This window comes from Helicobacter pylori (assembly GCF_003638305.1).
Lineage (GTDB): Bacteria > Campylobacterota > Campylobacteria > Campylobacterales > Helicobacteraceae > Helicobacter > Helicobacter pylori_DJ.
Map to the genome: position 1 here is coordinate 1 of NZ_MVYP01000011.1, position 52,597 is coordinate 52,597.

Annotated in this window: 44 protein-coding genes, 4 tRNA genes and 2 pseudogenes; 25 read left to right on the forward strand and 25 right to left on the reverse strand. The window is 38.5% G+C overall.

The features are described from left to right. A pseudogene (locus EAL04_RS05735) lies at nucleotides 1-338 on the forward strand (glycosyltransferase family 10 domain-containing protein); the annotation flags it as partial. 13 nt (nucleotides 339-351) lie between these two features. Here the strand turns inward: EAL04_RS05735 and gdhA are convergent. The 3 genes from gdhA to EAL04_RS05750 all read right to left on the reverse strand — a co-directional run bounded on the left by gdhA (nucleotide 352) and on the right by EAL04_RS05750 (nucleotide 3,815). Next, nucleotides 352-1,698, reverse strand: coding sequence for an NADP-specific glutamate dehydrogenase (gdhA, locus tag EAL04_RS05740; protein WP_120973915.1), 1,347 nt, complete (start codon nucleotides 1,696-1,698; stop codon nucleotides 352-354). A 66-nt stretch (nucleotides 1,699-1,764) separates the two neighbouring features. After that, nucleotides 1,765-2,595: a peptide chain release factor N(5)-glutamine methyltransferase gene (gene prmC / locus EAL04_RS05745; protein ID WP_120973917.1), complete on the reverse strand. Its 831-nt coding sequence runs from the start codon at nucleotides 2,593-2,595 to the stop codon at nucleotides 1,765-1,767. Further along, nucleotides 2,592-3,815: a M48 family metallopeptidase gene (locus EAL04_RS05750; protein WP_120973919.1), complete on the reverse strand. Its 1,224-nt coding sequence runs from the start codon at nucleotides 3,813-3,815 to the stop codon at nucleotides 2,592-2,594. The genes prmC and EAL04_RS05750 overlap by 4 nt, the downstream gene beginning before the upstream one ends. A gap of 180 nt (nucleotides 3,816-3,995) precedes the next feature. On the opposite strand from EAL04_RS05750, the gene EAL04_RS05755 reads away from it, so the two are divergent. Further along, nucleotides 3,996-4,520 (forward strand): hypothetical protein, encoded by a 525-nt coding sequence (locus tag EAL04_RS05755; protein ID WP_120973922.1) that lies wholly within the window; start codon nucleotides 3,996-3,998, stop codon nucleotides 4,518-4,520. A gap of 39 nt (nucleotides 4,521-4,559) precedes the next feature. Here the strand turns inward: EAL04_RS05755 and EAL04_RS05760 are convergent, their stop codons facing one another. After that, nucleotides 4,560-5,306, reverse strand: a complete 747-nt coding sequence (locus EAL04_RS05760) for an SPOR domain-containing protein (protein ID WP_120973924.1) — start codon at nucleotides 5,304-5,306, stop codon at nucleotides 4,560-4,562. Nucleotides 5,307-5,513: 207 nt separating this feature from the next. Between EAL04_RS05760 and zapB the strand changes: the two genes are divergently transcribed. From zapB to EAL04_RS05775, 3 genes are read left to right on the forward strand one after another with little or no spacing between them, the layout of a single operon-like run. Then, complete coding sequence (zapB, locus tag EAL04_RS05765; RefSeq protein WP_162982507.1) at nucleotides 5,514-5,741, forward strand: cell division protein ZapB; 228 nt, start codon at nucleotides 5,514-5,516, stop codon at nucleotides 5,739-5,741. Between the two features lie 12 nt (nucleotides 5,742-5,753). Then, nucleotides 5,754-5,990, forward strand: coding sequence for a hypothetical protein (locus EAL04_RS05770; protein ID WP_108299538.1), 237 nt, complete (start codon nucleotides 5,754-5,756; stop codon nucleotides 5,988-5,990). Then, a complete protein-coding gene (locus tag EAL04_RS05775) occupies nucleotides 5,975-7,834 on the forward strand; it encodes a primosomal protein N' (RefSeq protein ID WP_120973928.1) in 1,860 nt (619 codons plus the stop codon). Before EAL04_RS05770 ends, EAL04_RS05775 begins: the two co-directional genes overlap by 16 nt. Before the next feature lie 33 nt (nucleotides 7,835-7,867). Here the strand turns inward: EAL04_RS05775 and cmoA are convergent, their stop codons facing one another. Continuing rightward, nucleotides 7,868-8,587 (reverse strand): carboxy-S-adenosyl-L-methionine synthase CmoA, encoded by a 720-nt coding sequence (gene cmoA, locus EAL04_RS05780; protein WP_120973930.1) that lies wholly within the window; start codon nucleotides 8,585-8,587, stop codon nucleotides 7,868-7,870. Nucleotides 8,588-8,641: 54 nt separating this feature from the next. Next, nucleotides 8,642-9,283: a superoxide dismutase [Fe] gene (gene sodB, locus EAL04_RS05785; RefSeq protein WP_120973932.1), complete on the reverse strand. Its 642-nt coding sequence runs from the start codon at nucleotides 9,281-9,283 to the stop codon at nucleotides 8,642-8,644. 222 nt (nucleotides 9,284-9,505) lie between these two features. Here sodB and tpx point away from each other — a divergent pair, with 222 nt between their 5' ends. Next, nucleotides 9,506-10,006, forward strand: a complete 501-nt coding sequence (gene tpx / locus EAL04_RS05790; protein ID WP_078250201.1) for a thiol peroxidase — start codon at nucleotides 9,506-9,508, stop codon at nucleotides 10,004-10,006. 264 nt (nucleotides 10,007-10,270) lie between these two features. Here the strand turns inward: tpx and cheW are convergent, their stop codons facing one another. The 13 genes from cheW to pheS all read right to left on the reverse strand — a co-directional run bounded on the left by cheW (nucleotide 10,271) and on the right by pheS (nucleotide 26,851). Then, nucleotides 10,271-10,768 carry a chemotaxis protein CheW gene (gene cheW / locus EAL04_RS05795; protein WP_000070770.1) on the reverse strand — a complete coding sequence of 166 codons (498 nt, stop codon included), beginning with the start codon at nucleotides 10,766-10,768 and terminating at the stop codon, nucleotides 10,271-10,273. Beyond that, a complete protein-coding gene (cheAY2, locus tag EAL04_RS05800) occupies nucleotides 10,765-13,185 on the reverse strand; it encodes a chemotaxis histidine kinase/response regulator CheAY2 (protein ID WP_120973934.1) in 2,421 nt (806 codons plus the stop codon). Before cheAY2 ends, cheW begins: the two co-directional genes overlap by 4 nt. 55 nt (nucleotides 13,186-13,240) lie before the next feature. Next, the gene (gene cheV3, locus EAL04_RS05805) at nucleotides 13,241-14,176 is read right to left on the reverse strand and encodes a chemotaxis protein CheV3 (RefSeq protein ID WP_064436743.1); all 936 of its coding nucleotides are present in this window, start codon (nucleotides 14,174-14,176) and stop codon (nucleotides 13,241-13,243) included. A gap of 1 nt (nucleotide 14,177) precedes the next feature. After that, nucleotides 14,178-14,936 carry a UDP-2,3-diacylglucosamine diphosphatase gene (locus tag EAL04_RS05810; protein ID WP_120973937.1) on the reverse strand — a complete coding sequence of 253 codons (759 nt, stop codon included), beginning with the start codon at nucleotides 14,934-14,936 and terminating at the stop codon, nucleotides 14,178-14,180. A 1-nt stretch (nucleotide 14,937) separates the two neighbouring features. Then, a complete protein-coding gene (locus tag EAL04_RS05815; RefSeq protein WP_120973939.1) occupies nucleotides 14,938-15,606 on the reverse strand; it encodes a YggS family pyridoxal phosphate-dependent enzyme in 669 nt (222 codons plus the stop codon). A 22-nt stretch (nucleotides 15,607-15,628) separates the two neighbouring features. Continuing rightward, entirely contained in the window at nucleotides 15,629-17,479 is a 1,851-nt protein-coding gene (locus EAL04_RS05820) for a menaquinone biosynthesis decarboxylase (RefSeq protein WP_120973941.1), read from the reverse strand. Nucleotides 17,480-17,488: 9 nt separating this feature from the next. Next, nucleotides 17,489-19,063, reverse strand: coding sequence for a phosphoglycerate dehydrogenase (gene serA, locus EAL04_RS05825; RefSeq protein ID WP_120973943.1), 1,575 nt, complete (start codon nucleotides 19,061-19,063; stop codon nucleotides 17,489-17,491). Nucleotides 19,064-19,078: 15 nt separating this feature from the next. Further along, the gene (locus EAL04_RS05830) at nucleotides 19,079-19,627 is read right to left on the reverse strand and encodes a hypothetical protein (protein ID WP_120973945.1); all 549 of its coding nucleotides are present in this window, start codon (nucleotides 19,625-19,627) and stop codon (nucleotides 19,079-19,081) included. Between the two features lie 28 nt (nucleotides 19,628-19,655). Then, nucleotides 19,656-21,326 (reverse strand): 30S ribosomal protein S1, encoded by a 1,671-nt coding sequence (locus EAL04_RS05835; RefSeq protein WP_120973948.1) that lies wholly within the window; start codon nucleotides 21,324-21,326, stop codon nucleotides 19,656-19,658. Between the two features lie 120 nt (nucleotides 21,327-21,446). After that, nucleotides 21,447-22,271, reverse strand: coding sequence for a 4-hydroxy-3-methylbut-2-enyl diphosphate reductase (locus EAL04_RS05840; protein WP_120973950.1), 825 nt, complete (start codon nucleotides 22,269-22,271; stop codon nucleotides 21,447-21,449). Beyond that, on the reverse strand, nucleotides 22,261-23,550 hold the full coding sequence (gene aroA, locus EAL04_RS05845) for a 3-phosphoshikimate 1-carboxyvinyltransferase (protein WP_120973952.1): 1,290 nt from the start codon (nucleotides 23,548-23,550) through the stop codon (nucleotides 22,261-22,263). Before aroA ends, EAL04_RS05840 begins: the two co-directional genes overlap by 11 nt. Before the next feature lie 20 nt (nucleotides 23,551-23,570). Continuing rightward, nucleotides 23,571-25,865, reverse strand: a complete 2,295-nt coding sequence (pheT, locus tag EAL04_RS05850) for a phenylalanine--tRNA ligase subunit beta (protein ID WP_120973954.1) — start codon at nucleotides 25,863-25,865, stop codon at nucleotides 23,571-23,573. Further along, nucleotides 25,865-26,851 (reverse strand): phenylalanine--tRNA ligase subunit alpha, encoded by a 987-nt coding sequence (pheS, locus tag EAL04_RS05855; protein WP_120973956.1) that lies wholly within the window; start codon nucleotides 26,849-26,851, stop codon nucleotides 25,865-25,867. Before pheS ends, pheT begins: the two co-directional genes overlap by 1 nt. Nucleotides 26,852-26,931: 80 nt before the next feature. Here pheS and EAL04_RS05860 point away from each other — a divergent pair, with 80 nt between their 5' ends. The 13 genes from EAL04_RS05860 to EAL04_RS05930 all read left to right on the forward strand — a co-directional run bounded on the left by EAL04_RS05860 (nucleotide 26,932) and on the right by EAL04_RS05930 (nucleotide 37,826). Continuing rightward, nucleotides 26,932-27,246 carry a histidine triad nucleotide-binding protein gene (locus EAL04_RS05860; RefSeq protein ID WP_001100349.1) on the forward strand — a complete coding sequence of 105 codons (315 nt, stop codon included), beginning with the start codon at nucleotides 26,932-26,934 and terminating at the stop codon, nucleotides 27,244-27,246. Nucleotides 27,247-27,264: 18 nt separating this feature from the next. After that, nucleotides 27,265-28,587, forward strand: coding sequence for an aminotransferase class V-fold PLP-dependent enzyme (locus EAL04_RS05865; RefSeq protein WP_120973958.1), 1,323 nt, complete (start codon nucleotides 27,265-27,267; stop codon nucleotides 28,585-28,587). Between the two features lie 25 nt (nucleotides 28,588-28,612). Continuing rightward, entirely contained in the window at nucleotides 28,613-29,203 is a 591-nt protein-coding gene (locus EAL04_RS05870) for a DUF3972 domain-containing protein (protein ID WP_000352066.1), read from the forward strand. Nucleotides 29,204-29,308: 105 nt separating this feature from the next. Next, nucleotides 29,309-31,699, forward strand: coding sequence for a molybdopterin guanine dinucleotide-containing S/N-oxide reductase (locus tag EAL04_RS05875; protein ID WP_120973960.1), 2,391 nt, complete (start codon nucleotides 29,309-29,311; stop codon nucleotides 31,697-31,699). Between the two features lie 173 nt (nucleotides 31,700-31,872). Further along, nucleotides 31,873-32,370 (forward strand): hypothetical protein, encoded by a 498-nt coding sequence (locus tag EAL04_RS05885; protein ID WP_120973964.1) that lies wholly within the window; start codon nucleotides 31,873-31,875, stop codon nucleotides 32,368-32,370. Continuing rightward, nucleotides 32,367-33,893: a glutamine-hydrolyzing GMP synthase gene (gene guaA / locus EAL04_RS05890; RefSeq protein ID WP_120973966.1), complete on the forward strand. Its 1,527-nt coding sequence runs from the start codon at nucleotides 32,367-32,369 to the stop codon at nucleotides 33,891-33,893. Before EAL04_RS05885 ends, guaA begins: the two co-directional genes overlap by 4 nt. Next, entirely contained in the window at nucleotides 33,850-33,957 is a 108-nt protein-coding gene (locus EAL04_RS08260; RefSeq protein WP_080014827.1) for a neuraminyllactose-binding hemagglutinin-like domain protein, read from the forward strand. The genes guaA and EAL04_RS08260 overlap by 44 nt, the downstream gene beginning before the upstream one ends. A gap of 19 nt (nucleotides 33,958-33,976) precedes the next feature. Next, complete coding sequence (gene hpaA2, locus EAL04_RS05900; protein WP_120973986.1) at nucleotides 33,977-34,726, forward strand: HpaA2 protein; 750 nt, start codon at nucleotides 33,977-33,979, stop codon at nucleotides 34,724-34,726. 184 nt (nucleotides 34,727-34,910) lie between these two features. After that, nucleotides 34,911-34,988, forward strand: a tRNA-Pro gene (locus tag EAL04_RS05905). A gap of 67 nt (nucleotides 34,989-35,055) precedes the next feature. Next, nucleotides 35,056-35,132: transfer RNA gene (locus EAL04_RS05910), tRNA-His, on the forward strand. Nucleotides 35,133-35,192: 60 nt separating this feature from the next. Beyond that, a tRNA-Arg gene (locus tag EAL04_RS05915) sits at nucleotides 35,193-35,269 on the forward strand. A 22-nt stretch (nucleotides 35,270-35,291) separates the two neighbouring features. Further along, nucleotides 35,292-35,368, forward strand: a tRNA-Arg gene (locus tag EAL04_RS05920). A gap of 586 nt (nucleotides 35,369-35,954) precedes the next feature. Beyond that, nucleotides 35,955-37,826, forward strand: a complete 1,872-nt coding sequence (locus EAL04_RS05930; protein WP_120973968.1) for a mechanosensitive ion channel family protein — start codon at nucleotides 35,955-35,957, stop codon at nucleotides 37,824-37,826. A gap of 9 nt (nucleotides 37,827-37,835) precedes the next feature. On the opposite strand, the gene cfaS is transcribed toward EAL04_RS05930, so the two are convergent. Further along, entirely contained in the window at nucleotides 37,836-39,005 is a 1,170-nt protein-coding gene (gene cfaS, locus EAL04_RS05935) for a cyclopropane fatty acid synthase (RefSeq protein ID WP_120973970.1), read from the reverse strand. A 169-nt stretch (nucleotides 39,006-39,174) separates the two neighbouring features. Between cfaS and metG the strand changes: the two genes are divergently transcribed. From metG to speA, 6 genes are read left to right on the forward strand one after another with little or no spacing between them, the layout of a single operon-like run. Continuing rightward, entirely contained in the window at nucleotides 39,175-41,115 is a 1,941-nt protein-coding gene (metG, locus tag EAL04_RS05940) for a methionine--tRNA ligase (protein WP_120973972.1), read from the forward strand. Further along, complete coding sequence (locus tag EAL04_RS05945) at nucleotides 41,116-42,123, forward strand: ferrochelatase (protein WP_120973974.1); 1,008 nt, start codon at nucleotides 41,116-41,118, stop codon at nucleotides 42,121-42,123. It begins immediately after the preceding gene. A 3-nt stretch (nucleotides 42,124-42,126) separates the two neighbouring features. Continuing rightward, nucleotides 42,127-42,912 carry a tRNA 5-methoxyuridine(34)/uridine 5-oxyacetic acid(34) synthase CmoB gene (gene cmoB / locus EAL04_RS05950; RefSeq protein WP_120973976.1) on the forward strand — a complete coding sequence of 262 codons (786 nt, stop codon included), beginning with the start codon at nucleotides 42,127-42,129 and terminating at the stop codon, nucleotides 42,910-42,912. Nucleotides 42,913-42,930: 18 nt separating this feature from the next. After that, a complete protein-coding gene (locus EAL04_RS05955; protein ID WP_120973978.1) occupies nucleotides 42,931-43,359 on the forward strand; it encodes a hotdog domain-containing protein in 429 nt (142 codons plus the stop codon). A 4-nt stretch (nucleotides 43,360-43,363) separates the two neighbouring features. After that, nucleotides 43,364-44,533, forward strand: a complete 1,170-nt coding sequence (locus EAL04_RS05960; protein ID WP_120973980.1) for a glycosyltransferase family 4 protein — start codon at nucleotides 43,364-43,366, stop codon at nucleotides 44,531-44,533. Nucleotides 44,534-44,547: 14 nt separating this feature from the next. After that, nucleotides 44,548-46,395, forward strand: a complete 1,848-nt coding sequence (gene speA / locus EAL04_RS05965; RefSeq protein WP_001158600.1) for an arginine decarboxylase — start codon at nucleotides 44,548-44,550, stop codon at nucleotides 46,393-46,395. A gap of 137 nt (nucleotides 46,396-46,532) precedes the next feature. Here the strand turns inward: speA and EAL04_RS08290 are convergent, their stop codons facing one another. From EAL04_RS08290 to EAL04_RS05990, 5 genes and pseudogenes are all read right to left on the reverse strand, one after another. Beyond that, nucleotides 46,533-46,880 (reverse strand): hypothetical protein, encoded by a 348-nt coding sequence (locus EAL04_RS08290; protein ID WP_373454270.1) that lies wholly within the window; start codon nucleotides 46,878-46,880, stop codon nucleotides 46,533-46,535. A gap of 6 nt (nucleotides 46,881-46,886) precedes the next feature. Next, on the reverse strand, nucleotides 46,887-47,417 hold the full coding sequence (locus EAL04_RS08295; RefSeq protein WP_108394692.1) for a hypothetical protein: 531 nt from the start codon (nucleotides 47,415-47,417) through the stop codon (nucleotides 46,887-46,889). 133 nt (nucleotides 47,418-47,550) lie between these two features. Then, a pseudogene (locus EAL04_RS05980) lies at nucleotides 47,551-49,395 on the reverse strand (hypothetical protein). Between the two features lie 44 nt (nucleotides 49,396-49,439). Then, complete coding sequence (locus tag EAL04_RS05985) at nucleotides 49,440-50,693, reverse strand: single-stranded-DNA-specific exonuclease RecJ (RefSeq protein WP_120973982.1); 1,254 nt, start codon at nucleotides 50,691-50,693, stop codon at nucleotides 49,440-49,442. A gap of 40 nt (nucleotides 50,694-50,733) precedes the next feature. Then, nucleotides 50,734-52,467, reverse strand: a complete 1,734-nt coding sequence (locus tag EAL04_RS05990) for a DUF262 domain-containing protein (protein ID WP_162982508.1) — start codon at nucleotides 52,465-52,467, stop codon at nucleotides 50,734-50,736. Nucleotides 52,468-52,597 lie beyond the last annotated feature (130 nt).

The window sequence follows — 52,597 nt, forward strand, 5'->3', positions numbered from 1 at the left end:
ATTTGAGTTTTAAAAAAATCCTAGATTTTTTTAAAACGATTTTAGAAAACGACACGATCTATCACAATAACCCTTTTGTTTTCTATCGTGATTTGCATGAGCCTTTAGCGACTATTGATGATTTGAGAGTTAATTATGATGATTTGAGGGTTAATTATGATGATTTGAGAGTTAATTATGATGATTTGAGGGTTAATTATGAGCGCCTTTTACAAAACGCTTCACCTTTATTAGAACTCTCTCAAAACACCACTTTTAAAATCTATCGCAAAGCTTATCAAAAATCCTTACCTTTGTTGCGCGCTGTAAGGAGATGGGTTAAAAAATTGGGTTTGTAAAATTGGGGGTAAATCAAACCCCTTGCGCTATCATCGCAGACGCCACTTTTCTAAAACCAGCGATATTAGCCCCTAAAACAAAATTAGTAGGATCTTTAAACTCTTTAGCGGTTTGAGAAACATTCTTATAAATCTCTTTCATAATGTGGTGTAATTTCGCATCCACCACTTCAAAACTCCAAGGGTGCATGCTCGCATTTTGCGCCATTTCCAAGCCGCTCACGCTCACCCCCCCAGCATTAGCCGCCTTGCCTATACCATAAGAAATCTTAGCCTGCAAAAACAATTCAATCGCTTCATTGCTTGAGGGCATGTTCGCCCCTTCAGCCACGCATTTACACCCGTTAGAAAGGAGGGTTTTAGCGTCTAAAACGCTCAATTCATTTTCAGTCGCACTAGGAAAAGCCGCAAAACAAGGCACATGCCATATGGCATTCCCTCCTTTGGGGTAATTTTCTGTTGGGGTGTATTTCGCGCTCTTTTTTTCTAAAGCGTATTCTCTGATCCTCCCACGACGGATTTCTTTAATCTCTTTCAAAAGCTCTAAATCAATGCCGTCTTTATCATAAATCATGCCATTAGAATCGCTCGCCGTTACCGGTTTGGCTCCTATTTGAAGCAATTTTTCAATGGTATAAATAGCGACATTGCCGCTCCCAGAAACGCTGCAAACCTTGCCCTCTAAAGAGCTGTTTCTCTCTTGCAGCATTTCTTCCGCAAAATACACGCACCCATAGCCGGTAGCTTCTTTTCTGCACAAGCTCCCCCCATAAGTGAGTCCTTTACCGGTCAATACGCCCTCAAAACGATTGACTAATTTTTTGTATTGCCCAAATAAATAGCCAATCTCTCTTTCACCCACTCCAATATCCCCAGCTGGCACATCAGTCGTGGCTCCAATATGGCGGTATAATTCATTCATAAACGCCTGGCAAAAACGCATGATCTCATGCTCGCTCTTTTCTTTAGGGTCAAAATCGCTCCCCCCCTTAGCGCCCCCCATAGCCAAAGTGGTGAGCGAATTTTTCAACACTTGCTCAAAGCCTAAAAACTTGATCACGCTTTCATTCACGCTAGGGTGGAATCTCAAACCCCCCTTATAAGGGCCAATAGCCGAATTGAATTCAACCCTACACCCCCGATTGACTTGGATTTGATGGTTATCATCTAGCCAACACACCCTAAAAAAAATCTCCCTTTCAGGCTCAACCAAACGCTCTAAAATTGCATGCTTTTCATAGCTTTTATCGCTGTCTAAAAGGGGTTTTAACGAAGTGATAGCTTCATAGACGGCTTGATGGAACTCTTTTTGATAAGGGTATTTTTTCTGTAAAGATTGGAGAATTTTTTCAACATACATGAGCGGCATCCTTTATTGTTTTAAGTGTTTTTATTGTAACACTAAAAGGGTAATTAAATTTTAACCTTATCTTAAAAAATTTTTTAAAACGCCCACAAACCCTCTATCAAAGCCGCTCAAATCCTTGTAAAACTCTGCATCATAACCGCAAAACTCCAAGCATTCTTTCAAGCTTTTTAACTGGTCATACCCCATTTCACAAACCAAAAAAGGGATCTTTAATTTAGCGGCTAAAAAAATGATTTCTTTTAAGATTTCATCGCCTTTAACCCCCCCAAAAAGGGCTTCATGCGGTTCTTTGAGGACGGATTTTTCCAAAGGATAATTTCTAGCGACATAAGGCGGATTAGAGACAAGCATTTGTATCGTTGGCATGCGATCCCAAAGATGCGTTTGTTTTAAAAAAACACGCTCTTTTAAATTAAAGCGTTCAATGTTTTTTAACGCCACTTCTAAAGCGTTGGGTGAAATATCGCTCGCATAAATAGAGAGTTTAAGGTTTTCTAAAGCCAAACTAACGGACACGCATCCGCTCCCTATGCCGATTTCGCCTATTTCTTTTAAGTGGTATTGAGAAATAATATCAAGGGCTTTTTGGACCAAAATCTCGGTTTCAGGCCGTGGGATTAAAACATGCTCATTCACAAAAAAAGAGCGCCCATAAAAATCACAGCTCTTTAATAAATACTCTATGGGGCAGTCATTCAAACGCTTTTCTACCAATTCAAAAAAGTGCACCTCTTCTTCGTGGGTTAATTCCAAATGCTCATGCGTGTGCAAAAAGACCCTCTCTTTTTGCAAGACAAAGCCTAATAAAATTTCAGACTCTAACCCCCCCCTAAAGCCTTTTGGCGATAATCCTTTTTTGGCTTTATTTAGGGCTTGTGAAAGGGTCATTCAATTTTATAATCCAAAGCTTTCAAGCGCTCTAATAGCGGCGGGTGCGTGAAATGCAAGAAAACATAAAAAGGGTGCGAATAGGGGAACGCTTTATTCTCGCTCACAATGGAAACTAACGCTTTGGCTAAAGTCTCTTTAGAGCTTAAACTCGCTCCAAACTTGTCCGCATTGTGTTCGTTCTTTCGGCTAAAAAACCCGATCAAAGGCATAGCGTAAAAGGAAAACACCGGCAAAAACAAGAGTAAAATCGCAATCAAACTCGCTGGCGTTTGCGAGACATTGAAGCCTTCAAAAACCAACGGTGGCAAATGAGCGATCAGAGCAAAAACAAGAGCGAGCAAGCCTCCCATAATCCCTAAACTTTTCAACAAATCCTTATTTTTAAAATGCCCTAATTCATGCCCTAAAATAGCTAAAAGCCCTTCTGTCCCAACTTTAGAGATCAAAGTGTCAAACAACACCACCCGCTTGTTTTTACCCAAGCCCCCAAAATACGCATTCAAACGCCCATCCCTCTTGCTAGCGTCCATCACAAAGATACCTTCAGATTTAAAACCCACCTTATCCATCATGCTCTCAATTTGACTCTCCAAATCCCGGTTATTCAAGGGGGTGAATTGGTTGAAAAGCTGGGCGATTTTAGGGTAAAAAAGATTAGCTAATATCATAAAAACAAACACGATAAAAAACGAGCTAATCTCCCAATGCTCCACATGTTCAATGATCATAATGAGGGTGTAAATCAACAACAACCCCACGCTTAAAGTGAGCAATAACCCCTTGAAAAAATCCTTAAAAAACAACGACAAGCTCACCTTAGAAAAGCCAAATTCCTTATCCAAATGCATGGTGGTGTAGTAGCTAATGGGTAAAGCTAAAACGCTTTGAATCGCTAAAAACAACAAAGCAAACACCAAGTAACCTAGCGTTTCAGAAAGGTTTAAATAATGCGTGAGATCTTCTAAATGCGTCAAACCAAAAAAGACCCAACCAGCAAAGATGATTCCGTCTAAAATTTGAGAAATAATGGATAATTGCATTTTCCTAATGGCATAATTTCCCGCTTCCTCATAATCCTTTTGTGGGAGTAAAATGGGCTTCTCGCAGAGCTTTTGGCGGATAAATTTCAATTGCAAAATATCGCCTACAATGTAAGGAGTCGTAAAAAAGAGCAAATAAAAAATACAAATTATCATATCTATCCATATGTCAAGCACTATTCCAAACTCCTTTCTTCATTAAATTTACCAATAAAAGTGTAGGAATTATAACAATTTTTCAAAAATTTACCATAAAATTAAATAAGTATGGTAGAAAAAAGAGGCTGTTTTTGAGCGTTTTTAATCCAATCATAAAAAGCTGTGTTATCCAACCCGCTATCAACAAAAAGGTTTGTCATGCCCTATTCTTTTAAAAAGCGTTTTTTAATCGTTTATACCCTTTCTACCTTGCTTTTAGTGGGGGTTTTGTTAGCGTTATTTTTCTTTTATGCGAAAAATAACCTTTTGGAAAACACCCAAATACGCATGCAATACACCGCTGATGCGATCGCTAAAAGCCTTTTAGAACTCAATAATGCCTCTTCTTTAGAGCCTTTAAAAATCTTAGAAGAACGATTCAAAGACACCCCCTTTGTTTTGTTGGACGCAGACAACAATGTCAAGTTTTCTAATATTGGGGCGTTTGTAGCCTCTTTTAAAAATGACGCCTTGATCAAAACCCCTTATTTTGCGCTTAAAAAACAGGGCTTTTACCTCACAGACAGCGCCCCAACTAACCGCTTAGGGGTTTCTAAAATCATTATTGCAGAAGAAGAAATTCAAAAAAATTTTATCCCCCTTTATAAAATGATAGGCTATGTGTTTTTGGGCACGAGTTTGTTTGTCGCGCTAATAGCCATGTGGCTTTATAAAATCCAATAAAACTATAAATTTATTTTCAAATAAGGATAGTCAAAACGATTACTTTTCCACCAACACGGACTTATTTTTAAAGCTTTTAGTTGCATTTTCAAGCTGTTTTAGGGCTTCTTCTTTCGTTTTATAAGGGCCAATAAAATAATGCGTGAGAGAGTCTTTTTTCTTTATTTGGTAAGGGAAATTTTTGAGCGTTTGCAAAAAATCCTTACTAGGCATGTTCAAAAAAGCCCCAATTTGCAAATAATACCCTTTAGGGATACTCGCATCTTTTAAGCTGGGTTTTACTAAACTCTTTTTATTCTCGCTTTTAGGCGGCTCTTTTGTTAAGGGCTGGGATTGCTTAATAACAGCTTCTTGCTTATGGGCTTTTTTGATTTTTCTTTTCACCTTTTTGCCTTCTATATAAAAATCATATAAATCATGGATTCTTTGCTTCACATAAGCTTCATAGCAATTCCTATAAATCGGGCTATTTTCAATAGAAGCTTTGGGACTTATTAGCATGACCAACGCCACGCATTCTTCATGGGCGACTTTGAGCCATTCTTCTTCGCTTTGCTCCAGGATTTCTTTGATTTTAGGGAACTCATACTGCGTGCTTTTTCCCATATTGTCTAACATTTTAATCAGATCTTCATAGGCTTGATCGAGCCTTAATTGGATAGGGGGTAAATTTTTGGGCGTATTTTGAACGCTTTTAAGATCCGCTTTTTTGTCCTCTAAACCAACAGCGTTTCTTAAAAAGAGGAAAACCAACAACAGAGTCACTTTTAATATACTTTTTTGCATTCACCACTCCCATGTCAAGCTCTCTATCTTGTTGCTTTATGGTAATCAAAAATAATACTAAATACCGCCATAAGAATTGTTTAAAAACATGGGGTTTTAGTTACTTTAATTTTATAGTAAAAGCCATTACCTTAAGGGGATAGGGGTATTTTGCGATAATTTAATAGCTTTGATATAATAACTTTCAAAAACCATGAAAGGCTTATGATGCAATCTTTAAGTTTGTTAAACCAGTTGGGCGCTAAAATTGATGAATTGATTGAAAAAATCCAAAAACAAGAAGAAGAGTTGAACGCTTTACACCAAGCAAACACCACCCTGAATGCGCAAAATGAAGAAAAAGACATTCAAATCGCTATTTTATACGATGAATTGAGCGCTAAAGATAAGGGCATTCAAGGTCTTTATGACAAAATCTCTGATTTATTGTCATAAACCATTAAAAACATGTCTTTAGAAAACGATAGCTTAGAAATCACTTATTTAGGCAAACGCTATAAAATCTCTCTCAATAACACCTTTAGCGATGAGATGAAATGCACCCTAAAGGAGCGTTTCCATAACCAAGAATTAAACGCTTTAGAGCTTTTAAAGGACTATTTGCATGAAAGTTGTCAAAACGAGTATTTGCATAATGAACTCCAAAAGCTTTTAGAAAAAATCTCATCATGTTCTATCACTTAATCGCTCCTTTAAAAAATAAAACCCCCCCTTTAACTTACTTTTCTAAAGAACGACACCTTAAAGGAGCGTTAGTCAATATCCCTTTAAGGAATAAAACGCTTTTGGGCATCGTCCTTGAAGAAGTTTCAAAACCCTCTTTTGAATGCCTAGAACTAGAAAAAACCCCTTATTTTTTACTCCCTTTTCAAATGGAGCTTGCTATTTTTATCGCTCAATATTACTCGGCTAATCTTTCTTCAGTCTTAAGCCTTTTTACCCCTTTTAAAGAATGCGATTTAGTGGGGTTAGAAAAAATTGAGCCTACTCTTAATGCGTTGAGTCAAACGCAAACCAACGCTTTAAAAGAATTGCAAAAACATCCAGAAAGCTTGCTTTTTGGCGATACGGGCAGCGGGAAAACCGAGATTTATATGCATGCAATCGCTCAAACTTTAGAGCAAAAAAAAAGCGCTTTGTTGTTAGTGCCAGAAATCGCCCTCACCCCTCAAATGCAGCAACGCCTTAAAAAAGTTTTTAAAGAAAATTTAGGCTTGTGGCATAGCAAACTCTCTCAAAATCAAAAAAAGCAATTTTTAGAAAAGCTTTATTCGCAAGAAATCAAATTAGTGGTAGGCACACGAAGCGCGTTGTTTTTACCCCTTAAGGATTTGGGTTTAATCATTGTAGATGAAGAGCATGACTTTTCTTATAAATCCCATCAAAGCCCTATGTATAACGCTAGGGATTTATGCTTGTATTTATCCCATAAATTCCCTATTCAAGTGATCTTAGGCTCTGCTACGCCAAGTTTGAGTAGTTACCAACGCTTTAAAGATAAGGCTTTAGTGCGCTTAAAGGGGCGCTACACCCCCACGCAAAAAAACATTATTTTTGAAAAAACGGAGCGTTTTATCACGCCCAAACTCCTAGAAGCGCTGCAACAAGTGATAGACAAAAACGAGCAAGCCATTATTTTTGTGCCTACAAGGGCTAATTTCAAAACCTTGCTGTGCCAAAATTGTTACAAAAGCGTTCAATGCCCCTTTTGCAGCGTGAATATGAGCTTGCATTTAAAAACCAACAAGCTCATGTGCCATTATTGCCATTTTTCAAGCCCTATCCCTAAAATTTGCAACGCATGCCAAAGCGAAGTTTTAGTGGGTAAAAGGATAGGCACCATGCAAGTGTTGAACGAGTTAGAAAGCCTTTTAGAGGGGGCTAAAATAGCCATTTTGGATAAAGATCACACTAGCACGCCAAAAAAACTCCACAATATTTTAAACGATTTCAACGCTCAAAAAACGAATATCTTAATCGGCACGCAGATGATAAGCAAAGGGCATGATTACGCTAAAGTGAGTTTAGCGGTTGTTTTAGGCATAGACAATATCATTAAATCTAATAGTTATAGGGCTTTAGAAGAAGGCGTGTCGTTACTCTATCAAATCGCTGGGAGGAGCGCTAGGCAAATTTCTGGTCAAGTGTTCATTCAAAGCACCGAAACGGATCTATTAGAAAATTTCTTAGAAGATTATGAAGATTTTTTACAATACGAATTGCAAGAAAGGTGCGAACTCTACCCGCCTTTTTCAAGGCTGTGTTTGTTGGAATTTAAGCATGAAAACGAAGAAAAAGCCCAACAATTGAGCCTAAAAGCCTCTCAAACCCTTTCTTCGTGTTTAGAAAAGGGCGTAACGCTCTCTAATTTCAAAGCCCCTATTGAAAAAATCGCTTCTTCTTACCGCTACCTTATTTTATTGCGTTCCAAAAACCCTTTAAGCCTAGTCAAAAGCGTGCATGCGTTTTTAAAAACCGCCCCCAATATCCCTTGCAGCGTGAACATGGATCCTGTGGATATTTTTTAAAAAACTTAAGTCTTCTATATTATTTTAAAAAACTTAAGTTTTTCTGGCAACTAACAGCGTGAAATTCACCCATTTAAACACCGCTTCCACATGCTTAAACCCCACGCTTTCTAAAAGCGCGATATTTTCTTTCAAGCTATAAGGCACAAGCACATTTTCTAACGCTTCCCTTTTGAAAGCGATTTCATTGTGGCTGTAGCCTTGATTTTGTTTATAAAGGTAGTATAGCTCTATCATTTGCTTGTCTAATATCCGATCTTCGCTCATGATCTTTTCGCCCACCAATAAAACCCCATTCAACGCAAGGCTGTTATAAATCTTTTTGAGCAACACCTCTCTTTGCATGGGGCGGACAAATTGCAACACAAAAAGCAATGAAAACGCACTCGCTTCTTTAAACTCAACCTCTAAAAAATCCATGCATTCAAAACGGACATTGTTAAAATCTTTTAATTTTTCTTGCGCTTTTTTGAGTATGGGCATGGAATTGTCAATCCCTATAAGTTCAATATCTTGTTGGATTTGTTGGTTAAGCACGATGAAAAAGTTCCCGGTAGAACAGCCCAAATCATAAATCAAGGGCTTAACATTGGTATTTTCTTTTAAATTTTGAGCGATAAAATACGCCCCCAGATTCAACATTTCATGATAATAGGGGATGGAGCGCTCCAGCATGTCATCAAAAACATGGGCGACTTTCTCATCAAAGCAAAAGCGTTTGTTTAGGGATTGATTAAACAGAGTGTCTTTCATTCAAAAAAGAAGCGTGGTTTAAAAACCTTTAAACCACTCTATGCAAAATAACGCTTAAGCTTTTTTATGCACCAACTCATTGATGTAGTAATCCACTGAGCCTAAGCCTTCTTTTTTCGCCCATTCATAGCATTGAGAAACAAAATGCCAATTGATATGCCCATAGAATTTTTCCAAATACACAGGGCGTGCGTTTTTATGATCAATGTAATAAGCATGCTCCCACACATCCACCACTAAAAGCGGCACTTTTTTATCCGTGACTGGGGTTTGAGCGTTGCTCGTTTGAATGATTTCAATTTTTTGAGTGTCTAAATTATACGCTGCCCAATTCCAACCAGAGCCAAACAAAGTGGTCGCACTCTTAATGAAGTCTTCTTTAAATTTTTCCAACGATCCGAAATCTTTTTCTAAAGCCCCTTTTAACTCATCGCTTAAAGCAGTCGCTTTGGGGCTTAGGCAATCCCAATAAAAATCGTGGTTATAAATTTGAGCGGCGTTATTAAACACGCCTCCGCTAGACTTTGTCAAAATAGCGAACAAAGAACTTTTCTCAAACTCCGTGCCTTTGATGAGATTATTCAAATTATTCACATAAGTTTGATGGTGTTTCCCATGGTGGAAATCAAACGCCATAGGGCTTAAAAAATCTCCCATGCTGTCTTTAGCAAAAGGCAACTCTCGTAATGTAAACATGTTTTCTCCTTGTGATTAGATAGCCGTATTGTAATCATTTTTTAATACTTTTTGGTAAATCTTTTCTTAAAAATGGATCGTTATGCAAATTTTGTAGATTTTAAGGGGTTTTTTAAAATGAAAACGACTTTTTAAACAAATTCTTTTTAAATTTTTTAAAAGTTAATTTTAATTGACTATTATTCTAACGCAATATAGCAATTCATTAGAAAGGATTTAACCATGCAAAAAGTTACTTTTAAAGAAGAAACATACCAATTAGAAGGGAAAGCCTTGAAAGTGGGCGATAAAGCCCCTGATGTGAAATTGGTCAATGGCGATTTGCAAGAAGTCAATTTGTTGAAGCAAGGCGTGCGTTTTCAAGTCGTTAGCACGCTTCCTAGTTTAACCGGATCGGTTTGCTTGCTCCAAGCCAAACACTTCAATGAGCAAGCCGGCAAACTGCCTTCTGTGAGTTTTAGCGTTATTTCTATGGACTTGCCTTTTTCTCAAGGGCAAATTTGCGGCGCTGAAGGCATTAAGGACTTAAGAATTTTAAGCGATTTTAGGTATAAGGCTTTTGGGGAAAATTACGGCGTGCTGTTGGGCAAAGGCTCTTTTCAAGGCTTACTCGCTCGATCGGTGTTTGTTCTTGATGATAAGGGAGTGGTTATCTATAAAGAAATCGTTCAAAACATTTTAGAAGAGCCCAATTATGAAGCGCTTTTAAAAGTGTTGAAATAGGAAAATTAAAAGGAGGGGGCTACAATTTAGTGAATCTCAACGCAAAAAGCCCCACTTGTTAAAAAGCGTTGGTGATAAAAACTAAAAAATGAGAAGTTCTTTTTAATCCACTTAAAAAATTTTCACGCTATTTTTAAAAGAAAAGATTGAAAAAGACTCTGTTATCAATCAAACATTAACGCTTGATTAAAATCAAGCTTTTAATGGAACAAGTCTTTCTCAAAACCCATAAGGGTTTGATAGAATTTTGATAGAATAAGGTTTTTAGAAGTCTTTTTTTAAGATTTCTTCCACTCTTAAAATGGTTACGAGTCTGTCGTTTTGTTTCCCAATGCCATAAGTTAGATTGTTGTTATCGCTCAAAGTCTCTGGCACCGGGTCAATATCCGTTTGCTTGATGCGAATGGCTTCAGTCAAGCGATCAATGAAAAACCCAGCGATCTGATCGTTATGACGCACCACCAAATAACGAGTGTCTTTGTTTTGCTTTTCCGCTTTCAAGCCAAACTTTAAACGCAGGCTAATCAACGGGAAGACATTACCCCTTAAATTGAACACGCCAAGCACATAGTTTGGGGTTTCAGGGACTCGTGTGTAACCAATGGGTTTGACGATCTCTAGAATGTTCAAAATAGGAATGGCGTATTCTTCATCGCCAATAATAAAGCCAATGAATTGCAAAATTTCTTCATTGTCTTCTTGTTTAGAGCCTACACTAGCTTCTTTTTGTCTTTCAAATAAATCTTTCAATTGATTGCTCACGATTGGTCTCCTTCTAATTTAATACTGCGCTTCACTACGGTGGTTAAATACTCACCGCTATAAGGTTTGGTGATGTATTCAGTCATGCCGGATTCAACGCCACGCATCCTGTCGGTTTTAGTTACCCGACTGGTTACTGCAATCAAAGGCAGGTTTTTGAATTTATTGTATTTACGCACTTCAGAAGCGAAAGTGTAGCCATCCATTTTAGGCATTTCAATATCCACTAAAATAGCGTCCGGAATCTTATCGCCATTTTTAAGCATTTCTAAGCCCTCTAACCCGTTAGTGGCCTCTAAAAGCGTGATGCCTAATGGTTTTAAACATTTGCGGATAATCGCTCTGTCCGTGCTGCTGTCATCAATCGCTAAGACGACATAATCGCTAGGGGAATTTTTGCTCTTCGTGTTTTCTGATTCATTCATCAAATTAGTGATATTGACTTTGATGCTTTTTGCCATATCCATCATCGCCCCCACATCTACAATGAGAGTGATTTTCCCATCGCCTCTCACCGTAGCGCCAGCAATGCCTCTAGTGTTTTTAAGGTAGTAGCCTAAAGATTTGATGACCACTTCTTCTTGACCGATCAAATAATCCACGATCACGCCAATTTTTTGATCAGCCAAGCCAATGATAACCACATACACATCTGAGTTGGATTCCAAAATAGCATCCACTTTAAAAATATCAGAAAGGCGCACCAAAGAAAGCACCTCATCTCTCAAACGCAACACGCTTTTGCCATCAACGGTGTAAATTTCATCCTGGCTGATGCGCACGGTTTCTAACACTGAAGAAAGCGGGATAGCGTAATATTCTTCTTGAACGCCCACGAGTAAAGCTTGAATGATAGCTAAAGTGAGAGGGATTTTAAGCTTTTGGGTCGTGCCTATCCCCACTTCTGAATCAATTTCAATGATCCCATTGAGCTTTTCAATATTGGTTTTCACCACATCCATGCCCACGCCTCTGCCTGAAACATTGGAAACGACTTTTGCGGTAGAAAAGCCTGGCTTGAAGATGAGGTTAAACGCTTCCCTATTGCTCATGCTTTCAGCGTCTCTTTCGCTAATCACCCCTTTTTCAATCGCTTTTTCTTTAAGCATCACAGGATCTAACCCCTTGCCATCATCAGAGATTTTAATCACAATGTGATTGCCCTCATTATACGCGCTCAATTGCACTTTACCGGTTTCAGGCTTGTTAAGCCTTCTTCTTTCTTCTAAAGGCTCAATCCCATGATCGCATGAGTTGCGGATAATGTGGATGAGCGGATCGCCAATCTCTTCTACAATGGATTTATCAAGCTCGGTTTCTTCGCCCTCAATGATTAATTCAATGCTCTTTCCTAATTCCCGGCTCAAATCCCTTACCATGCGAGGGAATTTATTGAACACCTTGCCCACTGGTTGCATCCGGGTTTTCATCACCGCAAGCTGCAAGTCTGTCGTTACCGCTGAAATAGAAGAGACTACCTGGTTTAATTCCTCTAAAAATTTTTCCCCATCATAGCGTTCTTCCACATCGCCATAAATCCTGATCAAGCGATTCTTGCCCAACACAAGCTCACCGATTAGATTCATCAAGTGATCCAAGCGGCGCACATCCACCCTAACGGTTTGCTCCACGCCAATAGAGGGGGCTTTATTTTCTTCAGTATCTGCTTTAGTTTTAGCTTTAGTTTCTGTTTTAGGGGCTTTGGGGATTTCTGTTTTGGGGGGTTCTTTTGTTGAGGTAACTTCTTGTTTAGGCTTGGCTTGATCTTCTTGTTTTTTTTGGGCTCTTCGTTCTTTATCGGCCTCTTGGCGCTTGTTAAGCAGGCGTTCAATTTCCGCTTCCACTTCTTCAGCGCTCATGTTAGCATAATCCAAATCCGGCTCATCGGCTAGCGGGTTATCGCTTGCGGGATTTTCTGCAGTAGGGGTTTTATTTGCTTTAATTTCTTCTTTCGCTTTTTCTTTAACTTCTTCTTTTGGGGCTTCTTTAGCCCCTGAAGTTTCTTTAGCACCCTCTAAATTTTGGCTTGTAATGGCTTGAAGCTGTTTGACCGCTTCTTCAATCTCATTTTCCTTGCCGTTATTGGTATCTGATCCGGTATCTCTAATCGTTACGAGTAAGGTTTTCATCAAATCAATGGAGCGCAACACGACATCCATAATATCCGGCGTGATTTTGATTTCGCCCTTTCTGGCGCGATTTAAGACATCTTCCATGTTGTGCGTGAGGTGCGTGAGGATATTAAGATTCAAAAACGAGCTAGAGCCTTTAATGGTGTGAGCGACTCTAAAAATGCGATTGAGCAAGTCCAAATCTTCAGGGTTATGCTCCAATTCCACTAAATCCTGATCCAACTGCTCGTTCATTTCAAAGGCTTCAATCAAGAAGTCTTCCATTATTTCTTGCAAATCATCCATTTAAAACCCTTTTTAGCGTTTGAGATAAGAGTATTTTACAATTTTATGAAAAGAATTACGCATTCTTGTCTAAAATCTTAGAAATTTCTTCGGTGAATTTCTCTGCGTCAAACTTGACTAAATACGCTACTGCCCCCATTTCTTTAGCCCTTTCAGCGCTGTAATTATCGCAAATAGAAGAATTAAAAATCACAGGAATATAAGCAAACCTAGGATCTTTTTGGAGCTTGAATAAGAAATGATAGCCATCCATTTTAGGCATTTCAACATCTGAAATAATGAATTTCAAATGTTTCCTCAAATCGTCCCCGTATTTTTTGAATAACATTTCTAATTTGTTCAGCCCGTCTTCCCCATCCACAGCTTCCGTGATGCTAAAACCCAATTTACTCAAATGGTTTTTTAAGGTTTTTCTTGCGGTCTTGCTATCGTCTAAAAACAACACTTCGCCTTCAAAACGCTCTTTAGGGGTGTCTTTGGTGTTTTTGGCGTCTTCATTAAGTTTTAAATCGTCTAAAATGCTCTCTAAATCCAAAATAAGCAGGGTTTTGTCGTTTTCAATGCGCGTGGTGCCGGTGATATTTTCTTTATTGATGCTATTAGAAGCGCTAAAGGATGCAGGCTCCACATCTTTCCAGCTAATGCGCCTGATACGCCTAGCCGAATGGACTAAAAAGCCCATTTTAACATTGTTAAATTCAGTGATAATGACGATTCTTTCGTTTTCCTTGCTTTTATCCGGGACAATCCCTATCCATTTGGCCAAATCAATAAGCGGAATGATCGTGGAGCGCAAATCAAACACGCCGATAATGTAATCTAGATTAGTGGGGTATTCAAAAAGGGTGGGCATGGGGATGATTTCTTGGACTTTAGCCACATTAATGCCATAAATCCCCTCATAAGGGACGCCCTCTTGCATGCCATAAATACGAAAATCCACGAGTTCTATCTCACTCAATTTTAAATCGTTAGCTGTTTTTTCTGCCATGTTAGGCGTCCTTATCTTGAGATGGTTCTAAAAGGCTTGATGATACCTTAAAAAGGCTTTGTTCGTAATAAAAGGAAGGCAGTGGGCAGTAAATAGGCGCGCTTGAATGGATTTTTGCACCGCTTTTGAGATGAAAATGCCCCTCTATAATGCCATCAATCCTACCAATGTTAAGATCTTTAATGTAGTTTTGATAGGCTTTTAGGCGCTTTTCAATAAAAGATTGCAATTCTTTTGGATCTAATTCCCAAAGGCGGATGGGCTTTTGATAGATGAGTTTTTTCAAAAAAGGGTATAAGGTTTTAAAGCTCGCAAGATTTAAAAAAGTTAGAAAAAATCTAGCCCAAGTGGAAGTGAGTTGCGTGATGTAAAATTCATACGCTTTAGTAATGAATAAATCCCCATGGGCTAGCAAAAAGCGTTTGTTATCGTATTGGAATAATACGGGCTGGTTTTGGCGCTCAAAAACTACCACTTTGGAATTGAATACAAAACGCATGGAAAAATCATGATTGCCTTCAAAATAAAAGACTTGTGAAATTTCGCTTAAAGCGTTGATGAGATCAATGATTTTTTGTTGCTCTTTATCTAGGGGTAAATAGCCCACAAGCGCATGGAAAATATCGCCCATGAAAAAGACTTGTGGGGGTTTGGCGCTTAAAAGTTCTTTAAGCGTATGGATTAAATGAGGGCTTTTAGGCAAAAAATGCGCATCAGAGATGAAAACAGCCCCATTTTTAAGCACATAAGTTTCTAACATCTTACTCTTTAAACAAAAAAGAGCCAATCCTTAAAAGATTCGCCCCGCAAGCAATCGCTAATTCAAAATCACAACTCATGCCCATTGAAAGAACGCTCGCATTTTTTATTTGGTCAAAAAGCTTTTTGGTGGTGATAAAGGATTTTTCAATTTTTTTTTCATCATCAGCATGAGCCCCTATACACATCAACCCCTTAAGTTTGAGGCGCTTGCAAGTTTCACTGATTTGAGAATAAATTTCTAGCGCTTCTTCAGGCACCACCCCGCTTTTACTTTCCTCATACGCGCTATTAACCTGTAAAAGAGCGTTTAAATTGACGCCCAATATTTCGCAACGCTTTTCTATTTTCAAAGCGAGTTTTAAAGAGTCTAAAGAATGCAAAAGGGCGGGTTTTAAACTCAAAAGCGCATTGATTTTATTTTCTTGTAAAGAGCCTATCATGTGCCATTCAAGGGGCAAATGCTCTAAAGAATGCATTTTAGTTTTTAAATCTTGAACTTTATTTTCTCCAAAAGCCCTTTGAGAGCAGTTGTAGTAATGTTGGATAGCTTCTAAGGAAGCGTTTTTTGAAACAGCCACGATTTTGACAATATGATGCCTTGAATAGGCGGTGCGAGCCTTTTCTATTTTGGTGATGAGAGTATCAATCCTTTGGCGATAATCTAACATAATTCTTCTTTATGGCTATTCTTTATAGATCTTCTTTGTGCGTGCTGAAAGAATGCGTGAGATGGAATTTTTGATTTAAAGTTTCAAAATCTTTTAAAAGCCCTTTCTTTTTCAAATTTTCTATGACTTCCATGGAGCAATTGGTTTCGGTGGGCCATTCTCTAAAATGTTTATCCATAACGCCCTTATTGGTAGCGTCTATAAAAAAACAATGTTTAGAGATGAGGATATCACGCTTAGCGTCAATATTATTAACGATGCGCCATAACAGCATGTAAGGGTTGTTTAAATCGTTGCTGGTATGCTCTACAAAGATGACAATGCGTAAATGCTCTTCAAAACCGAGCAAGTTTTTAGCCAATTCAATGACGCTTTTGTCTTTCTTTTCCACGCTAATGACGCAAATGGGGTTACGAGTGTGCGGGTAATATTGCTTCAAAAGAACGATATTTTGCATTTTATCTTGTAAAAGCGCTAATAAGGCGTTATCGTTTAAAAGCGTGGGGTGGGGGGTATTGCTTTTAGAAGTCGCATCAATACCGAGTTTCCCTCCCATAGCGTATTCAGGGCTTGCATGATCTAGTGCGTCGCACACGCCTTGAGAGATGAGCGCGTTTTCTTTAGAAAAATTCTCTAATATATACTCAATGATAGCGTTGGTGTCTCTTAGATTAGGAGCGTCTTCATTGACAAAAATCGCATGTTTGACAAAACTCATCTGCCCCACACCCCAAAAAGCATGCATGACTTGCTTGGCATGAGCGTTATAGCATGTGTGTATTTTGGCTAAAATCAAATTATGAAACACCCCATTTTCTGGCATGTAATAATCTATGAGATTGGGGGCGTTCATTTGAAGTAAAGGCAAGAACAAGCGTTCAGTCAAATACCCCATGTATTTGTCTTCTAAAGGAGGCTTACCTACCACAGTGGCTAAGTAAATGGAATCTTTTTTATAGCTAATGGTTTTGACTTCTAAAACAGGGTAAGGCTCAATAGGGGTGTAATAGCCAGTGTGATCCCCAAAAGGCCCTTCAAGCTCTAATTTCTCGCAATCCACAAACCCTTCTATCACAATATCGCAATCGCTTGGCACGCTCAAAGGATTGCTCAAGCATGGCATCACGCGCGCTTTTTTTCCTCTCATAAACCCATAGAGCATGAGTTCATAAACCCCATAAGGTAAGGGGGCTGTCGCGCACCATGTATAGAGCAAATCCCCACCAATAGCGATACTGACGGGCATTTTGACTTTAGCCTTAGCGTATTCGTGGAAAAAGAGTTGGGAGTCTTTATGGATTTGCCAGTGCAAGCCTAAATGGTTTTTATCATAAACTTGCAAACGATACATGCCCAAATTCTTTTTTTTATGATCCAGGCTTTGGGTATAGACTTGCCCCATAGTGATAAAAGCCCCGCCATCTTTTTCCCAAGTTTTTAAAACGGGCAGATCCCACAAATTGACTTCTTTGTCTTGCTTGATGATGAGATCTTTAGGGCGAGTGGTTTTTTTAGGGAAAATGTGTCTTAAATCCCATAAATCTTTTAAAACTTTCAAACCCTCAGTGAAATTTTTAGGAGTACTAAAGTGTAAGAAAGTTTGCATGCGTTGTTGCAGGCTTTCTATAGGGGTTTTTAATAAAAGATTTAAGCGCTTGAAAGAGCCAAAAGCGTTCATCAAAACAGGCATGTCAAAGGTTTTGATTTGGTTATGCTCTTTTCTTATGGGTTGCGTGAATAAAAGGGCTTTGCCTCCATTAGGCTTTTTCGCTTCTATATACGCCAGATGAGCGATTTCTAAATCCACTTCAAGGGGGGTGTCAATGATCTCTAATTCATCATGTTTTTTTAAAAGCTTTAAAAAATCTCGCATCCAACTACCTTAAATAACCACATAATGAACGCTTAAGCATGCAGGAATGTTTTTAAGCTCTTCTAAAACTTCCAAAGAAACTTCTTCATCTACAATAATGAGCGCTAAGGCTTCTTTTTGCGTGTTGCGCCCCAAACGAAAATCAGCGATATTAATGCCATGCCTAGCGAACGCATTCCCCACACTCCCAATAACGCCTGGAATATCCGTATTCCTAAATAGAAGCATTTTACCCTTTGGCTCTATATCAATATGGAATCCATCAATTTCAGTGAGTTTTAAAATATCTTCTTCAAACACCGTGCCGCTCACGCTGATCGCGCCATTAGCCGCATTTAAAGTTAAAGAGAGCATGTTTTTATAGGGCGAAGCGCTTTCTTTAAGGCTAACCTTAATCTCAATGCCTCTTTCTTTAGCCACAAAGGGAGCGTTAATGTAATTGATTTTATCCCCTACAACAGGTTTTAACACCCCCACTAACATGAAAGCTACAAGGGCGTCTTTGAATTGGTTGATCTCCCCACAAAGACTGAGTTCAATCTTTTGGCACACGCCCTTATGGATTTGACTGGAAAAATAACCCAATTTTTGCGCTAAATTCAAGTAAGCTTTAGCGCTTGCATCAAAAGCTTGCATGGGTAAATTCAGAGCATGCGGGTGGCTTGAACCCCTTAAAGACTCCATAACCCCTTGAGCGGCTTGTTTGGAAATTTCTTCTTGGGACTCTAAAGTGTTCGCGCCAATATGGGGGGTCGCATACACATTAGGCAAGTCTAAAAGCTTGTTGTGAATACCAGGCTCTTTAGAAAAGACATCAATGCCAAGCCAACGCACTTTTTTGGTTTCTAAAGCCTCATAAAGAGCGTCTTCATTATAAAGCCCACCTCTAGCGCAATTGATCAAAATAACCCCTTTTTTCATGCGTTCAATCTCTTTAGCGCCTATCATGTTAATGGTTTCTTTATTTTTAGGGGTGTGGATAGTGATCATGTCGCATTGCAAAATGTCTTCAAAATTTTTCGTGTAAATGACCCCTAAATCAGTGGCTTTTGAAGAAGGGATATAAGGATCATAGGCTAAAACTTCCATTTCAAAAGCTTTTGCCCTAATGCCCACCCTAGAGCCAATATTCCCAAAACCGATAATGCCCAGCTTTTTATTTTTCAATTCCGTGCCATACCAATCTTCTCTTTTCCATAGCCGTTGGTGTTTGATTTGATCGTTCGCGCAAGGGAACGAGCGCACCGCATTGATCAAATGCGCCATGGTCAATTCCACAGCGGCAATCGTGTTAGCGGTAGGGATATTCATCACGACAATGCCTTTTTGAGAGCAGCTTTCTAAATCAATATTATCCACTCCCACGCCCGCTCTCACGATGGATTTTAAATTAGTTAAGGGCTTTAAAAAATCGCTTGTGATAGGGGTCATGCTGCGAGTGATGAGCACATCCATGGGGATGAGTTTTTCTAAAAGCTCCTTTTTGGGGCATTTGGAATAATCATGCAAGACAATGTCTTTTTGAGCTTCTAAAATTTGAATGCCTTTAGCATGGATGGGGTCGCAAATGGCTACTTGATACATTTTTATCCTTTGAATTTAAAAAACAGCATGATAGCGTATTTTATAATAGTCTAAATCAGCCAGCAAGCGTTCTTTTTTGTTTTCATCTAAATAGATGATGAGATTGGATTGGTTTTTGGTGCTATCGTAAGCGTAATCAATTTGTTCTTTTTTGAGAATTTCTTTTAAACACCACCATTGATAGTCCTTTAAATCCTTAATGATAAGCTTTGAATACTCCCTTTTTTTTTCTTCAAAAGGGATTTCAAAATGATGCTCTATAACAGGGTAATTGATAGATTCTTGTGCATCAAGGTTTTGAGAAAGGGCGTTATTGCGATCTTCTTCGTTATGGAGAGCTTTTTCATTGTGAGAGATTTCACTAAGGCTATTTCCTTCTAGGTTGATGTCGTGGCTTTTTTCATCCGTTTGAGAGAGGCCTTCATTGATTTGAGAGATCGCATGTGTTTGAGAGATCGTATGAGAAGTAGCGGACATTTCTTTTTTAACGCTTAAAAACAAATAGGCTAAAACGCCAAGAGCGACAGCTAGGGAAATAAAAGCAACAACACCCTTAAATCTCATGCCACTCTCATGCTTTTAAAATCACTCTTTAGAGTTTTTCTTTAAGAATATCCCCTAAAGTCATTTTATCATCGCTCGTGTTAAAAGCTTGCAATTCTTCTTTTTCTTTTTTACGCTCTAACCTATGCACAGAAGCGCGCACCTTGTTGTTAGATTTTTCAATCGCAACAACCACGCATGTGATTTCTTGCCCTATTTTGATTTCATCTTTTTTCAAGGGGTTCAAATCTTCATTTTTGATCAGCACATCAATGCCATCAGCATGAATGAAGACACCAAAATCCTTGATACTCACCACTTTGCCTTGAATCACGCTGTCTGTTTTATGCTTTTGAGCGAATTCTTCTGTAGGGGAAGTAACCAAGTGCTTCGCACTCAAAGAAATCTTTTTATCTTTTTTGTTGATTTTAAGGATTTTCACTTTGATCACATCGCCAATTTTATAGTGGTCTTTGCATTTTTTATCTTTATCCCAAAAAGCGTCGTGATTGTGGAGCAAACCATCCACCCCACCCAGATTCAAAAACGCCCCAAAATCCGTTAAAGTCGCCACTTTGCCTTCTACAATATCCCCCACTTGGTGTTTGGATTCAAAAACATCAAAAGGCCTATTAGTGAGTTGTTTTAAAGAAACCCTTAAGCGGCGGTTTTTAGGATCAATGTCAATGATCTTCACATCAATCTCTTGCCCCACGCTCAAATAGTTGTTAGGGTGGCTGACATTTTTATCCCAAGAGATTTCAGAAACATGCAAAAAGCCTTCAATATCATTACCAATATCCACAAACACCCCGTAATGTTCAATATTGCTCACCACCACCTTAATGGCGTATCCGGGTTTTAGCTTGTCTTGGATCTCTTCCCATGGGTCTTCTATGGTCGCTTTTATAGAGAGTGAAAGGCGTCTTTTTTCCTCATCATAAGCGATGGCTTTGACATAGACTTCATCGCCTTCTTTGTAGTATTTCTCAGGGTTGACTGGCCCTTTATGGCTGATTTCAGAATAATGGACCAAGCCCTCAATCCCTTTAACTTCTACAAAAATACCAAAAGGGGTGATCTGGCGCACAACCCCTAATACCGGCTCTGTGGCTTCTAACAATTCTTTAGAAACTTCAAGCTGTTGTTTGTCATTGACTTCAAAGAATCGTTTGCGAGAAATATTGATAGAGTGGTTTTCCTTATCCACACGAATGATGCATGCTTTAATGCGTTTGCCGATATGGTTTGCGTCATTCTTTAAAGAAGAGTGCGAGCGGGAGAGGAAATACTCCACGCCTTGAGACTCCACGATATAACCTCCTTTATTCTTGCCTACGATCTTGCCCTCAATAATGGCGTTTTCATAGTTTTCGCCCAATTCTTCAATTTTAGCCTGAATCTTTTGTTGGGAAATGGCCTTTTTGTAGGAAACGCTAGGGTGTTCACCTCTTTCAGACACATGCACGATAATGGGGTCATTTTTTTGATACAACAATTGCCCCTTTTCATCGGTGATCTCACTCAAAGCCAAACGACCTTCTGTCTTACCGCCCACGCTCACCATGGCATAACCATCATTCTCATTGATGGAAACGATTAACCCTTCTTTGATAGTACCTTTTTCTAGAGTTTCTTCTTTTTCTAATTCTTTTTTAAAGAGTTTTGCGAAGTTTTCCTCCTCGTCATTAAAGTTCTGATCATCTGCTATCTTGCTCATTGACTGCCTTACTATAAAATAAATATAAAATCCTCAAGGGGATTGTATCCTTTTTTGGCTTACAAAATCGTTTAAAAATTAACAATTAGCGGTTTTTTTAAAGAAAATTTTCAAAACGTGTTAAATCGTGCTGATTTTTTGCTTGACATTTTCTATAATCCAATCCGGCGTGGAAGCCCCAGCGGTAATCCCGCACAATCTTTTATCCTTAAACCATGCTAACTCTAATTCGTTTTCATCTTCTACCAAGTAGCTGTCTTTGCAATGCTGTTTGGCGATGCTTAAGAGCTGTTTGGTGTTTGAAGAAGTTTTACCGCCCACGACTATCATAATATCCACTTCCTTACTCAAATCCAAAGTGGCTTTTTGGTTGTAGGAAGTAGCGTTACAAATCGTGTTAAAAATACGCACTTCAGTGCATCTTTCCACCAAATAAGAAGCGATTTGCAAGAGTTTTGGGGTTTGTTTGGTGGTTTGAGAAACTAAAGCCACTTTTCGTTGCAATTTTTTTTCTTGCAATTCTTCTAACGAATTGATGACTAAAGCCTGGTTAGTGGCATAGCTGATCACGCCCTTGACTTCAGGGTGGTTAATATCCCCAAAAAGCACGATTTGATACCCTTCTTTACTCATGGATTCCACAATTTGTTGAGGTTTGATCACATACGGGCAAGTCGCATCAGTGATTTTGACCCCCTTATTTTTCAAGTATTCTAAATCCTGTTTAGGAATGCCATGGGTTCTTATGATCACGCTCTTATTTTTAGGGATTTTTTTAGGATCTTCTTCAATTTTCACATTGAAGTTTTTTTCCAAACGATTGATTTCTTTAGCGTTATGAATGAGCGAGCCAAAAATCAAGCTGTTTTGATTTTTTTCAGCGATTTGTATCGCTCTTTTGACGCCAAAACAAAAACCATAGTCCTTAGCCATTTTAATTTCCATTGAGACTCCTTTTTTTGAATAGATTGAGCCAAAGCTGAAAGGTTGGGAAAGAAATGTTCGCGCACTCTAAATTATCAATTTCTAAAGGCAACGCTAAAGTTAAAACAGCAAAACTCATCGCAATCCTGTGATCATTGAAGCTTTTGATAAGGGGGGGTTTAATCCTAGAAAAGTGCTGTTTTAATGGGCTTATATCTCCTAATCCCTCTATATAAAACCCGTCTTCAAATTCTTCGCACTCAATCCCTAAAGCTTTGAAATTAGAAACAACCGCTTTAATCCTATCGCTTTCTTTGGCCCGTAAATCTTTAGCGTTTTTAACCATGTTTTTGCCTTTTGCAAAAAGCATAGCGATGCTTAAAGCGGGGATTTCATCAATAAGGCTGGCGGTATTTTGCTCAATGCTGATCGCTTTTAAAGGGGCATGCTCTATGTAAATATCGCCAATGATTTCTAAATCTTTGGATTGAATCGCATACTCTATGGAAGCGCCCATTTTTTTCAAAACTTCAAAAGCTTCTATGCGAGTGGGGTTGAGCAAGACGTTTTTTAAAAGAAGGCGGCTTTTTGGCGTAATCGCACAAGCGAGAGCGAAAAAAAACGCGCTAGACGGATCATTGGCTATGGTAAAGTCAAAGGCTTCTAGGGGTTTTTCTAGGGGTGAAATTTTTAAAACGCCGTCTTGATTTTGAATGTTAGCTCCCAAACTTTTAAGCATGATTTCTGTGTGGTTACGGCTAAGCTCGCTTTCTTTATAGGCGCTTATGCCTTGAGCTTGCAAAGCGCTTAAAATAAAAGCGCTTTTGACTTGAGCTGAAGCGATAGGGCTTTCATAATGGCAAGCTTTTAAGGGACTCCCTACAATCGCTAAGGGGGCGAAATGGTTATCCTCCCTCCCTAAAATCTTTGCCCCAAAAGCTTTCAAAGGCTCAATGATTCTTTTCATGGGGCGTGAGTTTAGGGAATTGTCCCCGCTTAAAACAAAAAGGCCTTTTTGAGCGCTTAAAAGCCCGCTGTATAAACGCATACTGGTGCCAGAATTGTTGCAATTTAAAATCTTGTTAGGCTCTTTTATAGCCGTTGGTGGCGTGATTTTAAAAGAATTTTTGGCGATATTTTCCACTTTAGCCCCTAAATTTTGAGCGATTTCCAAAGAGCTTAAACAATCTTCTCCCATTAAAAAATTCCGCACGAAACAAGGTTTTTGAGCGAGCAGGCTAAAAATAACGGCTCTGTGCGAGAGCGATTTATCGCTAGCGTTAATGTCAAGCTCTATCACATACTATCCTTTTATTGTCTTTATCCCTTAAGGCGGGCGTTAAATTCTTTTTCTAAAATTTCAAGCACTTTTTGAACAACTGAATTGACATCTTCATCATTTAAGGTTTTTTCTAAAGAATGGATCACGCAACGCACGCTTAAGGCTATGGTGTTATCGCTTTCTTTAAAAATATCAAGGGGTAGAATCTCGCTTAAATTAGGGATTTGAGCGTCTTTTAGGGCTTTTTTAATCTTGCTAAAAGCGGTATTTTCATCAATGATGAGAGTCAAATCCCTCACACTGCTAGGGTAAATGCTAAAGGGTTTTAACAGCATGGCGGGGCGTTTGAGTTTGGAAGCGTCTATCTCAGCGTAATAGCTTTCAAACAAATCTAATTCCTGGATCACTTTGGGGTGGATTTTAGCGATCACGCCTATTACTTCATTATTTTGAATGATTTTAGCGCTCTGGTAGGGGTGGTTAATGGGGGTTTGAATGGTTAGTTTTTCCAAGCTAAAACCCCCTATAATTCTTGAAACGCATTCAGCGAAAGAATAAAAATCCCAAGCCTTGCCCTTAGCGTCAGGATAGCTCTCTTTCTTTTGTAAGCCGCTTACTAAAAAGCCTAGTTTTTGGATCTCTTCTCTCTTAGAGTTATACACGCTCCCCTTTTCATAAAGGGCGATACTTTTAAACCCTAAATTTTTATTCCTTAAGCTGGCGTCTAAAAGCCCGCAAACAAGGCTCGTTCTTAGGGTGTTTAATTCTGTTGTGATAGGGTTTTGCAATTCTAGGGGATCTTCTAAAACTTCAAAGCCTAGTTTTTGCTGTTTTTCTTTAGAATAAAACACGTAATGAATGACTTCTTTAAAACCGCAAGCGAGAGCCTTGTGTTTAAGGTTTTCAAAAAAGCGGTGCGTGTCATAATGGGGGTTTGAATTTTTGCTACTGACGCTATCAAGGGGCTTTGAGATCAAATTATCAATCCCTACAAAGCGCAAGATTTCTTCAGCAATATCTTGGATCGTTTTGATGTCATGCCTGAAATTGGGAACGATAACCTCTAAAATTTGGGGTTTTGAGTTTGGCTCTTTTGCGCTAACTTTAAAGCCTAAACTTTTTAAAATGCCTTGAATTTTTTCTGCCTCTATAACAAGCCCCAAAATTTCGGTGATGTCTTCAAGTTGGAATTTAAGGGCGTGATCCTTTAAAGAATGCTTGGTTTGCTTGCTTTCTAAGATCGTGGCTTTTAACTGGGTGCTTAAAAAATTCAAGCCGTCTGATAAATTAGGGTTGCTCCCCCTAGCGCTCCTATAAATAAGGGCGTTGTCTTTTTGAAGCGTTTTATCTTTTAGGGCGTGTAATTTTAAAGACAGGCTTACAGGATCAGTATAACTCGCCTCTAAAAGCAAACACTCGCTCAAATCTTTTTGATCTTGATGCTTGATAGCGATAGTGGAGCGTTTTTGATGGTTGATATAAACGCTTTCAAGGTTGTTTTCATCGTTTTTGATGATCAAATCAATAGGGGTTGTATTCAGGCCATAAGCGTTCAATATTACCCCACTAAAATGCGCGCTGAATTCTATGAAATTGTTCAGGTCGTTCTCACTTAAGGCATTGTTGTGAGCGAGCGAAAGCTTGATATTTAAAGGGGTTTTTAAAGAATGATTATAAATTAAATAATAAGCCAGATGCGATTCAATATTTTCATCTGTATGAAGCGTGATCAAATCGCTTTTTGGCGTCAAATTTAAAGCCTTGATAGGTTTTAGGGGCGTGTGATAAAAGGCACTAATTTCTCTAGCAATACCTAAAACGCTCAAGCAATCCCCACGATTGGGGGTCAATGAAATTTCTAAAACATGCGTGTTGAAAGGGGCGTATTCATGTAATTCCTTCCCCAAAACCAACTCCCCAATGCTCTCATCTAATTCCAAGATGCCATCATTGATTTTAGGGAAGCCTAACTCAATGCTAGAGCAAATCATGCCATGGCTTTCAACCCCCCTAAGCTCCGTTTTAGCGATTGTGGTTGAGCCGATTAGCGCCCCATTTAAAGCGACTGGCACGAATTGGTTTGGCACGACATTTTTAGCCCCACAAACGATTTGCAACACTCCCTTACCCACATCCACTTGACACACGCTGAGTTTTTCAGCGTTTTTGTGGGGGGCTTTTTCTAAAACCTTACCCACAACCACATTTTTAGGGGCAACACAAGAAACACAGCTTTCCACTTCTAAACCTAAGCAGCTCAAATCCTCACAAAGTTTAACTATATCTTTAGGCGTATTGACAAAAACATTCAAATCATTGACACTCAGTTTCATTAAAAGCTCTCCAACACCCTCAAATCAGTTTCAAAGAAACTGCGCAAATCATTGATTTGACAAGTCAGCATGGCTAATCTTTCAATCCCCATGCCAAAAGCAAACCCGCTCACATTCTCATACCCTATGGCTTCAAACACCGCATTATTGACCATGCCACAGCCCAACACTTCCAGCCAGCCTGTGTGCGAGCAAACCCTACAGCCTTCTTGCTTGCAAAACACGCAACTAATATCCACTTCAGCGCTTGGCTCTGTGAAAGGGAAAAAGCTAGAGCGCCACCTTAATTTCACGCCGCCAAAGAAATAATGCAAAAAGTCTTTAATCACGCCCTTTAAGTGCGTGAAACGGATATTCCCTTTTTGATCCACGACAAGCCCTTCAATTTGATGGAACATGGGCGTGTGGGTCAAGTCATAATCGCGCCTAAAGGTTTCGCCTAAACAAATCATCTTAATGGGTGGGGTTTGTTCTTGCATGGTGTGGATTTGCACAGGCGAAGTGTGGGTCCTTAAAAGCTTGTAATCTTTAAAATAGAAAGTGTCTTGCATGTCTCTTGCAGGGTGGTAAGGGGGCAAGTTTAAAGCGCTGAAATTATGGAAATCATCTTCCACTAAAGAGCCGATTTCAAGCTTGTATCCTAATGGGGTAAAAAATTCAATGATTTTATTTTTAGTATAATTTAAAGGATGAGAAGAGCTTGCTTTGATAGCGTTAAACAAGCTCACATCAATTTTTTCTTTTTTCAAGCGTTCTTCTAATTCAAGCTCTAAAATAGCCTTTTTTTTCAATTCAAAGGCCTTTTCAAACGCTTGCTTATAGTGGTGGATTTCTTTAGCAAAAGCGTTTTTTTCTTCGCCATTCAGATTTTTGAGCTGGTTGAATTTATCCGCAAAAACCCCCTTTTTACCCAAAGCATTCAAACGCGCTTCTTCTAACTCTTTGCTATTAGTAACCTTTTCTAATCGCTCTATTAAGGTGTGCAATAACGATCCTTATATTTTATTTTTAAAAAGCTATAATACAACTTTAATAAAAGAAAAACCTTAAAAGGGAGCAAAAAAGCATGAATGTGTTTGAAAAAATAATCCAAGGCGAAATCCCTTGTTCTAAGATTTTAGAAAACGAGCGTTTTTTATCCTTTTATGACATTAACCCTAAAGCTAAAGTGCATGCGTTAGTGATCCCTAAACAAAGCATTCAGGATTTTAATGGCATCACCCCAGAGCTTATGGCACAAATGACAAGTTTTATTTTTGAAGTGGTGGAAAAATTAGGCATCAAAGAAAAGGGTTACAAGCTTTTAACGAATGTGGGTAAAAACGCGGGGCAAGAGGTGATGCATTTGCATTTTCATATTTTAAGCGGAGATAAACATTAAAAGCGTTGGTGGTATTTCGTGCGAGCGTTTTTAAACAGGAGTTTTGCTCCCTTACTCAATCCTAATGAGAGCCCTTTAGAACAGGTTAAATCCAGTATTATTTTAAAAAAAGGGGTGTCTTATTTTGACTGGGGGGCTTCAGGCTTGGCGAGCGCTTTAGTGGAAAAGCGCGTGAAATCCTTACTGCCTTATTACGCGAACGCTCATTCTGTCGCTTCTAAGCATGCGATTTTAATGGGCATGCTTTTAAAAGAGTGCCAAGAAAAGTTAAAGCGTTCTTTAAATTTGAGCGCTAATCATTGCGTGTTGAGCGCGGGGTATGGGGCGAGTTCAGCGATTAAGAAATTTCAAGAAATTTTAGGGGTGTGTATCCCTTCAAAAACGAAGAAAAATTTAGAGCCGTATTTGAAAGATATGGCTTTAAAGCGTGTGATTGTAGGGCCTTATGAGCATCATTCTAATGAAATTAGCTGGCGTGAAGGCTTGTGTGAAGTGGTGCGTATCCCTTTAAATGAACATGGTTTATTGGATTTAGAAATTTTAGAGCAAATTTTAAAAAAATCCCCTAACAGCCTGGTTTCTGTGAGCGCGGCTTCTAATGTAACGGGAATTCTTACGCCCTTAAAAGAAGTTTCATTGTTGTGTAAGAAATATAAGGCCGATTTGGCTTTGGATTTAGCGAATTTTAGCGCGCATGCTAACCCTAAAGATTGCGAATACCAAACCGGTTTCTATGCCCCTCATAAGCTTTTAGGGGGTATTGGAGGGTGCGGTCTTTTAGGCATTGCTAAAGATTTGATTGACACGCAAATCGCCCCGAGTTTTAGCGCAGGGGGCGTGATTAAATACGCTAATCGCACACGGCATGAATTTATTGATGAGTTGCCTTTAAGAGAAGAGTTTGGCACGCCAGGATTGTTGCAATTTTACAGGAGCGCTCTAGCGTATCAATTAAGAGATGAATGCGGTTTGGATTTTATCCATAAGAAAGAAAACAACCTTTTAAGGGTGCTTATGCATGGCTTAAAAGACTTGCCCGCTATTAATATTTATGGGAATTTAACAGCGAGTCGTGTGGGGGTAGTGGCTTTTAATATTGGAGGGATTTCGCCCTATGATTTAGCGAGAGTTTTAAGCTATGAATACGCTATTGAGACCCGGGCAGGTTGCTCTTGCGCGGGGCCTTATGGGCATGATTTATTGAATCTTAACGCTCAAAAGTCAAGCGATTTTAACGCTAAACCCGGATGGCTTAGAGTGAGCTTGCACTTCACGCATTCCATAAACGATATTGATTATTTGCTAGACAGCTTGAAAAAAGCGGTTAAAAAATTGCGTTAAGCTAAAACTATTTTTAAGGAAAAATTTGGATATTTTAGATTTGAACAAAGCTCAAGCGGTGCAACAAAATGAGCAAGAGGTAGAGGATAAAGAAAAAGAGTCTAAAGAGCCGGTCGTTTTGGAAGATTTGAGCGCTTTAGCATGGCTTGAATTAGAAGAGTTCAGCCGCCTTTCAGGACTTCCTAAAGAAAGGATTTTGGAATTAGTGAATATCGGTAAAATCAAAAGCAAAATAAGCCACAACAAGCTTTTAATTGACGCGAGCAGTGGGACAAACGCTCTAATCAAAAAGGTAGAAAACAATTTGATTTCTATGGATATGAACGGGCGTTCTTTAGAGCCTGTGTTTGTGGAAAAGACTATTAACACGATTTTAAATTTGCATGATAAAGTCATTAGTGCTAAAGACGAAACGATTTCAGCCTTTAAAAATGAAAACATGTTTTTAAAAGACGCTTTAATCTCTATGCAAGAAGTCTATGAAGAAGATAAAAAAACCATTGATCTTTTGCGCGATGAACTCAATCAAGCCAGAGAAGAAATTGAATTCATGAAAAGGAAATACCGCTTGATGTGGGGGAAAGTCGCTGACATGAGCAGCGTGAATAAAAAGTAGTTTCAAATTAATCTCAATAGTGGGATTTTATTAGCGATAATTTTATGTGAATATGTGTTAGAATTTTAGGCGTTTTAACAGAGAATGCAAGCTTGAAGGAGAACCATGTCCATTTCACGCAGAAGTATCCTAACAAAAATCCCACTCACGCTCGCTAGCGCTAATGTTTTGAAAGCTGTTGGTGTTTTTGAAAAAGTAGAATCCATTCCGCATGCGACGCATTTTGGTCCCTTTATCGCAAAGGTTCAAAATGGAGTGATTAAAGATATTGTCCCCCAAAAGAGCGATTATAACCCTACCATGATGTTAAAAGCGATGGCAGATAGGGTGTATTCAGATAGTAGGGTGAAGTATCCTTGCGTGCGTAAGAGCTTTTTAGAAAACAAAAAAAACCACAAAGAATTGCGCGGGAGGGAAGAATTTGTGCGCGTGAGCTGGGACGTGGCATTGGATTTAGCGGCTAAAAAGCTTAAAGAAATCCCTAAAGAAAACATCTATAATGCCAGTTATTGCGGTTGGGGGCATGCGGGCAGCTTGCATCGTTGTAATAATCTAGCATGGCGTTTTTTTAACACGACTTTAGGGGGGGCTATTGGCACTGATGGGGAATATAGTAATGGCGCGGCCGCAAGGATAAACCCTATGATTGTAGGGGATATGGAAGTTTATTCGCAACAAACCACACATGAAGAAATGATTAAAAATTGTAAGGTGTATGTCATGTGGGGGGCGGATTTATTCAAGTGCAACCGCATTGATTATTTTGTGCCAAACCATGTCAATGACAGCTACTACCCTAAGTATAAAAGAGCCGGTATTAAATTCATTAGTATTGATCCCATTTATACCGAAACCGCTCAAGCCTTTAGTGCTGAATGGATACCCATTCGCCCTAACACTGATGTAGCGTTAATGCTAGGCATGATGCATTATCTTTATACAAGCAATCAATACGATAAAGAGTTTATCGCTAAATACACTGATGGTTTTGATAAATTTTTACCCTATTTGCTAGGAGAGAGCGATAAGGCGCCTAAGACTTTAGAATGGGCGTCTCAAATCACTGGAGTGAGCGCAGAAAAAATCAAAGAATTAGCGGATTTATTTGTCTCTAAGCGCACTTTTTTAGCAGGTAATTGGGCCATGCAAAGAGCTCAGCATGGCGAGCAACCGGATTGGGCGTTAATTGTTTTAGCCAGCATGATTGGTCAAGTGGGCTTATCGGGTGGGGGCTTTGGCTTTTCTATGCATTATGGAGGAAACGCTCAAGCAAGCTCTGGGGCAAGAATTGTTCCTATGATTTCGCAAGGGCATAATTCTGTAAAAAGCGCTATTCCAGCATCTAGAGTTTCTGAAGCGATTTTGAATCCGGATAAAGAAATTGATTTTATGGGTAAAAAACTCAAATTACCTAAAATCAAAATGATCTACAATTGCGGAACGGATTTGTTAGGGCATGAAGCTGATACAAACGAGCTGATTCGCGCTTTAAGAACCTTAGATTGCGTGATCGTGCATGAGCCTTGGTGGACGCCTACAGCGAAATTTGCTGATATTGTCTTTGCTTCCACTAGCACTATGGAAAGAGATGATATTACTTTTGGAGGGAGTTATTCTAAGAATGTGGTTTATGCCATGCGTAAGGTAATAGAGCCTGTTTATGAATCCAAAGACGATTATGAGATTTTCAGACAGCTTGCCTTGCGCATTGGGGGCAATGAAACAGAGCAACGATTCACTGAATCTAAGAGTTACATGGAATGGATTAAGGGCCTTTATGAAAAAAGCGATGGCCCTACTTTGAAATCGTTTGATCAGTTTTGGAGGGATGGCTTTGTGGAGTTTGAAATCCCTGAAAATGCGAGAAAGTTTGTGCGCCATGCGAAATTCAGGCAAGACCCTATTAATAATAAGTTGGATACAGAGAGTGGGAAAATTCAAATTTTTTCTCAAAAATGCGCGGATTTTAAACTGGCTGATTTTAAAGGGCATCCCACTTGGTTTGAGCCAGCTGAGTGGCTAGGCTCTAAAATGGCTGAGATTTATCCGTTCCATTTAATCTCTCCGCACCCAAAATACCGTGTCAATTCACAGCTTGATAACACTTGGGTTAGGAATGTGTATAAAATTCAAGGCAGAGAGCCTGTAATGATCAACGAACTAGACGCTAATAAATTAGGCATTAGGCATGGTGAAATTGTAGAAGTGTTTAACGCTAGGGGGAGGTTGTTAGCAGGGGCGTTTGTAACTAAGAATATCCGTCAAGGGGTTTTGAGTATCCAAAAAGGGGCGTGGTATGACCCAGAAGATGTGATGGTTAGAAACCCACGATGCAATGCAGGGCATGTGAATACGCTCACTTCTTTGCGTCCCACAAGCAGCATGACACAAGCCATTTCAGCCAATACCGCCTTAGTCAATATTAGAAGACTTAGAAGGTATGAATTAGTCAAGCCCTACCATTCTGTTTCAACACCAAGCATCATTGGGGCTTAAAAGGAGTGAAAATACTAGCATGAGAGTGTTTTTACCCAATAAAGACTTAATAACTAAAGACTTGACTACTAGTCAAGCCAAAGCGTGGGGTGATTCTCAATTTTTATATTATAATACTTTGCGTCATGTAACTTGTGGTTATGCGACCGATAATAAGTCAAGGATTATAAAAGATGAGCGTTTTTCAAATGAGTTTGAAATGTTGCGTGGGGTTGGTTTTGTTTATGGGGGTCTTATTAGGGGATTTTAAAGCTTTTAAGGTTAGGGTGGATAAAAGTTTAACCCCGCCCTTTTTAAATGTGCTTTCATTAGCTTTTAAACAAGACATGAAAGCAGATCTCATTTTTGTGGTTACTAAAAGCAACAAATTGAGCAAAAAAGTCCTTTGCGATTTTGACGCTTTTTTGTTATCGGAGTCTTTAATGAGTGGTATGCCCGCAAAAGCGCTTTTTCATAAAGAGTTTTTATTCCAGTCTAAAGAAAATAAAACGCTCTATGTCTTTTCGCTTATCAATTCTCAATATTGCTCAAAAGGTGGAAATTATAGACACAAATTAGAAAGGTTAGAACGCTGGTTTGTGCAAAAAGCGCCTGAGTTGGCTGAGAGCCACAGAGTGGATTATAAGAGCCAGTATGATAAAACACAAACAAAAATAAAGAATGAGAGATGATTTTAGTATTAGATTTTGGGAGTCAATACACGCAGCTGATCGCTAGAAGATTGAGAGAGAGTGGGATTTATGCAGAAATAGTCCCTTTTTTTGAAAGCGTAGAAAACATTCAAAAAAAAGCCCCTAAAGGTTTGATTTTGAGTGGGGGGCCAGCGAGCGTGTACGCTAAAGACGCTTACAAGCCCAATGAAAAAATCTTTGATTTGAATTTACCGATTTTAGGGATTTGCTACGGCATGCAGTATCTGGTGGATTTTTTTGGGGGGGTAGTGGCCTATGCGAATGAGCAAGAATTTGGTAAGGCTATTTTAGAAATCACTCAAAATTCTGTGATTTTTGAAGGCGTGAAGATTAAAAGCCTTGTGTGGATGAGCCACATGGATAAAGTCATAGAATTGCCAAAAGGCTTTACTACCCTTGCAAAAAGCCCTAATTCGCCCTATTGTGCGATTGAAAGCGGTAAGATTTTTGGCTTGCAATTCCACCCAGAAGTCATTCAAAGCGAAGAAGGGGGTAAGATTTTAGAAAATTTTGCCCTTTTAGTTTGCGGCTGTGAAAAAACTTGGGGGATGCAGCATTTCGCTCAAAGAGAAATAGCAAGGTTGAAAGAAAAAATCGCTAACGCTAAGGTGTTGTGCGCGGTGAGTGGGGGCGTGGATTCTACGGTGGTCGCTACGCTATTATACAGAGCCATTAAGGATAATTTGATCGCTGTTTTTGTGGATCATGGCTTGTTGCGTAAAAATGAAAAAGAAAGGGTGCAAGCGATGTTTAAAGACTTGCAAATCCCTTTAAACACGATAGACGCTAAAGGAATCTTTTTGTCTAAATTAAAGGGCGTGAGCGAGCCTGAATGGAAGCGAAAAATCATCGGCGAGACCTTTATTGAAGTGTTTGAAAAAGAAGCCAAAAAGCACCATTTAAAAGGCAAAATTGAATTTTTAGCCCAAGGCACTTTATACCCTGATGTGATTGAATCCGTGAGCGTTAAAGGGCCTTCAAAAGTGATCAAAACCCACCATAATGTGGGCGGACTGCCTGAATGGATGGATTTTAAACTCATAGAGCCTTTAAGGGAATTGTTTAAAGATGAGGTGCGTTTGTTGGGTAAAGAATTGGGCGTTAGCCAGGATTTTTTAATGCGCCACCCCTTTCCAGGGCCTGGGCTTGCTGTAAGGATTTTAGGCGAAGTCAGTGAGAGTAAGATCAAACGCTTGCAAGAAGCGGATTTTATTTTTATAGAGGAACTTAAAAAAGCCAATTTGTATGACAAGGTTTGGCAAGCTTTTTGCGTGCTGTTGAATGTCAATTCTGTGGGGGTGATGGGGGATAATCGCACTTATGAAAACGCTATTTGCTTGAGAGCGGTAAACGCGAGCGATGGCATGACGGCGAGCTTTTCTTTTTTAGAGCATTCTTTTTTAGAAAAGGTTTCTAACCGCATCACTAATGAAGTGAATGGTATCAATAGGGTGGTGTATGATATTACCTCTAAGCCGCCAGGAACGATTGAATGGGAATGATTATCTTAAAAATAGCACTAAAAGTGGGATTTTTTGGGTAAGATTAGGAATTGATTTTAAATAAAAAGAAAGAAAGGAATTTAATGAAAAAAGGTAGTTTAGCAATCGTTTTAGGATCGTTACTAGCGAGTGGGGCGTTTTATACGGCTCTAGCTGATGGAATGCCTATGAAGCAGCAACACAATAATATGGGCGAGTCAGTGGAGTTGCATTTCCACTATCCTATTAAAGGCAAACAAGAGCCTAAAAATAACCATTTGGTTGTCTTAATCGATCCTAAGATAGAGGCTAATAAGGTTATCCCTGAAAATTATCAAAAAGAATTTGAGAAGTCTTTGTTCCTCCAATTGAGTAATTTTTTAGAGAGAAAAGGCTATAGCGTTTCGCAATTTAAAGATGTTAGCGAAATCCCTCAAGACATCAAAGAAAAAGCGTTGCTCGTTTTACGCATGGATGGGAATGTGGCTATCTTAGAAGATATTGTAGAAGAGAGCGATGCGCTCAATGAAGAAAAAGTGATAGACATGTCTTCAGGGTATTTGAATTTGAATTTTGTTGAGCCAAAAAGTGAAGACATTATCCATAGTTTTGGTATTGATGTTTCAAAGATTAAAGCTGTGATTGAAAGGGTGGAATTGCGGCGCACCAATTCTGGAGGTTTTGTCCCCAAAACTTTTGTGCATAGGATCAAGGAAACCGACCATGATCAAGCCATTAGAAAAATCATGAATCAAGCCTATCATAAAGTGATGGTGCATATTACCAAAGAGTTAAGCAAAAAACACATGGAACATTATGAAAAAGTTTCTAGCGAAATGAAAAAACGAAAGTAGTTTTTAAGAAACAAAAAGCTTAAAAATCCTTTAGAGCTGTTTTTAAAAAGTAGCTTTTTAAAAGGGTGGGGGAGTTGGAATTAATACAATTTTTGAGTGCCACTTTTGATTTTAGCGGCATTTTTGAAAAATTACGCTCAAAAATCAAAAAATTCAGCTATAATAACGCTTCATGTGAAAATTTCGGGGCGTAGCGCAGTCTGGTTAGCGCACTTGGTTTGGGACCAAGGGGTCGAAGGTTCGAATCCTTTCGCCCCGACCACTTTTTTGCGTAGTTTATTGTTCTGTTTAAAATTCTTTGGTAGAATATCGCTTCCTTTCGTTGAATGGTGGGAGTAGCTCAGTCGGTTAGAGCATCAGATTGTGGTCCTGAGGGTCGTGGGTTCGATTCCCATCTTCCACCCCACCTCATTAAATAAGCGTTTTACCGAGTTTTATGTTAGTCATTCCTTTATTTGAATTGTAAGCGTTCGTAGCTCAATTGGATAGAGCACCAGACTTCGGATCTGGGGGTTAGGGGTTCGACTCCCTTCGGGCGTACCACCTAACATTAATACCATTCAATGCGCTTGTAGCTCAGCTGGATAGAGCAACAGCCTTCTAAGCCGTAGGTCGCAGGTTCGAGTCCTGCCAAGCGCACCACTTTTGACATTCTTTAAAGAGGAATTATGGATTCTTTAGAGTGGGGATTACTCATTTTCTTAATTCTTGTTTTTCTTATAGGCATAGGATACTACATTTTTATGGTTTTTTCTTCTAAAGATTGATCATTAAAAATAGCTCAATCACAAGAAGTAGGGTTGGAAACTCCTAAAACACAAATCTTACATGAAAACATTCAATAAAAGCGGTTATAAAAACCTAAAAAGTGAAACATGTAAGAATAAAAGACATGTACATTATGCGTGAATTTATTGCACCGAACAGGGAAAGCTTTTTGACTACGGCCTATGCGAAATCCTACTATAAAAATATTAAATAAAGCAAGATTTGTTAAAAATTAAGGCTCTGTTTTAATTGTAAAATGTAAAAACACTCAAAGCATCGCATCAAGCGATGTAGCGATCTAAAAAGAGGCTCACAATTGATCTAAAGCCCGCTTTTTAGGGATAAATAAAAAGCGTTTTCAAATTGCATGGATAACTTTATGGAGCGAAGCGTTTCTAATTTTTGGTATAATCGCTAGAAATTATGAGAAAGATTTTATCTTGTTTGAGTGGGGTTTTGCATGCGTTTATTATTGTGGTGGGTATTAGTATTATTATTGTTTTTAAATCCTTTGAGAGCGGTTGAAGAGCATGAAACAGATGCGGTGGATTTGTTTTTGATTTTCAATCAAATCAACCAGCTCAATCAAGTCATTGAAACTTACAAAAAAAACCCTGAAAGAAGTGCTGAAATCTCTCTGTATAACACCCAAAAGAACGACTTGATTAAAAGTTTGACTTCTAAAGTATTGAATGAAAGGGATAAAATTGGCATTGATATAAACCAAAATTTAAAAGAGCAGGAAAAAATCAAAAAGCGTTTGTCTAAAAGCATTAAGGGCGATGATTTCTACACTTTCATGAAAGATAGATTGTCTTTAGATATTTTGTTGATAGATGAAATTTTGTATCGTTTTATAGATAAAATCAGGAGCAGTATTGATATTTTTAGCGAACAAAAAGATGTGGAAAGTATCAGCGATGCTTTTCTTTTGCGTTTAGGGCAATTCAAACTCTACACTTTCCCTAAAAATTTAGGCAATGTCAAAATGCATGAATTAGAGCAGATGTTTAGCGATTATGAATTGCGTTTGAACACTTACACTGAAGTCTTGCGTTACATTAAAAACCACCCTAAAGAAGTGCTTCCTAAGAACTTGATCATGGAAGTGAATATGGATTTTGTGTTAAACAAAATCAGCAAGGTCTTGCCTTTCACAGCCCATAGCTTGCAAGTGAGTAAGATCGCGTTGGCTTTGATGATTTTAGCCTTATTGTTAGGTTTAAGGAAATTGATCACTTGGCTTTTAGCCTTATTATTAGATCGTATTTTTGAAATCATGCAACGCAATAAAAAAATGCATGTCAATGTGCAAAGCAGCATTGTTTCGCCGGTTTCTGTCTTTTTAGCCCTATTCAGTTGCGATGTGGCTTTAGACATTTTCTACTACCCTAACGCATCGCCTCCTAAAGTTTCTATGTGGGTAGGCACGGTGTATATCATGCTTTTAGCATGGTTAGTGATAGCGCTTTTTAAAGGCTATGGGGAAGCGTTGGTTACCAATATGGCTACCAAAAGCACGCACAATTTTAGAAAAGAAGTGATCAACTTGATTTTAAAAGTCGTGTATTTTTTGATTTTTATTGTCGCGCTTTTAGGGGTTTTGAAACAACTAGGGTTTAATGTTTCAGCCATCATCGCTTCTTTAGGGATTGGGGGGTTAGCGGTGGCTTTAGCGGTTAAAGATGTGTTGGCGAATTTTTTTGCTTCTGTTATTTTATTGTTAGACAATTCGTTTTCTCAAGGGGATTGGATCGTGTGCGGTGAAGTGGAAGGCACGGTGGTGGAAATGGGGTTAAGACGCACCACGATCAGAGCCTTTGATAACGCTCTTTTGTCCGTGCCTAATTCAGAATTAGCCGGAAAACCTATCAGGAATTGGAGCCGGCGTAAAGTGGGAAGGCGCATTAAAATGGAAATAGGCTTAACCTATAGCTCCAGTCAAAGCGCTTTACAGCTTTGCGTGAAAGACATTAAAGAAATGCTAGAAAACCACCCCAAAATCGCTAATGGAGCCGATAGTGCTTTGCAAAACGCAAGCGATTACCGCTACATGTTTAAAAAAGATATTGTTTCTATTGACGATTTTTTAGGGTATAAAAACAATCTGTTTGTCTTTTTAGACCAGTTTGCGGACAGCTCTATTAATATTTTAGTGTATTGCTTTTCTAAAACAGTGGTTTGGGAAGAGTGGCTAGAAGTCAAAGAAGATGTGATGCTAAAAATCATGGGAATCGTAGAAAAGCACCACTTGAGTTTTGCTTTCCCATCACAGAGTTTGTATGTGGAGAGTTTGCCAGAAGTTAGCCTAAAAGAAGGGGCTAAAATCTAAAACTTGCAATTATTGGTAGATGTATTCTTTGGTTAAGGGGAAAGTGTTATCCACGCTGTTGGTTAAAAGCAATTGGAATAAATCCGCACTCCCCACCCTGAAAGCGGATGCGCAAGTCCTTAAATACAGATCCCACATGCGGATAAATCTTTCGTCATAGCCGAGTCTTTTCACTTGGTCTAGATTGTGGTTGAAATTGTCTCGCCAAATGTCTAAAGTCTTAGCGTAATGGATTCGTAAGCTTTCAGCCATGAGCAAGTGGAAGTCGCATTCGCTCATCACGCTCATCACTTCCCTTAAAGAGGGCAAGTAGCCGCCCGGGAAGATGTATTTATCCACCCATGCGTTAGTCTTGCCTTCAAAACAGCATAAAATGGAGTGGAGCAAAAACATCCCGCCCGTTTTTAACACTTCTTTAACTTTTTTGAAATAAAAGGGTAAATTATCCTTACCCACATGCTCAAACATGCCCACGCTCACCACTTTATCAAAGCGGTACAAACGCCCGTCTAAATCCTGGTAATTCAATAATTTGATCGTTACTTTATTCTCTAACCCTAGCTCTTGGACTCGTTTGTTAGCCTGTTTGTATTGCTCGCTAGAAATGGTGATCCCCATCACTTCCGCCCCATATTCTTGTGCGGCTTTTATAGAGAGATAGCCCCAGCCACAGCCTATATCCAGCAGTTTTTCGCCTTGTTTTAAATGGAGCTTTTTTAAAGTGTGATCCAATTTTTGGAGTTGGGCGGCGTGGAGGGTGTCATCGTCTTTTTTGAAATAAGCGCATGAATAGCTTAAGGTTTCATCCAGCCAGATAGAATAAAAGTCATTCCCTAAATCGTAATGTTTAGAAATGTTGGAGCTTTCTTTGAGGGGTTTTTGAACGGCTTTAGCGCTATCATGCTTGTGCAAATGCTCATAATTGGTTTGCAAATACAAAGAGTGCATCACCTCATCCATAGAGCCTTCAATATCAATCACGCCGTCCATATAAGCTTCAGCGATCGTCAAAGACATGTCTTTTTTAATGTCGCTAAATTTCAGGGGGCGATGGATTTTAAGGGTGAATTTAGGCGAATGTTCGCCATTCCTATAAACGCTGTTGTCCCAAAAAACGACCTGATAATCGCCGTTTTTCCACTGCTTGAACATGCTTTTGAGCAAAAATTTTGAAATCATCTGTCTATTCCTTGAACTTATTTTTCAATTTTTTGAGCGTTAATTATAATGAATTTTAAGCTAAAAACACCCCATGAATAAGCATAAATTCAACCTCTATTCTCTAAATTTTTAAAAGCATGTTAAAATTAAGAGATTTAAACAAATTTAAGGTAACACGATTATAAAGATGCAAAAATCACTGATCACAACCCCCATTTATTATGTGAATGACATCCCTCATATTGGCCATGCTTATACAACTTTGATTGCGGACACTTTAAAGAAGTATTACACGCTTCAAGGCGAAGAAGTCTTTTTTTTAACCGGCACCGATGAGCATGGGCAAAAGATCGAACAAAGCGCGAGATTGAGAAATCAAAGCCCCAAAGCTTACGCCGATAGCATTAGCGCGATTTTTAAAAACCAGTGGGATTTTTTCAATTTGGATTATGATGGTTTTATCCGCACCACAGACAGCGAGCATCAAAAATGCGTGCAAAACGCTTTTGAAATCATGTTTGAAAAAGGGGATATTTATAAAGGCACTTATAGCGGGTATTATTGCGTGAGCTGTGAGAGTTATTGCGCGATTTCTAAAGCGGACAACACGAACGATAAAGTCCTATGCCCTGATTGCTTGAGGGAGACCACGCTTTTAGAAGAAGAGAGCTACTTTTTCAGATTAAGCGCGTATGAGAAGCCTTTATTGGATTTTTACGCTAAAAACCCTGAAGCGATTTTGCCTATTTATCGTAAAAATGAGGTAACTTCTTTTATTGAACAGGGTTTATTGGATCTGTCTATCACGCGCACGAGCTTTGAATGGGGCATTCCTTTGCCTAAAAAGATGAACGATCCTAAACATGTGGTGTATGTTTGGCTGGACGCTTTGTTGAATTATGCGAGCGCGTTAGGGTATTTGAATGGTTTAGACAATAAAATGGCGCATTTTGAACGCGCTAGGCATATTGTGGGTAAGGATATTTTGCGCTTCCATGCCATTTATTGGCCAGCTTTTTTGATGAGTTTGAATTTACCCTTATTCAAACAGCTTTGCGTGCATGGGTGGTGGACGATAGAGGGCGTGAAAATGAGTAAGAGCTTGGGTAATGTTTTAGACGCTCAAAAGCTCGCTATGGAGTATGGGATTGAAGAATTACGCTATTTTTTATTGCGTGAGGTGCCTTTTGGGCAAGATGGGGATTTTTCTAAAAAAGCGTTAACAGAAAGGATCAACGCGAATTTGAATAACGATTTGGGGAATTTGCTGAATCGCTTGCTAGGCATGGCTAAAAAATATTTCAATTATTCTCTAAAAAGCGCCAAAATCACCGCTTATTATCCTAAAGAGCTAGAAAAAACGCATCAAATTTTAGATAATGCTAATTCTTTTGTGCCTAAAATGCAATTGCATAAAGCTTTAGAGGAATTGTTTAATGTTTATGATTTTTTAAACAAACTCATCGCTAAAGAAGAGCCGTGGGTCTTACACAAAAACAACGAATCAGAAAAATTAGAAGCCTTATTGAGTTTGATCGCAAACGCGCTGTTACAATCAAGCTTTTTACTTTATGCGTTCATGCCAAAGGGCGCTATGAAATTAGCGAGCGCTTTTCGTGTAGAAATCACGCCTAATAATTACGAACGCTTTTTTAAAGCTAAAAAATTACAAGATATGATTTTACAAGACACCGAGCCTTTATTTTCCAAAATTGAGAAAATTGAAAAGACTGAAAAAGGGGAAAAAGAAGCCCCACTAAAAGAAAATCAAGAAAAAGAAAAAGCCCAACCAAAACAAGAAAACTATATCAGCATTGAAGATTTTAAGAAAGTAGAGATTAAAGTAGGACTTATCAAAGAAGCTCAAAGGATTGAAAAATCCAATAAATTACTGCGCTTAAAAGTGGATTTAGGCGAAAATCGTTTGAGGCAGATCATCTCAGGGATCGCTTTGGATTATGAGCCTGAAAGTTTGGTGGGGCAAATGGTGTGCGTGGTGGCTAATTTAAAACCCGCAAAACTCATGGGCGAAATGAGTGAGGGCATGATTTTAGCGGTGCGAGATAGCGATAATCTAGCCTTAATCAGCCCTACCAAAGAAAAAATCGCAGGAAGTTTGATCAGCTAAATGCGATTAGGGGTGAATGAAGCCGTGGAATTGAGTTTGGGCGAATTGCAAAACACGCCCTCAATCAGCTATTTCAATTCCATTGTCTTGTCTTTAAACAAAGTCCAAAAAGGCTCTTTATTTGTGGCTAAAGATCATGCTCTCATTCCTAAAGCTTTAGAGTTAGGGGCTTATGGGATTTTATACACAGGAGAATATCCTTTAAGCGATAAGGATGTAGCATGGATCAAGCTTAAAGATATAGAGCATTCTTTGAATCATTTGTTTAAATTTTGTTTGTTGAACGAGCGCGTGGTCGGGGCGTTACTAAGCCCCATAGAATTAGAGATCGCTTCTAAAATCATCGTGAGCGAATTTGTGTGGTGTTTGAAAGAGAGCCTTGAAGATTTATTCATTATAGAGGGGTGTAAAATAGCCTTTTTTGATAAATTGGAGTGGCTTCATTTGTTTTATAAGCAGGAGCGCTTGAAAGAAGATTTAAAAGAAAGCCGTTTAATGATTCTCAACCAATCGTTTTTTTGCAGCACTTTAGTCTATGAAAAACAAGAATACGAATTAAAAATGCCATGCATCTTTTTAGAGCCTTTAAAAAGGGTGATTCAATTGTGCGATAAATTACAAATTGCGTTTGATTTGAATCTTTTAGGCAAAAAAGAATACCCACTAGATCATTGCAAACCCTTTTTTGTGAATAAAAATTTAGAAATAGCCCCCTATGGTGCAACGGCAAGGGTGGTTGTTGCTGAGACTTCAAAAGAATTGTTTGAAATGATGCTTCAAAAAGCCCTCGAGACTTTATCGTGGGGGAAAATTGTCGTGTTTTGTCGTAAAAACAGCGCGGCTTTCTTTGAAAAAAATAACCCTTATTTTTATACCACCCAAAACAACTTAAAAGAGCAATTAAAAAATTTAGCGTTTAATTTCGCTTTTATTTATGGGATTAGCTCCCATCACTTAGAATCCCTTTTAAACCCCCCTCTTTTTAAAAAAACCCCCACGCTATGGTAAGTCATGCTCATTTGTAACGACAATCTCAATCCAAAAACCCTTTTAGAAGAAATCATGGCGTTAAGGCCATGGCGTAAAGGCCCTTTTGAAATTTCTCAAATCAAGATTGATAGCGAATGGGATAGCTCCATTAAATGGGATCTAGTCAAAAACGCCACTCCTTTAAAAGACAAAATAGTGGCTGATGTGGGTTGCAATAACGGCTATTACTTGTTTAAGATGCTAGAACATAAGCCTAAAAGTTTGGTGGGGTTTGATCCGGGTGTTTTAGTCAAAAAACAATTTGAATTTTTAGCCCCCTTTTTTGATAAAGAAAAAAAAATCATTTATGAGTCTTTGGGGGTAGAGGGTTTGCATGAAAAATACCCTAACGCTTTTGATGTCATTTTTTGCTTAGGGGTGCTATACCACAGGAAAAGCCCGCTAGAAGCTTTAAAAGCCTTGTATCATGCTTTAAAGATAAAAGGGGAGCTGGTGCTAGATACGCTTATTGTTGATTCGCCCCTAGACATCGCCCTTTGCCCTAAAAAAACTTATGCTAAAATGAAAAATGTTTATTTTATCCCTAGTGTTAGCGCTTTAAAGGGGTGGTGTGAAAGGGTGGGGTTTGAAAATTTTGAGATTCTTAGCGTTTCAAAGACCACGCCCAAAGAACAGCGTAAAACGGATTTTATTTTGGGGCAGAGTTTAGAAGATTTTTTGGATAAAACGGATCATTCTAAAACTTTAGAGGGGTATGACGCTCCTTTAAGGGGGTATTTTAAAATGCTCAAACCAAGCAAGCTTTAATAAATAAAGGATTAAATAGTGCAAGAATCAGTCGTTCATGTGGATTATGACTCTTTAGAGACTTGTAAGAATTTCAAACCAAGCGTTGGCACTGAATTAATCGTTTTGGAAAAAGATATAGCCCATGCGCGTTTCAAGGGCAATGAAAGCATGGTGTATGAAGAAAATTTTGTGCATGCCGGGTTTGTGCTTATTGCGTGCAATTATGCGGCCTTGTGTGCGTTGAATAAAAGACACAGCGTGGTGGTTTCTAATAACATCAATTTTTACGCCCCCCTAGAATTGAATCAAGAAGTGCTCATTAAAGCGCAAGTCATTCAAGATGGCGTGAAAAAAGCTGAAATAAAAATAGAGGCGTTTGTGTTAGACATTCAGGTTTTAGAGGGAATGATAGAAATCGTGGTGTTTGATAAAAAGCCTTTTAAATTCAATTTTAAAGAAGAGTAGTTAAATGGTTATTGTTTTAGTTGTGGATAGCTTTAAAGACACCAGTAATGGCACTTCTATGACAGCGTTTCGTTTCTTTGAAGCACTGAAAAAAAGAGGGCATGTGATGAGAGTGGTTGCCCCTTATGTGGATAATTTAGGGAGTGAAGAAGAGGGGTATTACAACCTTAAAGAGCGTTATATCCCCCTAGTTACAGAAATTTCACACAAACAACACATTCTTTTTGCTAAACCGGATGAAAAAATTCTACGAAAGGCTTTTAAGGGAGCGGATATGATCCATACTTATTTGCCTTTTTTGCTAGAAAAAACAGCCGTAAAAATCGCGCGAGAAATGCAAGTGCCTTATATTGGCTCTTTCCATTTACAGCCAGAGCATATTTCTTATAACATGAAATTGGGGCAATTTTCTTGGTTTAACATGATGCTTTTTTCGTGGTTTAAATCTTCGCATTACCGCTATATCCACCATATCCATTGCCCGTCAAAATTCATTGTAGAAGAATTGGAAAAATACAACTATGGAGGGAAAAAATACGCTATCTCTAACGGCTTTGATCCCATGTTTAAATTTGAACACCCGCAAAAAAGCCTTTTTGACACCACGCCCTTTAAAATCGCTATGGTAGGGCGCTATTCTAATGAAAAAAATCAAAGCGTTTTAATCAAGGCAGTTGCTTTAAGCCGATACAAACAAGACATTGTATTATTACTCAAAGGCAAAGGGCCTGATGAGAAAAAAATCAAACTTCTAGCCCAAAAACTAGGCGTAAAAACGGAGTTTGGGTTTGTCAATTCTAATGAATTGTTAGAGATTTTAAAAACTTGCACCCTTTATGCGCACACGGCCAATGTGGAAAGCGAAGCGATTGCGTGTTTAGAAGCCATTAGCGTGGGGATTGTGCCTATTATCGCTAATAGCCCTTTAAGCGCGACCAGGCAATTCGCGCTGGATGAACGATCGCTATTTGAGCCCAATAACGCTAAAGATTTGAGCGCTAAAATAGACTGGTGGTTAGAAAACAAGCTTGAAAGAGAAAGAATGCAAAACGAATACGCTAAAAGCGCTTTAAACTACACTTTAGAAAATTCAGTCATTCAAATTGAAAAAGTTTATGAAGAAGCGATCAAAGATTTTAAAAATAACCCTCATCTCTTTAAAACCTTATCGTAATAAAAGGATAAAAAATGCAAGAAGTCCATGATTATGGGATTAATTTTTGGAGCAATAACGAATTTAAGATAGAAAAAGGCTTGGTTAAAGTTTGTCATGGCAAAAACCCCTCGCTTTTAGAAATCGTTCAAAGCGTGCGCGATAAGGGTTATAGAGGGCCTTTGTTGGTGCGATTCCCCCATTTGGTGCAAAAACAAATCAAAAGCCTGTTTGATGCGTTTTCTTCAGCGATTAAAGAGTATCAATACAGCGGGGCTTTTAAGGCGGTTTTCCCTTTAAAGGTCAATCAAATGCCCTCGTTTGTTTTCCCTTTAGTGCAAGGGGCTAAGGGTTTGAATTACGGCTTAGAGGCCGGGAGCAAGTCTGAGCTCATCATCGCAATGAGTTACACTAACCCTAAAGCCCCTATCACCGTGAATGGCTTTAAAGACAAAGAAATGATTGAGCTTGGCTTTATCGCTAAAAGCATGCAGCATGAGATCACTTTAACGATTGAGGGTTTGAATGAATTAAAAACCATTATCGCCGTGGCTAAACAAAACGATTTTGTAGCATGCCCTAAAATTGGCATTCGTATCCGTTTGCACAGCGCTGGCACTGGCGTTTGGGCAAAGAGTGGGGGGATCAATTCTAAATTTGGCCTTAGCAGCACTGAAGTTTTAGAAGCGATGCGCCTTTTAGAAGAAAACGACTTACTAGAGCATTTCCACATGATACATTTCCACATAGGCTCTCAAATCAGCGATATTTCGCCCTTAAAAAAGGCTTTAAGAGAAGCGGGTAACTTGTATGCAGAATTGCGTAAAATGGGCGCTAAAAATCTCAATAGCGTGAATATTGGAGGGGGGTTAGCCGTAGAATACACCCAACACAAGCACCACCAAGACAAGAACTACACTTTAGAAGAATTCAGTGCTGATGTGGTGTTTTTATTGAGGGAAATTGTGAAAAATAAGCAAGAAATCGAGCCGGATATTTTCATTGAATCAGGCCGTTATATTTCCGCTAACCATGCCGTTTTAGTGGCCCCTGTGTTAGAATTGTTTTCGCATGAATACAATGAAAAGTCCCTAAAAATCAAAGAAAATAATAACCCCCCATTGATTGATGAAATGCTAGACTTGCTCGCTAATATCAATGAAAAAAACGCCATTGAATACTTGCATGATAGTTTTGATCACACCGAGTCGTTATTCACGCTTTTTGATTTGGGCTATATTGATTTGATTGACAGGAGCAACACTGAAGTTTTAGCCCATTTGATCGTCAAAAAAGCGGTGCAATTGCTTTATGTTAAGGATCATAACGATATTTTACGCATTCAAGAGCAGGTCCAAGAGCGCTATTTATTGAATTGCTCGTTTTTCCAAAGCTTGCCGGATTATTGGGGCTTGAGGCAGAATTTCCCGGTCATGCCCTTGAATAAATTAGATGAAAAGCCCACCAGGAGCGCGAGTTTGTGGGATATTACTTGCGATAGCGATGGGGAAATCGCTTTTGATTCCACGAAGCCCTTGTTTTTGCATGATATAGATATAGATGAAGAAGAATACTTTTTAGCGTTCTTTTTAGTGGGGGCGTATCAAGAAGTTTTAGGCATGAAACACAATTTATTCACGCACCCTACGGAATTTAGCGTGGTTTTTGATGAAAAAGGCGATTATGAAGTGGAAGATATTTGCGAAGCCCAAACGATTTTAGATGTGTTAGACGATTTGGACTATGACACCAAAGAGATCGAGCGCCTTTTAAAACAAAAAATTGAAGACAACAACCAACTGGACATGGAAGAAAAGAAAGAAATCATGGGGCGCTTGTATGTCATGCTGAGCGAAAACGGGTATTTGCGCACGATTTCTTAAGAGAACGCTATAAATGGATTATAGCTAAAATAAAGATACAAGAAACGCCAAGCAACATTTGAAAAATAAAGATACAAGAAGAATAAAAGAGAGATTAAAAAAAAAGGAGACCCCTCACAAGAAAGTAAGGGGGGGGTTTAATTTTCACCCTCCTCCTCTTTACTTTCCTCCATGATAAAATCATTAAGCGACTCTTGGTCCATAAGTCCCATATAAGGCGTAAAGTCGTTTAACAGATTTTTAGTTAAACCGCCACAAGAGAGATTATACTTATTGATACCACCATCGCATAAGAGTTGCGCTATAAACAACGCCTCCTCTTTATTAGTAGGTAACATTTCAGCCCAAATACCTCCTAAATCTTGCGCCTCCTCATCACCTCTCGCATACAACTTAATAAGCTTACAAAAGAGTGTCAAATTGCCTAAATTCATATTATCAAAAGTGTCGTAATAACAATTTTCAACATTACGATTTTCAAGCATTTTAGCCTACTCAAGGTCGCTATGCTTATTTAAGCCCTCCGCACACGATAAAGCGGTAAGAATGATAGCAGAAGCTTGATGTCCTTTTCCTTGATAAAACATAGGGGTCAATAACGCACCAATCCTACTTTTTCTATCAGTAAGGAAATAGTCTTTAGCTACCACCGAGAAACTAGACTCGCTTTTTTCCTCAAAACCGAAAGAGAGTTTATATTTATCCTCTTTTTCTTTAGGAATAGAAGTCCTTTCCTTAACACTTGGTCCGCTAGTTACAATTTTAAGACCTTTCAACAAATCATCAGCGTCATCTTTTTTGTTTTCAGCGTGAAGTCTCATATGCTCGGTTAAGGGAACTTTATTGAACCACTTTAAGAACTTGTCGCTATTGAAAGCGTATGTGGCTTCGTTGCCTTTTTGGCTCCTTAAGGTTACACGATTGAAGCCGATATTAATGACTTTAGCCTCCACCACTTTGTCATTGATGGTGGCTTTGACTAACGCGCCTAGTTTTAATTTATTTTCATTTTGAAAACCCATAAAATACCCCTTGGTAAAAATTTGTTTTAAAATCCGCTATAATTGTCCGTTCAATGTTTTTTAATGTTTTTATCTTTTTGGCATGGCTTGTTCCTCCTTGTTGGGGTTTTAATTTTATTTAAAATTTCCATGTCTATCGCCCTTTCTTAAGATCGTTTTGAAGGCGGTAAGCGCCATTAAAAATACAGCCAGTCAATATTTCTTCAATTTGCGATAATTCCGCATTTTTTAGCGCTTCTCTAGGCGTTTCAACGATCAGTTTAGTTTGCGATAATCGCACCCACTCTAACGCTTCCTCTCTAGATTTAAAACTCCCCAATTCCCCAATGTGGTTGAGAAACTGCTCGCTCATGGGTCTATCCATGTCAATCACAAGATCAAAGGTAACATAAAGCGACTGAACGCTCAAAGAATCCCCAACAATAAAGGTAAAATCAAGCGTGTCATCAAGCGTGTTATGCTGGATATTGTCTATTAACGCATAGTTAAGCTCTAATTTTTCTACTTGCTTTATCGCTATTACGATGTCTTTAGAAAGAGAAGCGCTAATTTTTTCTAATTGTTTTAACAAATCTTTAGGCGGGATAAAACCACGCTCTATATCAGCGTCTATCACGCTTAAAATCGTTCTTTTATCCACTACCTTATCACGCTTTAAATCGTTAGCGATTTTGTTGATTTGAAGGTTTTGTTTATAGCTTTGTTTTGACGCTCTCTCTTTTTCTCGCCATTCAATGACTTCCCTCTCTTCTTGTTCTATGTCTGCAACATCAAAGATTTTAGGAAAACCATAACGATTTTTTTTCGCTCTGATAAAACTTTTAACGCTATCTTCAAGATGCTTGCGAAAATCATCAAAATCATCGCTAGAATGCGGCAGATAAAGCGCTTCTATTTGAGTTTTAGCTATTTCATTAAACTCCATGCCGTTATGCTTATCAGGGTGTTTTGAAAAGAATGCGGCTAGCTTGTTTTTAAGAGCGTTGAGAGATTGTTCTAATTGATTGGGCGTTGAAAATTTGATGTCTGAGAAACTGTCTTGTGTTTTGTTAAAGTCCTTACCCGGTGAAGCGTTGATTAATTCTATAGGGCATTTGCTTTCACAATAACAGATCGCTTGTTGGTTGAATATTTGCACTAACACCAATAAATAGTCTCTTAAATTAAATACGATAGTAGGTTCATTTGCGAACACCAAAAAGCTCGTTTCTTCATTGGGTAAAAAAGGATCTTGCGGGTTGTCTTTTAAAGAATTAAGCGTTTGAACAAACCCTATAAAATCGCGCTTACTCTCTAAATACGATTGCAGCTTTTTCGCTCTTTCTGTATTTTGCTTGGGGGTGTATCGGTATTTAGCGACAAACTCCTTACTAGATATAAAGTCTTTCACGCTCGCCTTAGCGTTATTCTTTAAAAATCTGTCTATAAAATGCTTCCCCAATAAAAAACAAAGCCTCCTATAAAGGTAATTATTGCCTTTAAAAAAGTCCTTAATCAAAATGGGTTTATCCCAATCCACTTTAACAGATTTGTCTTGCCAGTAGATTAAAGCGCGTTTTTAACTGAGCCAGTTTGTCAGTGCTAGATTGAATGCAACCGCTTTTAGCTGCCCCTATCAGTAATTTTGCTCATTATGATTGAAATCTCTGTAAAAAGCGTCTTTAAAGGGTTTAAAGGCTGAGATGATCCCAAAGGGTAGCCCGCTTTTGATTTTCTCACACGCCTTTTTAAGATCGCCGCTTCCAATCGTTTCGTTCTTAATAGCAGAAGCTTTCGTGCTAGAAACTTCAATGGCGCTGTTTTTAGTTTTAGAGGCTTTCTCTCTCCCAATGATCTCCTTAACGAATCGCTTCGCTCTATTTTGAGCCACTTTACTAGCCACAAAATCCTTTTCAAAATCTTGTAACAAATAGTAGTATCTGGTTGGATTCCCGCTTTCATCATTCAATAACAATAAAAAATCATAATCCAATAACATGTCAAGTCCTTTTTTTTAAAATTCATCCTTAGCGTTATTTGACCTTATAAGGCTTGTAAGCTTTTGATCACTTTTTTAAAATCCTCTTTTGCAAAGCTCAACCCAAAAGCTTCCTCATGCCCGCCAGCTTGTATTAAAGGAATGGTTTTAATCTGGCTTAAAAAATTCCCACCACCTCTAGCGCTACCGCTATACCCGTCTTTATTGTCTCTATAGATACAAAGGGAGCGATTGGAAGGGTATTTTTTTAAAAAGTTATTAGCCACTAAACCGCTAACACCCACTTTAATAGAACAGCTTTCATCTAAAAGAGCCACTAATATTTTGTTACAAGGAAAAATTTGAGCGTTTTCTTCGCTTTCTTTCACCATTTTCTTTTTAATGTCGTTGTATCTTTTGAATTCCTTAACATTAAAGGCGCTTAAGCGTGGATCGCTTGTGGGATTGAAATGCTTTAAAACCAGATAGTGCAAATAGCTATTATAACAACCCTTAAACTCTCTAGCCCCACTCAAACGGCTTAAAGCGTTGATATAATTGATACAATTAAAGCCGTATAAGTTAGAAATTTCATCTAAATCGTCTTGGGCCAAAGAAAGGTCTTTATCTTTGAAAAAGCATTCAATGCGGTCATGTTTAGGTTGCGCTAAATTCAAAACCATATCCAAATTATCCCCATTATCCAAATCAATGCGATCGCTTAAAAGCGTGATAGCGATCAATTCTTCTTCTAAAGGAGTGGTTTGCGTTTGAAAGATTTGACTAAACACTAAAGCGCTTGTGAAAGCCCCGCTATAATAGTTAGCGTCTTTTTCATCATTCAGGTTAATGTAGGCGATTTTATTTTTATCAATCAAATCAACTTCAAAACTCTTATGGTGGTCTGTGATGATGCATTGTTCAAAATGTTCTAATAAGATTTTTTGTAATTCTATGTTAGAAACTAAATCCGCCCCCAAATCAGCGCTAAACAATAAGGGGTTTTTTTGAAATTGGTTTTTAATGTGATCTAGGCGGACTAATTGATTGGTTTTAGGGTTAAAGATACAAGGTTGAGACAATAAATCGTTTAGGGCTAAATCAGTGAAACCATAACCATGCGCATTCCTTAAGGGGCTAAAGAAAAAGAAATCTTTAATACCCAGTCTGTAACACATAGACATTAAAACGCTGCCAGCCAACATGCCATCACAATCATTATCTGTATAGAAAACAATGGGGCGATGGCGCTTGACTTCTTCTAAGAAGTCTTTAAAAATCCTTTTCTTTGACATCTTTAATAGCTCTTTTTTAGGCATTGATTATCCCCTTTGTTGTTTTATGCTTGATGATTTTCAATCATTCTAGATCAAAATCATCTTCATATTCCTCTTCTTGCCCTTCTATGTGTAAAATAGGCGTGATAATTTCATACAAAAAATCGTATCGCTTTTGGAGAGACTTCTCGTCCCACTTCCTATAGTCGCTATACAATTCTTTAGTGATGTCATAACAGCTAATCACTTTGCTTGGGTCTTTGCCGCCATAAATTTTTCTTTTTTCATCAAAATCCATGTTTAAAGCTTGCGCGTTCTTTTTACGCTTTAAAAGGGTTAAATTCGCGATATGATTCACCCATTCTTCTCTTTTTTCTTTGTCAAAATCCGCATTCCATTGACTGCCCTTTTTGGGATTTTGGGGTAAAATATGCTCCACTTGGGTTTCGGCATCCATAGCGATAAAATGGGGTTTCTCTTCATCTGTCATGAAATAATTAGCTAGGGCTAAGACAGGGCGTAACCATTTGCTAGGATAAACAGAATAACTATCCCATAAGTTATAGTGGTATTGGTTAAAGGTGTTATAAGATTCTATGTTGTCCAATATGAGCTCTTGGATGGTTTCAATGTCTTTATTGCTTTTAACATTTTTGATAATGTTGATGCTCGTTTGCTTGATGCGCGTGATCGTGCCTCCTGCAATCCAAGTTTGATAATAATAAGACACCAAAAGCCTTTTCAAAGCGTCAAAACCAGGGTATTTGACATAAAGGGCGGTCGTTAAAATACTGGCCCAAAATCTGGAGGGAAGGTATCTTAATAAATAAATGTATCGGTCTGGTTTTTTTAACAAATCGGTATAAGATTTCATAAAAGCGCTCACATCATAAATGAACTCGCAAGCGTCTTTTTTGCTGTCTTTGAACACCTTTTTTAATCCCTTATCGGCTCTCTTTTTAGAAGAACTAGGATCAGCGTATTCTAAATACATGTTAAAAAAGTCTTCCAAATCAATATCTATGCCTTCAATGCTCTTGCAAGCTTCAACCAATTTGTCCCAAGTGGTTATAAAATCCTTACGCTTTTCACTATCTTGCTTGATTTCTTGCATCAAACTGGATTTTAAAATATCAATAGGGCTTAAGGGTTGGCCTCTGTCGTTTAACACTTGAAAGATTTGCATCGCGCTGTCTTGCTCAAAACAAATGATCCTAGTCAAAGCAATGTGTTCATAAAACCACTTGACAAAATCATCCATATCGCTTATGGAACCATTTTCCATGCTCTCATTCAATAGCTCTCTAAAATAATAAGCGTTACGCAAATAAGTGTTTTCTTCAAATTTCTTATTCAATTCGCTCTTTTTAATGTTGTCTTCAAACTCCAAATGGTTTAACACCGTGTTTTCAAAAATGCTATTGTAATTTTGAGCGGTTAAAAACTTCAGACGCTCTTTTCCTTTATCGTATTTATCATAAATACTCCCTTCAATAAAATCTTTAGATTTTTGTCCAAGACTATCTTTATAAAGCCTTAAAATCGTGCAAGCCAGAATGATAAAACTCGTTAACCGCTGTTGGCCATCCACAACATCCCATCTTTTATCTTTTGGATTTTCAGCGATCACAATAGAGCCGCAAAAATATTCATCTTCTCTATTGTTTGTGTAGCTGCCCACTAAATCATCAATCAAAGCTCCTAAATGATCTTTATCCCACACGTAAGGGCGTTGGTAATCGGGAACCTGATAAAAATATTCACTATCCACTAAAATTTGATAGAGTTTTTTTAACTCCACATCTACTTTTGCCATCATTTCTCCTTGTATTGAATTTAACTCTGTAAGCCCCACTGATTTAAAAATGGGGCTTATGGAATCAAATGGTTTGAAAAGGTGGTGCGGGTTAATGAAAAGAGAAATAAAAGAGAGAATAATAAAAAAT

What these genes read in the sequence shown, in the direction of transcription:
- gdhA (WP_120973915.1), bottom strand. Translation starts at nt 1,698, where the DNA reads ATGTATGTTGAAAAAATTCTCCAATCTTTACAGAAAAAATACCCTTAT.
- prmC (WP_120973917.1), bottom strand. Translation starts at nt 2,595, where the DNA reads ATGACCCTTTCACAAGCCCTAAATAAAGCCAAAAAAGGATTATCGCCA.
- EAL04_RS05755 (WP_120973922.1), top strand. Translation starts at nt 3,996, where the DNA reads ATGCCCTATTCTTTTAAAAAGCGTTTTTTAATCGTTTATACCCTTTCT.
- EAL04_RS05760 (WP_120973924.1), bottom strand. Translation starts at nt 5,306, where the DNA reads ATGCAAAAAAGTATATTAAAAGTGACTCTGTTGTTGGTTTTCCTCTTT.
- zapB (WP_162982507.1), top strand. Translation starts at nt 5,514, where the DNA reads ATGCAATCTTTAAGTTTGTTAAACCAGTTGGGCGCTAAAATTGATGAA.
- EAL04_RS05770 (WP_108299538.1), top strand. Translation starts at nt 5,754, where the DNA reads ATGTCTTTAGAAAACGATAGCTTAGAAATCACTTATTTAGGCAAACGC.
- EAL04_RS05775 (WP_120973928.1), top strand. Translation starts at nt 5,975, where the DNA reads ATGTTCTATCACTTAATCGCTCCTTTAAAAAATAAAACCCCCCCTTTA.
- cmoA (WP_120973930.1), bottom strand. Translation starts at nt 8,587, where the DNA reads ATGAAAGACACTCTGTTTAATCAATCCCTAAACAAACGCTTTTGCTTT.
- sodB (WP_120973932.1), bottom strand. Translation starts at nt 9,283, where the DNA reads ATGTTTACATTACGAGAGTTGCCTTTTGCTAAAGACAGCATGGGAGAT.
- tpx (WP_078250201.1), top strand. Translation starts at nt 9,506, where the DNA reads ATGCAAAAAGTTACTTTTAAAGAAGAAACATACCAATTAGAAGGGAAA.
- cheAY2 (WP_120973934.1), bottom strand. Translation starts at nt 13,185, where the DNA reads ATGGATGATTTGCAAGAAATAATGGAAGACTTCTTGATTGAAGCCTTT.
- cheV3 (WP_064436743.1), bottom strand. Translation starts at nt 14,176, where the DNA reads ATGGCAGAAAAAACAGCTAACGATTTAAAATTGAGTGAGATAGAACTC.
- EAL04_RS05810 (WP_120973937.1), bottom strand. Translation starts at nt 14,936, where the DNA reads ATGTTAGAAACTTATGTGCTTAAAAATGGGGCTGTTTTCATCTCTGAT.
- EAL04_RS05815 (WP_120973939.1), bottom strand. Translation starts at nt 15,606, where the DNA reads ATGTTAGATTATCGCCAAAGGATTGATACTCTCATCACCAAAATAGAA.
- EAL04_RS05820 (WP_120973941.1), bottom strand. Translation starts at nt 17,479, where the DNA reads ATGCGAGATTTTTTAAAGCTTTTAAAAAAACATGATGAATTAGAGATC.
- serA (WP_120973943.1), bottom strand. Translation starts at nt 19,063, where the DNA reads ATGTATCAAGTAGCCATTTGCGACCCCATCCATGCTAAAGGCATTCAA.
- EAL04_RS05830 (WP_120973945.1), bottom strand. Translation starts at nt 19,627, where the DNA reads ATGAGATTTAAGGGTGTTGTTGCTTTTATTTCCCTAGCTGTCGCTCTT.
- EAL04_RS05835 (WP_120973948.1), bottom strand. Translation starts at nt 21,326, where the DNA reads ATGAGCAAGATAGCAGATGATCAGAACTTTAATGACGAGGAGGAAAAC.
- EAL04_RS05840 (WP_120973950.1), bottom strand. Translation starts at nt 22,271, where the DNA reads ATGGAAATTAAAATGGCTAAGGACTATGGTTTTTGTTTTGGCGTCAAA.
- pheT (WP_120973954.1), bottom strand. Translation starts at nt 25,865, where the DNA reads ATGAAACTGAGTGTCAATGATTTGAATGTTTTTGTCAATACGCCTAAA.
- EAL04_RS05860 (WP_001100349.1), top strand. Translation starts at nt 26,932, where the DNA reads ATGAATGTGTTTGAAAAAATAATCCAAGGCGAAATCCCTTGTTCTAAG.
- EAL04_RS05875 (WP_120973960.1), top strand. Translation starts at nt 29,309, where the DNA reads ATGTCCATTTCACGCAGAAGTATCCTAACAAAAATCCCACTCACGCTC.
- EAL04_RS05885 (WP_120973964.1), top strand. Translation starts at nt 31,873, where the DNA reads ATGAGCGTTTTTCAAATGAGTTTGAAATGTTGCGTGGGGTTGGTTTTG.
- guaA (WP_120973966.1), top strand. Translation starts at nt 32,367, where the DNA reads ATGATTTTAGTATTAGATTTTGGGAGTCAATACACGCAGCTGATCGCT.
- EAL04_RS08260 (WP_080014827.1), top strand. Translation starts at nt 33,850, where the DNA reads ATGATATTACCTCTAAGCCGCCAGGAACGATTGAATGGGAATGATTAT.
- hpaA2 (WP_120973986.1), top strand. Translation starts at nt 33,977, where the DNA reads ATGAAAAAAGGTAGTTTAGCAATCGTTTTAGGATCGTTACTAGCGAGT.
- EAL04_RS05930 (WP_120973968.1), top strand. Translation starts at nt 35,955, where the DNA reads ATGCGTTTATTATTGTGGTGGGTATTAGTATTATTATTGTTTTTAAAT.
- cfaS (WP_120973970.1), bottom strand. Translation starts at nt 39,005, where the DNA reads ATGATTTCAAAATTTTTGCTCAAAAGCATGTTCAAGCAGTGGAAAAAC.
- metG (WP_120973972.1), top strand. Translation starts at nt 39,175, where the DNA reads ATGCAAAAATCACTGATCACAACCCCCATTTATTATGTGAATGACATC.
- EAL04_RS05945 (WP_120973974.1), top strand. Translation starts at nt 41,116, where the DNA reads ATGCGATTAGGGGTGAATGAAGCCGTGGAATTGAGTTTGGGCGAATTG.
- cmoB (WP_120973976.1), top strand. Translation starts at nt 42,127, where the DNA reads ATGCTCATTTGTAACGACAATCTCAATCCAAAAACCCTTTTAGAAGAA.
- EAL04_RS05960 (WP_120973980.1), top strand. Translation starts at nt 43,364, where the DNA reads ATGGTTATTGTTTTAGTTGTGGATAGCTTTAAAGACACCAGTAATGGC.
- speA (WP_001158600.1), top strand. Translation starts at nt 44,548, where the DNA reads ATGCAAGAAGTCCATGATTATGGGATTAATTTTTGGAGCAATAACGAA.
- EAL04_RS08290 (WP_373454270.1), bottom strand. Translation starts at nt 46,880, where the DNA reads ATGCTTGAAAATCGTAATGTTGAAAATTGTTATTACGACACTTTTGAT.
- EAL04_RS08295 (WP_108394692.1), bottom strand. Translation starts at nt 47,417, where the DNA reads ATGGGTTTTCAAAATGAAAATAAATTAAAACTAGGCGCGTTAGTCAAA.
- EAL04_RS05985 (WP_120973982.1), bottom strand. Translation starts at nt 50,693, where the DNA reads ATGCCTAAAAAAGAGCTATTAAAGATGTCAAAGAAAAGGATTTTTAAA.
- EAL04_RS05990 (WP_162982508.1), bottom strand. Translation starts at nt 52,467, where the DNA reads ATGGCAAAAGTAGATGTGGAGTTAAAAAAACTCTATCAAATTTTAGTG.